We start from the raw sequence: 55,598 nt of genomic DNA on the forward strand, positions 1-55,598 counted from the left end.
AAGGGCCCCGGTGAGGGGCTCGCGCCTCTATTAGCGATCCGTGGTCACCAGACCGGTCCTCGGTGACAACACCCCCCGGATCATGCAGTCGACTGGGGGCAACGATCATGCCGAGGACCGGCTGGCCGGCACCTGCTCATCCTGATCGATGGAGGAGCCACGAGAAAGGTAACGGGGGGCACGGAGATGTCCGTCCGCACCGCCTCTCTCCGACCCCGCCCACATCTTGTGCCCTCCGGACCCCCGACACGCCGGGCCCGGATGTGGTGGACCAGACCTTCGGGCTGTGCGTTTCCCGGGCCGCTGAACCCACCGCCTGTGGACATCTCGCACAGCCTCTCGGCGTGTCCCGCATGCCCGCGCGGATCGCCGCCGGGCGCCCGCTGTGGACAGCTCTGGGGACAGTCTCACCCGTGGAATTACATCCGTGTCACTACTACATCTAGGGATGCACGGGCTCCGGCATCACTAGATGTAGTATCGATCGGGACCGGACAGAACACCTCCCGTTCACCCGGGAGACGTCATTTCGGGCCCCTCACGGGCCCACGAGGATCGAAGGAACAGGGAAGCCGCATGACCGTCACCGTGTACACCAAGCCCGCCTGCGTGCAGTGCAACGCCACCTACCGTGCGCTGGACAAGAAGGGCATCGCCTACGAGGTCGTGGACATGTCCCAGGACCCGGCCGCCCTCGAGCGCGTGCGCGCCGCCGGCTTCATGCAGGCCCCCGTCGTGATGACGGAGACCGACTCCTGGTCCGGCTTCCGCCCGGACAAGATCGACGAGCTGGCCACCTCCGTGGCCGCCTCGGTGGCCTGATCCCCACAGACCGCGCCATGAGCCCCACCCCTGCGGACCAGACCCACATCCGGTCCGCACAGGCGCAGGGCCTCACCCCCACGGACGCGCAGCTGATCTACTTCTCGTCGACGTCCGAGTACACGCACCGCTTCGTGCGCAAGCTGGACCTTCCCGACGGCCGCGCGGCACGACTGCCACTGCACACCCGGGAGCCCACCCTGGGGGCCACCGCGCCGTTCGTCCTGCTCACCCCCACCTACGGCGGGGGAGACGGCGACGGCGCGGTGCCCAAGCAGGTGATCAAGTTCCTCAACGTCCCGGGCAACCGAGCGCTGATCCGCGGGGTCATCGCCTCCGGGAACACCAACTTCCACGAGGGGTACTGCCTCGCGGGCTACATCATCGCCCGCAAGTGCCAGGTCCCCCTGATGTACAAGTTCGAACTCATGGGCACCCCCGACGACGTCACCGCCGTCCGGGAGGGCCTGAAAGGACTCCAGCCATGACCGTCACCGAACAGGACCTGATCCAGCAGGCCAAGACCATGCCCCCCGAGTGGCAGAACCTCGGCTATCACGAGCTGAACGCCATGCTGAACCTGTACGGGGCGGACGGGCGCATCCAGTTCGAGGCCGACCACGCCGCCGCGCGCCAGTACTTCCTGCAGCACGTGAACACCAACACGGTGTTCTTCCACGACCTCGAGGAGAAGCTCGAGTACCTGCAGAAGAACGACTACTACGAGACCGAGACCTTCGAGCAGTACCCGTTCGAGTTCGTCAAGGACCTCTTCGGCCGCGCCTACAAGGCGAAGTTCCGCTTCCCGACCTTCCTCGGCGCGTTCAAGTTCTACACCTCGTACGCGCTGAAGACCTTCGACGGCAAGCGCTACCTGGAGCGGTACGAGGACCGGGTGTCCGTCGTCGCCCTCCACCTGGCGCGCGGCGACCAGGAGCTGGCCACCCACCTCGTGGACGAGATGATCTCCGGCCGCTTCCAGCCGGCCACCCCCACGTTCCTGAACGCGGGCAAGAAGCAGCGCGGCGAGCTCGTCTCCTGCTTCCTGCTGCGCATCGAGGACAACATGGAGTCGATCGCCCGCGGCATCAACTCCGCCCTGCAGCTGTCCAAGCGCGGCGGCGGCGTGGCCCTCTCGCTCACCAACATCCGCGAGCACGGCGCGCCCATCAAGCAGATCGAGAACCAGTCCTCCGGCGTCATCCCCGTGATGAAGCTCCTCGAGGACTCCTTCTCCTACGCGAACCAGCTCGGCGCGCGCCAGGGCGCCGGCGCCGTGTACCTGCACGCGCACCACCCGGACATCCACCGCTTCCTGGACACCAAGCGCGAGAACGCGGACGAGAAGATCCGCATCAAGACCCTCTCGCTCGGCGTCGTGATCCCGGACATCACGTTCGAGCTGGCCAAGCGCAACGAGGACATGTACCTCTTCTCGCCGTACGACGTCGAGCGCGTCTACGGTGTTCCCTTCTCCGAGATCTCCGTGACGGAGAAGTACGACGAGATGGTGGACGACGCCCGCATCAAGAAGACCAAGATCAACGCGCGCGAGTTCTTCCAGACCATCGCGGAGATCCAGTTCGAGTCGGGATACCCGTACGTGGTGTTCGAGGACACCGTGAACCGCGCGAACCCCATCAAGGGCCGCATCACGATGTCCAACCTCTGCTCCGAGATCCTCCAGGTCTCCGAGGCCTCCGAGTACAACGAGGACCTCACCTACGAGCACATCGGCCAGGACATCTCCTGCAACCTGGGCTCCATGAACATCGCCAAGACCATGGATTCCCCGGACTTCGGGCTCTCCGTGGAGACGGCCATCCGCGCGCTGACCGCCGTGTCCGTGATGAGCGACATCCAGTCGGTGCCGTCCATCGCCAAGGGCAACGCCGCCTCCCACGCGATCGGCCTGGGCCAGATGAACCTCCACGGCTACCTCGCCCGCGAGCGTGTGCACTACGGCTCCGAGGAGGGCATCGACTTCACGAACATCTACTTCTACTCCGTGCTGTTCCACGCGCTGCGCGCCTCGAACCGGATCGCCATGGAGACCGGCCAGCGCTTCGGCGGCTTCGAGGACTCGACGTACGCGTCGGGGGAGTTCTTCGACATGTACACGGACGCCGAGTGGAAGCCGGCCACCGCCCGGGTGGCGCAGCTCTTCGCCGACGCCGGGATCGCCGTCCCCACCCAGGAGGACTGGCGCGCGCTGAAGGCCTCCGTCATGGAGCACGGCATCTTCAACCGCAACCTGCAGGCGGTGCCGCCCACGGGCTCCATCTCCTACATCAACAACTCGACGTCGTCGATCCACCCGGTGGCCTCGAAGATCGAGATCCGCAAGGAGGGCAAGCTCGGACGCGTGTACTACCCGGCGCCGTTCCTCTCCAACGACAACCTCGAGTACTACGAGGACGCGTACGAGATCGGCTACGAGAAGATCATCGACACGTACGCCGCCGCCACGCAGCACGTGGACCAGGGCCTCTCGTTGACGCTGTTCTTCAAGGACACCGCCTCCACGCGTGACCTGAACCGCGCGCAGATCTACGCGTGGAAGAAGGGCATCAAGACGATCTACTACATCCGTCTGCGCCAGCTCGCGCTGGAGGGCACCGAGGTCGAGGGCTGCGTGTCCTGCATGCTCTGACCCACGGACGGGTGCACGCCGGAGGGCGGGGTCTCGGCCGGGCCGCTCACGCCCGCCAGTATGCCGAGCCGTCCGCCTCGCGGGCCAGGACGCCCAGGTCGCACGCGTGGCGGCGGAAGAACGCCACGTCGACGACGAACAGGGCCAGTCGGTCGTTCAGCGTCGCCTCGCTGACGCGGTCACCGGGGGAGAGGACCCGCTCGGCCACGGCGCGAACGGTCCCGTCCACCGCGTCGAGAGGAAGGTCGGGCACGGCGATGCGCGCGCCGTCGAGCACGGCCAGCGGGCTCAACGCCCGGTCCAGCGCGGCGGCCGCGTTCGCGAGGAACGCCTCCTCGAGGACGGGCGCGCCGTCGTCGCCAGAACGGGCCAGGCCCACGGACTCGGCGCCCTTCAGCGGGCCGTGGTGTTCGCTCCCGACGTCGGCCCCGGAGAGCAGGGCGGCGACGGCCCGGCGGATCCTCGGATTGCGCAGCATGGCGACGAGCGAGCGGGTGGGGCGAAGGGAGTCGTGCATGAGGGGGAACGTAGTCGTGGCGGCCGCCGGGGAGGTCGATCCTGGATTGACATGGGTGACGGCGGATCGGCCATGTCATTCGCCGGGACGTCTCCGGGCTCCCGAGGAGGTAGCGGAGGTCACCGGCCATCGCCGTCCTCGGGTAGGGCCGGAGAGAGCCGACACGGCTAGACTGGCTCATCGGAACGAGCCACTGGCGTCAAGCCCAGATGTGCCCGACAACGGCGTGAATCCGCCGATCTCTGCTCTAGAAGGACGTGAAGCGACATGACCGCGACCCAGGACCAGCACGCCCACGGACCCTCCGTGAAGCACCACCTCGTCGAGGCCGTGAACTGGAACCGCATCCAGGACGAGAAGGACGTGGAGGTCTGGAACCGCCTGGTCAACAACTTCTGGCTGCCGGAGAAGGTGCCGCTGTCCAACGACGTCCAGTCCTGGGCGCACCTGACCGACGACGAGCGCCTGCTCTCCATGCGCGTGTTCACCGGCCTGACCCTCCTGGACACCATCCAGGGCACCGTCGGTGCCGTGTCCCTCATCCCGGACGCGCTGACGCAGCACGAGGAGGCCGTCCTGACGAACATCGCGTTCATGGAGTCCGTGCACGCGAAGTCCTACTCCTCGATCTTCTCCACGCTCTCCTCCACGAAGGAGATCGACGAGGCCTTCCGCTGGTCCCGCGAGAACGAGAACCTGCAGCGCAAGGCGCAGATCGTCGTCGACCGCTACGACGGCGAGGACCCGTTCAAGAAGAAGATCGCCTCGACCCTGCTGGAGTCCTTCCTCTTCTACTCGGGCTTCTACTGGCCCATGTACCTCTCCTCCCGGGCGCGCCTGACCAACACGGCGGACCTGATCCGCCTGATCATCCGCGACGAGGCCGTGCACGGCTACTACATCGGCTACAAGTACCAGCGCGGCATCGAGGCGCTGCCCGCCGAGCGCCGCGAGGAGCTGAAGAACTTCACCTTCGAGCTGCTCTTCGAGCTGTACGAGAACGAGGTCGAGTACACCCACGACCTCTACGACGCCGTGGGCCTGGCCGAGGACGTGAAGAAGTTCCTCAACTACAACGCCAACAAGGCCCTGATGAACCTGGGCTACGAGCCGATGTTCCCGGCCGAGGTCACCAACGTGAACCCGGCCATCCTCTCGGCGCTCTCCCCGAACTCGGACGAGAACCACGACTTCTTCTCCGGCTCCGGCTCCTCCTACGTGATCGGCAAGGCCGAGAACACGGAGGACGAGGACTGGGACTTCTGATCCCGCCCGCCTGATCTCCGTCCCGACGACGGCCGGTCGCCTCCCCACGGAGGCGCCCGGCCGTCGTCGTCTCGCGAGATGCACCACACTCCGGTGCCCTGTCCTCGCAGTATGACGCTGCGCGTCACCATCACGCCGGATGGAGCGCACACGCTGCGATAGGCTTGGGCCCAGCTTCAGGAGAAGCGGCTGTGGACCCCGCCTCGGCGGGTCTACGTGGTCCCATGACGAGCCGCTCGCCAACCCCATGTTCACGGGTGGCAACGGACCGAGAAGCGGCCCGCCTCCGCTGCGTGCAGACCCATCGAGGGCAGCCCGCAGTGACTGGGGGACGGGCAAGAGCAGCGTTCGAAAGGATCCCGGCCTCCGGCTCGGGGCGTCTCTCGCCCCCCGCCCGCCGTGCTGTGCCCCGCGGGGAACCACCCACCGCACGGCCCACCCCGCACCGTTCCGTGCCCGCCGTGCCCACCCGCGCCGGCGGCCTCGCCCTGTCCTCCAAGGAGAACCCCATGACCCCCTCGAACATCTCCCGCCGCTCGTTCGCCGGCCTGTCCCTGGCCGCCGTCGGCGCGTTCGCCCTGACCGCCTGCAACTCGCAGGCCGAGACGAAGGGCGACGACGGCGCCCAGACCGTGCGCATCGGCGTCGTGTCCGAGAACGAGACACACCGCGCCCTGGTGAAGCTCGCCAAGGAGAAGCACGGCATCGACGTCGAGATCCGCAACTTCACCGAGTACACGCAGCCGAACCCGGCGCTGGACAACGGCGACATCGACATGAACTGGTTCCAGCACATCGCCTACCTGGCCGACTACAACCAGGCCTCCGGCAAGGACCTGACGCTGATCGGGACCACCGAGATCATCCCGCTGCCCCTGTACTCCAAGAAGTACACGGACGTCTCCGAGTTCAAGAAGGGCGACACCGTCGCCATCCCGAACGACACCGTGAACCAGGCCCGTGCCATCAACGTGCTCGTCGCCGCCGGCCTGTTGAAGCTGTCCAACGAGACCATCCGCCCTGAGGTCCGCGACATCGACGAGGCCACCTCCACCGTGAAGGTGCAGCCCGTGGCCGCGCAGCAGACCGTGAACGCGCTCGAGTCCGTGCAGGGCTCGGTCATCAACAACACGTTCTCGGCCGACGCCGGCATCGACACGAACACCGCCCTGTTCAAGGACGACCCCCAGGCCGACTCCGCCAAGCCGTTCGTCAACGGCTTCGCCGTGCGCCGCGCGGACCGCGAGAACGAGACCTACAAGAAGGTCGCGGCCCTGTACCACGAGCAGGCCGTGCTGGACGAGTCCGCGAAGCTCTCCTCCGACACGAGCGTGCCGGTGCAGCTCGACGCCGCCCAGATCGACGAGACCCTGAAGCAGTACCAGGACGCGATCGCGAAGCAGGACGCCTGATCCATGGCAGGTTCCCATACGTCCGACCGTGACGCGGTCACCCCGGGGCGCCACTCTGAGGGCGCCCCGGGGGAGCCGGTCATCGTCTTCGACCACGTCAGCCGCGTCTACGCCGCCAAGAAGGGCCGCGGCGTCACGGCCGTGGACGACGTCTCGCTCTCCGTGCGACGCGGCGAGGTCTTCGGTGTGATCGGCTTCTCCGGCGCCGGCAAGTCCACCCTGATCCGCATGATCAACGGGCTCGAGAAGCCGACGTCGGGCACCGTCACGGTGCTGGGCCAGCAGGTCTCACACCTGTCCGAGGCGAAGCTGCGCCCGCTGCGCACCCGCATCGGCATGGTGTTCCAGCAGTTCAACCTGCTCACCTCACGCACCGTGGCGGGGAACATCGAGTTCGCCCTGGACACGGCCGGCTGGCCGCGGTCGAAGCGCCGCGCACGCGTGGCGGAGCTGCTCGAGTTCGTCGGCCTGGCGGACAAGGCCAAGCACTACCCGGAGCAGCTCTCGGGCGGCCAGAAGCAGCGTGTCGGCATCGCCCGCGCGCTCGCCGCCGAGCCGGAGATCCTGCTCGCGGACGAGGCCACCAGCGCCCTCGACCCCTCGACGACGCACGAGGTGCTCTCCGTGCTGCGCCGCGTCAACGAGGAGCTCGGGGTCACGATCGTGGCCATCACCCACGAGATGGAGGTCATCCGCTCGATCGCCGACCGCGTCGCCGTGATGGACACCGGCCGCGTGGTGGAGTCCGGCAAGGTCTACGACCTCTTCTCCCGGCCCGCCCACTCCGCCGACGCCGCGTCCTTCGTGGCCACGGCGCTCAAGGACCGGCCGAATGCCGAGGAGGTGGCCCGCATCCGGGCGCGCACCGAGGGCCGGCTGATCATGGTCTCGCTCAAGGACGCCGCCGCAGTGTCGGCCGTGCTCGGCACCGCGTCGACGCGCGGCGTCAGCTTCGAGATCGCCCACGGCGGCATGTCCGCCACCAAGGACTCCGCGTACGGCCTGCTCACCGTGGCGCTCACGGGTGAGCCCGCCGCAGTGGACGCGTTCGTCGCGGACCTGGCCGGCGCCGGGGACGTGCAGGAGGTGCACCAGTGATCGACCGTTTCCAGAACCTCGACTGGGGGTACTACGGCCCCGAACTCCTGACCGCCGTGGGGGACACCCTCTACATGGTCGGCTGGGCGTTCGTCCTCGGCGGCGTCCTCGGCCTGCTGGTCGGGCTCCTCCTCTACACCACGCGCCCGGGCGGCATCTTCGCCAACCGCGCCGTCTACCTGGTCACGAACTTCATCGTGAACCTCATCCGGCCCATCCCGTTCGTCATCCTCATCGCCGCCCTGCAGCCGCTGACCATCGCGACGCTCGGCACCGGCATCGGCAACACCGCCGTGGTGTTCTGCATGATCTGGGCGTCCACGTTCGGCATCGCCCGCATCGTGGAGCAGAACCTCGTCTCCCTCGACCCCGGTGTCATCGAGGCCGCCCGTGCGATGGGCGCCTCCCGCATGCGGATCGTGCGCACCGTGGTGCTGCCCGAGGCCCTCGGCCCGCTGATCCTCGGCTTCACGTTCGTGATCATCTCGCTCGTGGACATGTCCGCCATGGCGGGCATCATCGGCGGCGGCGGCGTCGGCAACTTCGCCATCGTGGAGGGCTACAACCGGTTCCGTCCGGAGGTCACCTGGCTGGCCGTCGTCGTGGTGATCGTGTTCGTCCAGGCGCTGCAGCTGATCGGCAACGGCATCGCCCGCAAGGTCATGCGCCGCTGAGCCTCGGCTGGGCCCACGCCGTGACGGCCGGTGACATCCCCGCGGGGACGTCACCGGCCGTCGTCGTTCTGGCAGACTTCGGCCCATGACCGACATCACCTCCACCCCCGCGACCTCCGTCGCCGACGATCCCCTGGCCTTCTACGTCCGCCTCGGCGAGCCCACCGTGGACGCCGACGGCGTCCGCACCTCCCGCGTGCGCTCCACCGTGCACGCCCAGGGCGCATGGCGGGACGAGGAGATGCACATGGCCGCCGTCTCGGGCCTGCTGCTGCACGAGGTGGCCGCGCACGAGACCACTCCCGGGCTGCGGGTGGGACGGCTCTCCTACGACATCCTGGGCACGCTCTGGTCGGGCGAGCTCGAGGTGGTCACGCGCACCCTGCGTCCGGGCCGGACCATCGAGCTCGTCGAGTCCGTGCTCCACGCCCGGGGCCGCACCGTGCTGACCCTGCGCGCCTGGCTGCTGTCCACCTCGGACACCTCCGCCGTCGCCCAGCTGCCGGACGAGCCCCTCCCGCCGCGCTCGCAGGCGCAGTCGCACAACGCGCTCCACGGATGGGGAGGCGGGTACATCGCCTCCCTCGACGGCGTCATCCTGCCCGGCCATGGGCCGGGCCACGGCCGGGTGTGGCTCACCACGGACCGGGAGATGGTGGCGGGGGAGAGCACGAGCGACCTGGTGCGCCTGATCAGCCTCACTGATGCGGCCAACGGGATCGCCCCGGCCCTGCCGGCGAAGCCGGGCGGGTGGTTCTTCCCCAACGTGGACCTGCAGATCCACCTGTACCGCGAGCCCACCGGCCACTGGCTCGGCCTCGCGGGGCAGGTCACGGTGGGCCCGGACGGCGTGGGTCTGACCAGCACCGTCCTCCACGACGACGACGGCCCCTTCGCCCACGTCGAGCAGACCCTCACCCTGCGCTCCTGGCCGGTCGAGGGCGGCCTGTGAGCGCAGCTCCCCGGCTGCGCTGGGCCGTGCAGGAGCGGACCTTCGGGGCCGCTGACGACCTCGACTGGGCCATGGGCGAGCTGGCCGTCTTCCGCGCAGCCGCGGCCGAGGGAAGGGCCCTCGACGACCTGATCCGCGTCTACGTGCCCGAACCGACGGTCGCGTTCGGCCAGCGCGACGCGCGGCTGCCCGGCTTCGCGGCCGGGGCCGCTGCGGCCCGGGCCCACGGCTTCGAGCCGGCGGTGCGCCGGGCCGGCGGACGGGCGGCGGCCTACCACCACGGCTGCCTGGTGGTGGACCACCTGAGCCAGCAGGAGGACGCGGCACTCACCCAGCAGGCCCGGTTCGCGAAGTTCGCCGACCTGTTCGTGCGGGCGTTCGCGCGCCTGGACGTGCCCGCCTCCGTGGGAGAGATCCCGGGGGAGTACTGCCCGGGCGAGTTCTCCGTGCAGGGTCCTGCGCCGACATACCCGGTGAAGCTGGCCGGCTCCGCGCAGCGCGTGGTGAAGGGGGCGTTCCTGTTCTCCACCCACGTGGTGGTGTCCGACCCCGCCCCGCTGCGGGCCGTGCTCGTCGACGTCTACCGGGAGCTCGGCCTGGACATTGACCCCCGCACGGCGGGCGCGGCCGAGGACGTGCGTCCCGGGGTGAGCGTCCCCGCGTTCGCCGCGGCCCTGCGGGAGGAGTACACGGCGTGGGCCGCCGCCGCCGGGCTCGAGGTCGTGGACGAGCAGCTCGCCGTCCTCGCCGCGGGCACCTCCGGCTGAAGGCACGGGCGGCCCAGCTGCGGGAGGGCCGTCAGGCCGTGAGATCCGCGATGATCTCCCGTTTGCGTCGCGGGGTGAAGCCGGCCGCCACAGCCGCCGCCCGGCGCGCCGCGTCCGTCCGATACAGGGACCAGCCCCGCTGCACGAGGAACGGCACCGGCTTGCGGCGTTCGGCGACGTCGCGCACGAACCGGCGGGCCGCCGTCGTGGTCCGCGCCTGGTCGATGTACCAGGCCGCGTAGTGGACCCCGGCCCGGTCCAGGGCGGTGGGCATGCGCTCGGCGAAGATGCCCTCCGCCACGATCACCCCGCCCGGCTCGAGCGCGACGGTGCCGTGCCCGCGGACGGAGGACGTGGAGATGTCGTAGTCGGGCACGCGCGTCGTGCCGTCCTCGAGCAGCTCGACGACCGCGTCCACGGCCGCCTGCTCATCCCACGTTCCGGGGTGGTCCCAGTCGATCTCGCCATACGGGGTGCGCGGGAACACGGGGCCGGGCCCGCCCGCGGCGCCGTCGTCGGACTGCGGACGGTAGAACGCATCGAGCGAGAGGTGGGGCCGGCCGTGCCGCCGGGCCAGGTAGGACTTGCCGGAGCCCGACGCGCCGCCGAGCAGGATCACGGAGGGAGGGGGCGAGGCGGGGAGGATGGTCACGGGGGACCATTCTTCCCCACCTCGGCGCGTCCTCAGTGGCCGCGGTCGATCCACTCCTGCAGGTGCGGCTTCTCGTCCCCGATGCGGGTCGAGCCGCCGTGGCCCGTGTGGACCACCGTGGACTCCGGCAGCGTGAGCAGGCGCTCGCGGATCGATTCGATGATCGTGTCGAAGTCCGAGTACGAGCGGCCCGTGGCGCCGGGCCCGCCCTGGAAGAGCGTGTCGCCGGAGAACAGCACGCCGGTGGGGGTGCCGTCGTCGTCCTGCTCGCCGAGGTCCGGGGCGTGGAGGCACACGGAGCCGGGGGAGTGCCCGGGCGTGTGGAGCACGCGCAGCTCGACGCCGGCCACACGCATCACGTCGCCGTCGGTCAGGTCGCCGTCGGGGGCGTCGTCGGGGAAGACGGCGTCCCACAGCATGCGATCGGCCGGGTGCATCAGCACGGGGGCGTCCACCATCTGGCGGAACTCCTGGACCTGGCGGATGTGGTCGTCGTGGCCGTGGGTGAGGAGGATGGCCAGCACCTGGCGGCCGGCCACCTTCCTCCACACGGCGGAGGCATCATGCGCCGGGTCGACGACGACGCACTCCTCCGCGCCGCCGACGACCCACACGTTGTTGTCCACCTGGTGCGTCTCGCCGTCGAGGGAGAACGTGCCGGAGGTGACGGCGTGGTCGATGCGCGCGGCCATCAGAGCACCACCACCGAGCGCAGGACGTCGCCGGACTTCATGGTCTCGAAGGCCTCGTTGACCTGGTCGAGGGCGACGGTCTCGGTGACGAACTCGTCCAGGGGCAGGCGGCCCAGGCGGTACTGCTCCACCAGCATGGGGAAGTCGCGCTCGGGCAGGCAGTCGCCGTACCACGAGGACTTCAGGGCGCCGCCGCGGCCGAACATCTCGAGCAGCGGCAGGGTGAGCTGCATGTCCGGGGTGGGCACGCCCACCAGCACCACGCGGCCGGCGAGGTCGCGCGCGTAGAACGCCTGCTCGTAGGTCTCGGGGCGGCCCACGGCCTCGATGACGACGTCGGCGCCGAAGCCGCCCGTCGCGGCGCGGATGGCCTCCACCGGGTCCTGCTCCTTGGAGTTCACCGTGTGGGTGGCGCCCAGCTCGGTGGCCTTGGCGAGCTTCTTGTCGTCGATGTCCACCGCGATGATCGTGGTGGCCCCGGCGAGCTTCGCGCCCGCGATCGAGGCGACGCCCACGCCGCCGCAGCCGATGACGGCCACGGACTCGCCGCGCTTGACCGCGCCGGTGTTCATGGCGGCGCCGATGCCGGCCATGACGCCGCAGCCCAGCAGGCCCACGGCGGCCTGCTCCTCGACGCCGTCCACGCCGTCCACCGTGGTGCACTGCTTGGCGTGGACGAGGGTCTTGTCAGCGAAGGCGCCGATGCCGAGGGCGGGGGAGAGCTCCGTGCCGTCCTCGAGGGTCATCTTCTGGGCGGCGTTGTGCGTGGCGAAGCAGTACTCGAGCTGGCCCTTCTTGCACGCGCGGCACTCGCCGCACACGGCGCGCCAGTTGAGGATCACGGTGTCGCCGACGGCCACGTGGGTGACGCCCTCGCCGATCGCCGAGACCACGCCGGTCGCCTCGTGGCCGAGCAGGTACGGGTACTCGTCGCCGATGCCGCCCTGCACGTAGTGCAGGTCCGTGTGGCACACGCCGCACGTCTTGACGTCGACGACGGCCTCTCCCGGTCCCGGGTCGGGGATGATGATGGTCTCGATGCTGACGGGGGCGTCCTTCGCCATGGCGACGACGCCGCGGACCTTCTGTGGCACGCTGACTCCTTGTGCAGTGGGGGTGGCTCGGTGTCCATCCCACCACACGCGAGGCCGGGGTGGCATCCGGTGGGGACCGGCGGCGACCCCGTTGTGGTGGGGCACACTGGGGGCATGTGCGGACGGTATGTGATGGCCCGGGCGGCCGGTGACCTCGTCAGGCTGGGCGGCGGCATGCTGCCCGATGAGACGCTCGAACTGCGGCCCAACTGGAACGTGGCCCCGACGGCGGACGTGCCGATCCTGCTGGAGCGGGCGGTGGACGGGGACGGCGCGGGGGCGTCTGGCGGGGGCGAGGCGCCCGACGGGGAGGTGCGGCGCGAGCTGCACGTGGCGCGGTGGGGACTCGTTCCGCCGTGGGCGAAGGAGCTGTCCGTGGGGTCGCGGGCGTTCAACGCCCGGTCCGAGACGGTGGCACTGAAGCCGACGTTCCGGGCGGCCGTGCGTTCGCGCCGTTGCGCGGTGCCGGTGGAGGGGTACTACGAGTGGAAGAAGCCGGAGCCCGGGGCGAAGGGAGCCGACGGGAAGGCCGCCGAGAAGCAGCCCTTCTACGTGCACCCGGCCGGCGCCGGTGACGGCGAGGGGCCCGTGATCTGGTTCGCCGGGCTCTACGAGTGGTGGCAGGACCCGGAAGCGAAAGCCGCGGGAGAGGACGCGTGGGTGCTCTCGACGTCGATCCTGACGATGGCGGCGCCGGACATGGAGGCGGAGGATCCGCTGCTGGCGGAGCTGGGGGAGCTGCACGACCGGCTGCCCGTGCCCTTGGGAGCCGAGGCGATGGCCCGCTGGCTGGAGCCCGGGAAGCTCGGGTCGGCAGAGGAGGCCGAACTGCTCGTGGACGAGGTGTGCGCGCAGGCGTACGGCGTGGCGTCGGGGTGGCGCCTGCGCCCGGTGGGCTCGGCCGTGGGGAACGTGCGGAACAACGGCCCGGAGCTGATCGAGGAGCCCGGCGAGGTGCAGGAGCGACTCCTCTGAGGTGGGCCGGGTGGGGCGCCCGGAGGTGAGCCGAGGAGCGGCCTTCAGCCGCCGTCCGGGGCGTCGATGGGCCCGGTGCAGCCCCACGCGGAGGCGTCGGCGCCGCAGTCGTCGGCGACGTTGCGCGTGACTGTGCGCCAGATGTCCGCGGTGACCGGGGCGGCGTCCAGGGTGATGGTGCCGGGGATCAGCTGCCACTCGCCGCCGGCCACCCGGTACTCGCCGACGTACACCGTGGTCAGCCCGACCGTGTAGGACCCCGTGTCCTCGTAGACGTGGCTCGTGGGGGTGGGCACGTTGAACTCGGGCTGCGCGTGGCCTCCGTCGTGGGTGGTCACGGTGCCGGTGCCGTCACCGTAGGTCCAGTGGAAGGTGACGGGCGTGGCGCGGAGTTCGATGTCCTGGCCGGCGATGGTCGTGGTCAGGGAGACCGGCTGCGCGAGGGTGTAGAAGTTGGTCTCCGCGTTGCGGACGCCGCGGCCGGCGTTGTCCGACTCGATCGTCGGCTCCAGGACCAGGAGGGTGCGGACTTCGTCGATGGTGACCGGGGGAGCGGCGTCGCCTGCGGCGCCGATGGGAGCCGGGCCGGTGCCGGTGCCTGTGCAGATGGGGGTGGAGTAGGTGACCTGTGGTGTACCCGTACTGATGTCAGTTGTCTCCGTCATAACCCACTCGCCACCGTCAGGACAGAACTTTTCCTTCTGCTCTTGACAGGTTTTGAAGTCTGGGTTGCCCACCTGGTTCGGGTCGCAGGCGTTCATTGTGACGTTTGTCTTCAGTGAGGGCTCTGGTGCGGACGCCTCTTCTATCTCCCGCGGAGGCGCTTCTGGGTCAACGTCATTGACGATCCCCGTTCTTTTAGAAACTCCGCCCTGGTGGCACTTCTTTGAGACAGCGATGGACGAAGCGGACAGTGCGTAGATTGCTTTATTGGTGGTGCATTCCTCGGAGATTTGCTCGCCGCGAGCCGGGGTGACGCCAATGATTGCCAGCGTGAGGATCAACAGGGCCATATTTTTGATTGATCTGGTGGTTTTGAATTTCATTGTCATCTATCCCCGCGTCCTTGGAAGGTCATTGATTCTACAAGCCAACTCTTCAAGTCATCATCATAGATGAGATCAGCTACCCAAGGGGCGCCCTTTGATTCCGGTACGTTTCCCCCCTTGGGCGTAGAGCCATCGCGCATGTATCCCGTACCGCTGGAGAAATTCATGATAAGCGTCGCGTTATATCCACTAGAAGATGGCCTGAGGCGAGCGGAACTCACATTGGACTGGGTGCCTGTGAACCATCCTTCATTCGAGTAGATGGCCTCCATCGAGCTAATTATGTGACTGCAGAAGGCGCAAGCCTCCCAAGATGCGGTGCGTGTGGGACCCGCATCCCCCGTCTGCTGCATGTAGTAGACCGTCTCCCAGAAGTACTTCACCGCCGCCTCGGCGCCCTCCTGGGTCTCTTCCTTCATGACCTCGGGCATCACCGGCTTCGGCACGTTCTGGGCGGGGCCTTCGGCGGAGGCGGGGACGTACGGACCGCTCGCCGTTGCGCTCGCGGGTCCGCTCCCGCTCCCGCTCGATGGCGCCGTGCCGCCGTCGGGGGTGGAGGGAGATGCGCCGGCCGTAGCCGTAGCCGTGGGGGTGGGGGTGTCAGCGGCCTGCGTGGACGAGACGGGCGCCGTCGTCGTGGCCTCGGTCGGTGCCGGGTCTCCGCCGCCGCAGGCCGTGAGGACCAGTGCGAGGGCGGCTGCCAGCGATGCGGCCTGGGCGGGGCGTCGGCGGGGCAGGGCGCGTGGGGGTGCGGTGATGGACAAGGTCCCCTCCTCAGAAGACATCCGTTCCGTCCGCCGCCACGGCTCTGATCCCGTGAAGACCACCGCGTGAGCGGCGTGTGAGTGGCGACACTGGCGAGTGTACGCATGCCTCCGCGACACGCGAGGGGTTCTCCACAGGGCGGACCGTGAACATCGTCAGACGCGCAGGTGTCGTGTTCCCGACCGTTCATCTGCTCGTTCCGTGGGCGTTCCACGCCGGGCATCCCCGGGGTCATCTCAGCCTCCTAACGTCCAGGTCAGGGACGCTTCCGCGACGTCATCGACCGCCGCTTCAGCAGGAGAGAGCCATGACCGATCGCATCCCCGAGTCCCCGTCCGTCGACCGCCGCGGCATCCTCGCCGGAGGCGGAGCCTTCGCCGCGGCCGGCGTGCTGGCCGCTGCCCCCGTCGCCCAGGCCGCGCCTCCGGCCCACGCCCCTGCCCATGGACGTCGCCGTGATGCCGGCGCCCAGTCCATGCCGCTGGCGTTCGGCAAGAGCCGCCGCTTCAAGATCGTGCAGTTCAACGACACCCAGGGCGGCCACGCCGCGGACCGTCGCACCCTCGAGTTCATGGGCAAGGTCCTGGACCGGGAGAAGCCGGACTTCGCGCTCATCAACGGCGACGTCATCGACGGCTCGCCCACCACGGACCTGCAGGTGATGCAGGGGATCAACAACTTCGTCATGCCGATGGAGTCCCGCGGCGTGAAGTGGGCCATCACCTTCGGCAACCACGACGAGGACTCAGTCACGGAGCACGGCACCTCGATGACGGCATCCCGGATCGTGGACTTCGTGCGCCAGTACAAGCACAACCTCAACCCGGCCGTGGACCCGTCCAAGCCGGGCCACTCCGACGCCCAGCTGCTCGTGCGGGGGTCCCGCGGCGCCGCCCCCTCCTTCGCCATCTGGCTGCTCGACTCGGGCCGCTACGCGACCGCCCAGGACGCCGCCGGGCAGTCCACCGAGGGCGTCATGGACTACGACTGGATCCGTCCGCAGCAGATCCGCTGGTACGAGGAGGCCTCGGAGGCCACCGCGGAGCGCTTCGGCAAGGGCGTCCCCGGCCTCATGTTCTTCCACATCCCCACGTTCGAGCACTCCTACATGTGGTACGCCTCCCAGGGCGAGAAGGACGAGGCCCGCCACGCGGAGGCCGTGCGCCGTCACGCCATCGAGGGTGTGAAGCACGAGGACGTCTACCACGGTCTGATCAACTCGGGCATCTACGCCTCCGTGAAGGAGCGCGGCGAGGTCAAGGGCATCTACTGCGGCCACGACCACATCAACACCTACAAGGGGAACTACTACGGCGTCGAGCTCGGCTACGCGCCCGGCACCGGCTTCGACACCTACGGCCTCAACGACGGCACGTGGGATCAGCACACCCTCCGCGGCGCCCGCGTGTTCGAGCTCGACGAGCGCACCGAGGCCGTCTACACCGGCGACACCCGCATCGTCTGGGCCCGTGACCTCGGGATCGACATGAACCCGGAGGGCAAGCCGGTGGCCGCGCCTGCCGCCTTCCCGCGGTACGTGAAGGCCTGAGCGCGGCCCCGCCCCGCCCGGGGGCGTGAGAACGGCGACGTCGGCACCCGCGCGGGTGCCGACGTCGCCTTTTCCCCGGGCCCCCTTAACGTGTCCGCTGCCACCCGTAGTGTCCCTCCCATCGGGTTCGAACACATGTTCGAGTACGATCGAGAGTGCGACCTCCGGTCCTCGGTCCCATCGCGGGCCGAGGCTTCCCGACTCTTCCCCTGCCCGCCGTCGCGGGTGGGTCGCGCTCCCGCCGTCCGTCGGCGCCCGCCGGCGGATCCGTCCGCAGCGCACACAGGGAGAGAGCAGCATGGGAGTCTTCACGCAGTCCGTGGCGGTGGAGCGCGCCCCGGACGGCGCGCCGCAGGGCCTGCATTGGAACGGGCGGGACTACGTCATCGCCGAGCGGCCGATGCGCTGGTTCGAGCGTCGCCGCTGGTGGGCCGAGGAGGTGCGGGCCGAGAAGGGCCGCGGGCCGGGCCTGGTGGACCATGAGATCTGGCGCCTGCAGGTGCGCCTCGCCCGGGCCGGCTCCGCCCCCGTGCAGACCCTGGACGTCGCCCACCACCTCGACTCCGGGCGTTGGCGCCTCATTCGCGTCCACGAGGTCGCTCATGACCTGCGGAGGACGGCGTGAGGTCCCGCCCGCCCCTCCGGGGCCTGCCCCCCGCTTCCGTCATTCGAACATGTGTTCTATTGTGGGTGAGTGGCCGCCTCGGCGGCCACAGGCTGCCCCGACCGCCTCCTTCCCCTGGCTCGGACCCCCGCACGCTTCCCGGCTCGTGCACCCGCCGCGCTTCCCGCGCCGCCCCCGTCGGAGACCCCGGCGGGGTGGTCCAGCACGTCCAGGAGAGCTCCCCATGGGTGACCGCACGCCCCCGCCCGTCCCGTTCCCCCATCTGCACGTGGCCTCGGCCTTCAGCGCCCACTACGGGGTGAGCTGGCCCGAGGACCTCGCCGCGGCCGCCGCCGCGGCGGGCATGGACCTGCTCGCGTGCACCGATCGCGACGGCCTCTACGGCATGGCCAAGCACGTGGGCGCGTGCCTGCAGCACGGCATCGCGCCCGTGGTCGGGGTGGACCTCGCCCTGCGCTGGTCGGAGGAGGACGGCGACGCCGGCCGGGCCGTCATCCTCGCCCGGGGCGGCTCCCACGGGTCCGGCTACCGCGCCCTGTGCCAGGTGATCTCCGCGGCCCATGCCCGTACCACCGGGGGAGCGGGCGGAGGCAGCCCCTGGGCCGCCGTCGCCGAGCTGGCGGAGGCCGCCGGGGGGCGCGTGCCCACCGCCGCCAACCCCGCGAACCCGCCGAGCCCGGAACTGTTCGTGCTCCTCGGGCCGGACTCGGACCTCGGACGCCACCTCGCCCGCCGCCACTACGCCGCGGGAGTGGGCGCCCTGCGCCGGTGGCGCTCGGCCCTGCCCGCCGGATCTGTGCACGTCGACGTCGTCACGCACCTCTCCGCGCCCGGCCGACGGCTGGACACGGGCCACGCCGTGAAGATGCTGCGCGCCGCCCGGGACACCCGCACGCCCGCCGTGCTGACCAACGCCGTGCGGTACGCCGCCCCGGACGGCGCGGCCACCGCGGACGTCCTCGACGCCGCCCGGGCGCTGAGCTCCCTCGACGCCCTGCACGACCTGCAGCCCAACGGACAGGGCTGGCTCAAGCCCACCGAGCACATGCACCGGCTCGCCCGTGAGGTGTGCGAGGCCGCGGACGAGCCTGCCGCGCCCCTCCTGGAGTCCACCCGCCGCCTGGCCGAGGCCTGCGCCCTCGACCCCGAGAGCGATCTCGGCTGGGGTCGGCCCCGGGTGCCCGAGGCCTCCGTCATCGGGGTGGACGGGCCGCCCGACCGCGTGCTGCACGAGCGGACCCTCGCCGGCCTGGCCGCCCGCTACCCGCGTCTGCACACCGGCTCCGGGTTCGGCACCAGTCAGGAGGCCCGCGACCTGCAGGACCGGGTCGAGCACGAGCTCGGGATCATCTCGCGCCTCGGGTTCGCGAGCTACTTCCTCACGGTGTCCTCCGTGGTGGACCTGATCGAGGGGATGGGCGTGCGGGTCTCCGCGCGCGGCTCCGGGGCGTCGTCGCTGGTGAACCACGCGCTGCGGATCTCCAACGTGGACCCCATGGCCAACGGCCTGATCATGGAGCGCTTCCTCTCGGACGCGCGCTCCACCCTGCCGGACATCGACATCGACGTGGAGTCCGCGCGCCGCCACGAGATCTACCGTGCCGTGTTCGAGCGCTTCGGGGCCGAGCGGACCACGCTCATGAGCATGCAGAACGCCTACCGGGCCCGCGGCGCCGTCCGGGACGCGGGGATGGCCCTGGGCCTGCCGGACGAGGACGTGGACGTCATCGCCAAGCAGCTGTGGCGCTTCTCCGCCTCCAGCTTCCGCGAGGCGCTGCAGCGCATGCCCGAGTTGGGGGAGCTCTCCCGGCGCGTGGAGTCCGGCCGCCGGGCGGGGCGGCATCAGCTGGACCTGCTGGTGGACATCACGGAGCGTCTCGATCGCCTGCCCCGGCACATCTCCATGCACCCGTGCGGCGTCATCCTCGGCGACGCCACCCTCCTGCACCGCACGCCCGTGCAGCCCTCGGGCATGGGCCTGCCGATGAGCCAGTTCGACAAGCACGACATGGACCCCATGGGCTTCCTCAAGCTGGACATCCTCGGCGTGCGCATGCAGTCGGCGATCGCCTACACGCTGGCGGAGGTGGAGCGCATCACGGGGGAGAGGCCGGACCTCGAGCGGGTCCCCCTCGACGACGAGGCGACCTTCGAGATGATCCGCACCACCCACACCCTCGGCTGCTTCCAGATCGAGTCCCCGGGCCAGCGGGAGCTGATCGGCAAGCTCGCCCCCCGCGAGTTCAACGACCTCACGGTGGACATCTCCCTCTTCCGTCCCGGCCCCATGCAGTCGGACATGGTACGGCCCTTCCTGGAGCAGCGGCACGGCTGGGCGGCGGCCCGCTGCCCGCACCCGCACCTCGAGCCCGTGCTCGCCGAGACGCACGGCGTCACCGTGTTCCACGAGCAGGTGCTGCGCACCATGGACGTCATGACCGGCTGTGGCCTGGCCCGCGCGGACGAGTTCCGCCGGCTCCTCGGCGGGTCAGCCGAGCGCACGGTGGAGGAGTACTTCCGCTCCCACGCGCTGGAGAAGGGGTACGACCTCGACGTGATCGACGAGGTCTGGGGCACCCTCCATGCCTTCGGCTCGTTCGGCTTCTGCAAGGCCCACGGCGCCGCGTTCGCCGTGCCCACCTACCAGTCCGCCTGGCTCAAGACGCACCACCCCGAGGCCTTCATGGCCGCCATCCTCGAGCATGACCCCGGCATGTACCCGGCCCGCCTCATGGTGGCCGAGGCCCGCCGCATGGGCATCCCCGTGCTCCCGGTGGACGTCAACGCCTCCACTCGGCACGTGCGCGTCGAGTGGGTGCCCTCGCACCCGGAGGTGGACGGCCACGGCCTCCACGGGGAGGGCGCCCACGACGACGGTGCGCGTCACCCCGCGGACGGCGGATGCGCGGACGACCACGGCGCGTCCGGTCCTTCCAGGCCCAGCACACCCGGCCCTTCCAGGCCCAGCACACCCGGCCCTTCGAAGCCCAGCACGCCCGGCCCTTCGACGCCAAGCCCACCCGCACCCGCCAGCTCCGCGACCGGTCCCGACGGCCGCGCTCGCGGTCGCTGGGGGATCCGCCTGCCCTTGACGAGCCTGTCCGGGTTGAGCGAGGCGGAGGTCGAGCGCCTCGACGCGGGCCGCCCCTACCACTCCCTCGCCGACGTCCGGGACCGTGCCCGGCCCACCAGCCGCAACCTGGAGCGGCTCGCCCAGCTCGGCGCCCTCGACTGCCTGCTGCCGCCCGGCGGGGCGTCTCGCACCGACCTCGTGCACCACCTCGAGCTGCAGCACTCCAGTACGCGGGGCACCGGCCCGGGCCGCGGGGCCACCCGTTCGCGGCCCCCGCGGACCCGCCAGGTGGACGGTCAGCTGGCCCTGGACCTGCCGGACACCGAGCTCAGCGCCCTCACCCCGATGTTCCCGTCCCCGCCCACGGCCGCGCAGGTGCGCACCGAGCTGGACCTCACCGCTCTGGACGTGACCGCCCATCTCATGGACTCCCACGCGCCGTACCTCGACGCCCTCGGGATCACCCGCGCGAAGGACCTGCTGCGACTGCGCTCGCAGTCGCGCGTGCTCGTGGCGGGGGTGCGCGTGGCCACGCAGACCCCGCCCATGCGCAGCGGCAAGCGGGTGGTGTTCCTCTCCGTGGACGACGGGACGGGCTGCGTCGACGCGTCCTTCTTCACCGAGGCCCAGCACGCCTCGGGGGAGATGCTCTTCTCGGCGCGCCTCCTGCTGATCGAGGGGACCACGCGACGCACCGGCCCGCAGGCCGTCTCGGTGCAGGCCGTCCGCGCATGGGACCTGCACCGCTCCGAGACCCTGCCCGACCCCGACTACCTCGACGCCACCCGGGAGCAGTGGCGGCGCTGGCTGGCCGCCGACCGGAAGGCGGCCGCGGTCCGGCGTCGCGGCGGCACGCCGGGCGGGCCCGGCGGCGGGGCGTCCCTGCCGGACATCCCGCACCACGGCACCGGCGGCTGGCCGGTCAAGGTGCGCCCCGAGGCGCTCGTCGCCCAGGACGCCGAGCGCGTGGAGGCCGGGGCGAGCGCCGGGACGCCGCAGGCCACGGCCGAGGCCCCGGGGTGCAGCACGCCCATCCCGGTGCCCCACCCGGACACGTGGGAGCTGCTGCCCACGCCGGAGCGGTGAGCCGTCCGGCACGGATGAGGGGCTGCTTAACGTGTCCGGGCCCCGTGATGGACTGCATGAGGAAAGGGGGGAAGAGACATGGACGTGATCGGTGAGACCAGGCGCGTGATGAACCCGTCTGCGCGCCTCGGCAACGCCGCTGACGGCGCCGGCAGCGGCAGTGCAGACCGGAGTTCCGGCGAAGGCCTCGGCGAGGGTCCACGCTCGCCTCTCGGCGCGCCGGTCGCGGACCTGCTCGGGGCCGCGCAGTCGGACGTCCTGGCTCTGCTCGAACGGCTCGGGGACCCGGAGTGGCCCCCGGAGGCCGAGGACCTGCGGCTCCCGGCCCTGCTCCAGGAGGTGGAGCGGCTCGCGCGCACCGTCGCCGCGGTGCAGACCTCCCTCGCCGGGCACCTCGCCCAGGTCTACGGGCACGAGGCGGATCGTCATGAGCTCCTGGGCATCCCGCCGGGCAAGAGCCCCCACCGGGACGAGGCCGACTGCCTGCGCTCCCTCCTCCACATCGACCGCCGGGACGCCCAGCGCCGACTCCGCCGAGCCGAGGCCACCCGACCCCAGCGCGCCTTCGCCACGGCGCCGGTCGCGGAGCCGCAGCTGCCCGCCATCGCCCGTGTGGTGGCGGCCGGGGCCGCCGAGCCGGGGGCCTGCGACGTCGTGATCGAGACGCTGACGCGTGCACGCACCGACGCCCTGATCGCCGGCGTGCCTCGGGACGAGGTCGAGGACCTGGTCGACGCGGGAGAGGCCATCCTGGCGGACCAGCTCCAGCGGATCGAGCCGGACGGCATCCGTCGGCTCTGCGCCCGGTGGCGTCAGAACCTCGACGCCCTCGTCATGCCGGACACCGCCGCGCCCACGGAAGCGGAGCTGAACGCCGCCCAGGGACTGTTCCACCGGGGCCATCGCCGTGGGCTGCACCGGTGGGACCTCCACCTCACCGACGCCCAGCATGAGGTCCTGCAGACCGTGGCATCCGCCGCGACGAACCCCCGCGCCGTTGCCGGCGTGCAGGACGCCGGCTCGGCCCCGGATCCCCGGACGCGCGGGCAGCGGCAGGCGGACACGCTGGTGAGCGCCCTCCAGGCGGCCCTCGCGCATGCCGGTGCGGAGGCATTGCCCTCCACCGGCGGGAACCGTCCGCAGGTGCTCGTCACGATCGACCATCGGACGCTCCTCGGGGAGCTGCGCGCCGCCGCCGACGGACGCATGGGGTCCTCCGTGTCCACGGCCGACCTCACTGGACCGATCGACCCCCGCGAGATCCGGCGCATCGCCTGCGACGCGGACATCATCCCCGCCGTCCTGGGCGGCGAGGGGGAGATCCTCGACCTCGGCCGGGCGCGTCGTCTCTTCACCCGTGCCCAGCGGCGGGCCGTGACGGCGCGGGACGGCGGATGCGCCGCACCCGGCTGCGCGCTGCCCGCCAGCTGGTGCGAGGTCCATCACATCGGCCACTGGGAGCACGGCGGGCCCACGGACGTGGCCAACGGCGTGCTGCTCTGCTCGCACCATCACCAGGCCGTGCACGCCGGGTGGTGGGAGGTGTCGGTCATCGAGGGCGTCCCGTGGTTCGTCCCGGCCCGCCACCTCGACCCGGACCGCACGCCGCGCCGGAACCAGCATCACCGGACACGCCCGGGCCCACCCGGGGCGGCTCCTGCTCCGGCGAGGCGGGAACCACTCCCTCCGCCGGAGCGACCAGCCCTCCCCGAGCCCTGGACCCGGCTTCAACCGCCCCTGCGGATCGGTCGCGCCCAACGGAGCCCCGGCGGGTGGGAGGAGTCCGCCGCGTCGACGCGGGTCGGCGCCCTCCTGCGTCGTCGCCGCCCTGTTCCCGCCCGCCCCTAGAATGGGGGCGGCTGGCGGTGGCCTCCGTATGCCACACGCCCAGAAGCCTGACCCGAGAAGGAGCACCGTGTCCGAGCCGAAGAACATCCTGCTGACCGTGGACGGCCAGATGCGGGAGGTGACGCACGGCATCACCGGCCTGGAGCTCTTCCGGGAGCAGCCCACCACGGTGGTCATGCGCGTGGACGGCCACCTGTGGGACCTCGCCCGCGCAATCCCGGCCGGCGCCAGCGTCGAGGCCGTGGACATCACCGAGCCCGAGGGCCTGAACGTGCTGCGCCACTCGACCGCCCACGTGATGGCCCAGGCGGTGCAGCAGCTGCGCCCCGACGCCAAGCTCGGCATCGGCCCGTACATCACGGACGGCTTCTACTTCGACTTCGACGTCGCCGAGCCCTTCACCCCGGAGGACCTCAAGCAGCTCGAGAAGATGATGCTGAAGATCGTCAACGCGAACCAGCAGTTCCGCCGCCGTGTGGTCACCGAGGACGAGGCCCGCGCCGAGATGGCGGACGAGCCGTACAAGCTCGAGCTCCTGGGCAAGAAGAACGAGGCCGACACCGCGGGCGAGGGCGCCTCCGTGGAGGTCGGCGCCGGCGAGATCACGGTCTACGACAACGTGGACCGCAAGTCCGGCGACGCCGTGTGGTGCGACCTGTGCCGCGGCCCGCACCTGCCGAACACGAAGCTCATCTCCAACGCCTTCGCGCTGACCCGCTCCGCGGCCGCCTACTGGCTGGGCAACGAGAAGAACAAGCAGCTGCAGCGCATCTACGGCACCGCCTGGCCCACCAAGGCCGACCTGAAGGCCTATCAGGAGCGGCTTGCCGAGGCCGAGCGCCGCGACCACCGCAAGCTGGGCGCGGAGATGGACCTCTTCTCCTTCCCGGACGAGCTCGGCTCGGGCCTGCCCGTGTTCCACCCGCGCGGCGGCATCATCCGCAAGACGATGGAGGACTACTCGCGCCGCCGCCATGAGGAGGCCGGCTACGAGTTCGTCTACACGCCGCACATCACGAAGCAGCACCTCTACGAGGTCTCCGGGCACCTGGACTGGTACGCGGACGGCATGTTCCCGCCCATGCAGATCGACGAGCAGCGCGACCCGGAGACCGGCGAGGTCACCCGGCAGGGGCAGAACTACTACCTCAAGCCGATGAACTGCCCCATGCACAACCTCGTGTTCCGCTCCCGCGGCCGCTCGTACCGCGAGCTGCCGCTGCGCCTCTTCGAGTTCGGCTCCGTGTACCGCTACGAGAAGTCCGGCGTGGTCCACGGCCTGACCCGCGTGCGCGGCATGACCCAGGACGACGCCCACATCTACTGCACGCGCGACCAGATGAAGGACGAGCTCACCACGACGCTCACCTTCGTCCTCGACCTGCTCAAGGACTACGGCCTGGACGACTTCTACCTCGAGCTGTCCACGCGTGACCCGGAGAAGTCGGTCGGCTCGGACGACATCTGGGAGGAGGCCACCCGCACCCTCGCCGAGGTCGCCGAGGGCTCCGGCCTCCAGCTCGTCCCGGATCCGGGCGGCGCCGCGTTCTACGGGCCGAAGATCTCCGTGCAGGCCAAGGACGCGATCGGCCGCACCTGGCAGATGTCCACCATCCAGCTGGACTTCAACCTGCCCGAGCGGTTCGACCTCGAGTACCAGGCCGCCGACGGCACGCGTCAGCGCCCCGTGATGATCCACCGCGCCCTCTTCGGCTCGATCGAGCGCTTCCTCGGCGTGCTCACCGAGCACTACGCGGGCGCCTTCCCGGCGTGGCTCGCCCCCGAGCAGGTCGTGGCCATCCCCGTGGCCGAGGCGTTCAACGACTACCTGGCCGACGTCGTCGCGAAGCTGCGCGCCGAGGGGATCCGGGCCCGCCTGGACGACTCCTCGGACCGCTTCCCGAAGAAGATCCGCACGGCCTCCAAGGAGAAGGTGCCGTTCGTGCTCATCGCGGGCGGCGAGGACGCCGAGGCCGGCGCGGTCAGCTTCCGCTTCCGCGACGGGTCGCAGGACAACGGCGTTCCCGTGGACGAGGCCATCGCCCGCATCGTGAAGGCGGTCCGGGAGCGCGAGGTCACGGCGTGAGCACCCCCGACGGCGACGCCGCGGCGACGGACGGCTTCGGGCTGCCCGGCGTCCCGGACGCCTTCGATCGGCTCTGGAACCCGCACCGCATGGCGTACATCAACGCCGGACCGGACCAGGTGAAGGACGAGCACACGTGCCCGTTCTGCGCGGCGCCGCATCGCACGGACGAGGAGTCGCTGATCGTGCACCGCGGGCGCACGGCCTTCGTGATCCTCAACCTGTTCCCGTACAACCCGGGGCACCTGCTGATCTGCCCGTACCGCCACGTGCCCATGTACACGGACATCACGGCGGAGGAGACGGCGGAGATGGCGGAGCTGGCCCAGACGGCCATGCTCGCCCTCGAGGGGGCCAGTCGCCCCAAAGGCTTCAACCTGGGCATGAACCAGGGCGTGGCCGGGGGAGCGGGCATCGCGGCACACCTGCACCAGCACGTGGTGCCGCGGTGGACCGGCGACGGCAACTTCCTGCCGATCATCGCGCACACCAAGAACATGTCCCAGACCCTGGGCCAGACCCGCGACCTCCTCGTGGCGGCCTGGCCCGCCGCGGCCGCCGAGCTCACCGCCCGCAGGAGGCGCGACGCCGGGGCAGAGCCCGACGACGCTCCCGGCGCTCCGGACGCTCCGGACGCTCCCGGCGACGCGACGCCCGCCGCGGCACCGCAGGGGGACGTGCGCTGATGCTGGACCGGCATGCCCGAGGGGTGACCACGCGCGTCTTCCTGCCCGTGGCCCGCGGGCTGCTGCGCGCCGGCGTCAGCCCGGACGCCGTGACGGTGACGGGCACCGTGGGCGTGAGCCTCGGCGCGCTCGTGTTCTACCCGCTCGGCGAGCTGTTCTGGGGGACGATCGTCATCACCCTGTTCGTGTTCTCGGACCTCGTGGACGGCATCATGGCGCGCGAGGCCGGGACCACGGGCCGCTGGGGATCCTTCCTGGACTCGACCCTGGACCGCGTGCAGGACGCCGCGGTGTTCCTCGGCGTGCTGTGGTGGGGCTTCGGCGTCGGGGACAACCCGACCGTGGGCGTCCTCGCCGCCTCCTGCATGGCGCTCGGCATGCTCGTGTCCTACGCCCGGGCCAAGGCCGAGTCGCTCGGGTTCACCGCCGACGTGGGCATCGCCGAGCGCGCCGAGCGGCTCGTGGCCACGCTGGTGGCGGTGGGCCTCACGGGCCTGGGGCTGCCGCCCGTCCTGCTCACCGTGGTCCTCGCGCTGCTCGCGCTCGCCTCCGTGGTGACCGTGCTGCAGCGGGTCGCCGCGGTGCGTCGCCAGGCCCGCGCGTCCGCGGCCTGAAGCACCCTGCCGCCTCAGCCAGCAGTCACCTCAGTCGGCAGCGATCGCCGCCACGACGGCGCCGCTCACCGCGACGAGGTCGGCGGGGGCCAGCTCGACGTCGAGCCCACGCTGCCCGCCCGAGAGGTACATCACCTCTCCTGTGAGGGCGGACGCGTCCACCACCACGGGGTGCCGGTTCCGCTGTCCCAGCGGGGAGATGCCGCCCCGCACGTAGCCGGTGCGCCGCTCGGCGACCGCGAGGTCGGCCATCACCGCCTTCTTCACCCCCAGCGCCGCCGCGGCGGCGCGCAGGTCCAGCTTCCCGGACACGGGCACGACGCACGCGGCCAGCGAGCCGTCCGGCAGGGCCACCATCAGGGTCTTGAACAGCCGCTCCGGGGGGACCTCCAGTGCGTGGGCCACCTGCGCGCCGAAGCTCTCGCCGCCGCCGTCGAGGGCCACCTCGAACGTGTGGAGCACGTGCGGCACCCCGGCCGCCACGAGCGCCGCGACGGCGGGGGTCGCCGTGTGCTTCAGCGCGCCCCGATCCGTGCCGCCCCGCCTCCGTGCCATGCCGGCCGTCCTCGCCGGCTCAGAGGCCGGTCTGCTCGCGCACGTTGCGCTTGATCCGCCCGAGCATGGCGGACATGCCGCGCAGCCGCAGCGGGGTCAGCGCCTTCTGCAGGCCCAGCTTCGCCGGGATGTCCTCGGGGACGTCCAGGACCTCGCGCGCCGTGGACCCGTCGAGCCCCTGGGAGAGGACGGAGGCGAATCCGCGCGTCGTGGGTGCCTCCCGCGGCGCCGTGATGTACAGGCGCACCACCGCGTCCGGGCCCGGCTCGCCCTCCAGCTCGACCGCGAGGAACAGGGGCGACTGGCACTCGACCACCTGCTCCATCTCGGCCTCGTGGCCGTGGAAGCGGGCGGGCAGCTCCGCCAGCTCGTCGGAGAACTCCAGCAGCAGCTCGAGCTTCTGCGGATCGGGCACCGCCGCGAAGTCGTCGATGATCTCGGACAGGGCGGCGGGGGTCGCGGTCGACTCGGTCATGGTCACCCAGTCTAGTGACGGCCCCCCGCACGGCGGTCAACGGTCCCGCCTGCCCCTTCCTAGACTGGAGCCCATGTCATCCGTCTCACACCAGTTCCACGACGCAGGGGATTCGTCCGCCCCCGCCGTGGCCATCGACCCCGACGCCGACCCCACACCGGACCGCCGTGTCGAGCGGGGGTGGGTCGTCTCGCTCTTCGGCACGGCCGTCGGCGCGGGAGTCCTGTTCCTGCCGATCAAGGCGGGCCTGGGCGGCGTGTGGCCGCTCGTCATCGCCACCCTCCTGATCGCTCCCATGACGTACTTCTCCCACCGGGCGCTCTCCCGGTTCGTGTGCGCGTCCCCCAACCCGGGCGACGACATCACCGCCGTGGCCCGCAGCACGTTCGGACCCGGGGTCGGCGGGCTCATCTCCGTCCTGTACTTCCTGGCGATCTACCCGATCGTGCTGATCTACGGCGTCTCCATCACCAACACGGTGGACTCGTTCATGGTGAACCAGCTGGGCCTGGCCTCCCTGCCCCGCCCGCTGCTCTCGTTCGTGCTGATCGCCCTCATGATGGCCGTGATGATCGCCGGGCAGAAGCTCATGCTCGCGATCACCGGGTGGCTGGTCTACCCCCTGATCCTCATCCTCTTCGGGGCGAGCGTCTACCTCATCCCGTCCTGGAAGCCGGACGCCCTCTTCACCGGCGGCCCGGTGGACCTGGGCGGCATCCTGCTCTCCACGTGGCTGGTCATCCCCGTCCTGGTGTTCGCGTTCAACCACTCGCCGGCGATCTCCCAGTTCTCCCTGGCCATGCAGCGCCAGTACGGAGCGGGCGCGGCCACGCGCGCCTCGGCGGTGCTGGCCAAGGTCACGGGCCTGCTCGTCGTCTTCACCATGTTCTTCGTGTGGTCCTGCGTGCTGGCGCTCGGCCCGGACGGCATGGCCGAGGCCCAGGAGCAGAACCTCCCGGTGCTGTCCTACCTGGCCAACGTCCACGGCTCGCCGCTGATCTCGCTGCTCGGCCCGGTCGTGGCGTTCCTGGCGATCGTCTCCTCCTTCTTCGGCCACTACCTCGGCGCGGCCGAGGGCGCTGCCGGCGTCGTCCGCTCCCTGGTGGACAAGGACGGATCCCGCATCAGCGACCGCACCCTGCGCGGGGTCATCGCCGTCGTCATCTTCTTCACGACCTGGGCCGCGGCGATCGCCAACCCCAGCGTCCTCGGCCTCATCGAGACCGTCGGCGGGCCGGTGATCGCCATGATCCTGTTCCTCATGCCGATCTACGCGATCCACCGGCTGGACGCCCTCGCCCCCTACCGGGGGAAGGCCTCCAACGTGTTCGTGGTCCTCGCCGGCCTCGCAGCCGTGAGCGCCCTCGTCTACGGCATCGTCCGCAGCGTCACCGGCGCCTGAGGCCGCGCCGACGCGCCTCACGCCGACACGAGTCCGGCCCTCACCCCGCGGGGTGAGGGCCGGACTCGTCCAGGGCGGCGGGCGCCGCGCGTGCGACAGTTCCGTGACGGTTCAGCGGCGGATCAGCGCGCGGGCGCCGCGCCGGGCTCCTCGCCCAGGGCGATCGGCAGGCGCACGCCGTTGCCCCACTCGGTCCACGAGCCGTCGTAGTTGCGGACGTCCTCATGGCCCAGCAGGTGCTTGAGGATGAACCAGGTGTGGGACGAGCGCTCGCCGATGCGGCAGTAGGCGATCACGTCGTCGCCCTCCTTCAGGCCGGCGCCGTCGCGGTAGATCTCCTCGAGCTCGGCGCGGGACTTGAAGGTGCCGTCCTCGTTCGCGGCCTTCGCCCAGGGCACGGAGGCCGCGGTCGGGATGTGGCCGCCGCGCAGCGTGCCCTCCTGCGGGTAGCCGGCCATGTGGGTGGTCTCGCCCGTGTACTCGGCGGGGGAGCGGACGTCGATCAGCGGGGTGGTGCCGATCGCGGCGAGGACGTCCTCGCGGGCGGCGCGCTCGGTGGTGTCGTCGCGCTGCACCACGGGGTACTCGGCGCGCTCGACCTGCGGGACCTCGCGGGTGGTCTCGCGGCCCTCGGCGATCCACTTGTCGCGGCCGCCGTCCATGAGGCGCACGTCCTCGTGGCCGTAGAGGGTGAAGACCCAGAGGGCGTAGGCGGCCCACCAGTTGGACTTGTCGCCGTAGAAGACCACGGTGGTGTCGCGGGAGATGCCCTTCGAGGCGGCCATCTCGGCGAACGCCTCGGGGCCCACGAAGTCGCGGGCCACGGGGTCGTTGAGCTCGGTGTGCCAGTCGATCCGCTGGGCGCCGGGGACGTGGCCGGTGGCGTACAGCAGGGCGTCCTCATTGGACTCCAGGACCACGACGTCTGCGTCGTGGACGTGGTCGGCGACCCACTGCGTGGAGACGAGCTTCTCGGGATGGGCGTACTCGGTGGTCTGCGCGGTGTTCTCGGTCATGGGTGCCACATTACGCCAGGCCGATGATGCGTAATGGGGAAGGCGAGCCTCAATCCGGACACGCGGGGTCACACGCCGGGCAGCAGACGGGGCCTCCCGACGCCGGGGGCGGGTCCGCCCGGCGCCGGGCCGGGGCGGGCACCCCCTGGGGCGGCCACGACCGCGCCGGTAGCATGGCCCGGTAGTCCGCCCCCCACACCAAGGATGGAGCACCCCGTGGCCCAGACCGTCCACCTCGCCGACCGCTCGCCGCAGGTCACCCCGGACCAGCTGCTCGCCGGCTTCCATCCCTCCTACCGGTTCGGGGAGGTGTCCTTCGACTCGTACATCCCGGATCCCGCGCATCCCTCCCAGGCCGAGGCCGTGCAGCGGCTGCGCGACTTCGCCGCGTCGATCGGGCGCCCCGCGGCCGGGGGCGGCGGCGGCTTCTTCGGTGGGCTGTTCGGCGGCGGCCGTCCCAAGGCCTCGGCCCAGCCGGCCGGCATCTACCTCGACGGCGGCTTCGGCGTCGGCAAGACCCACCTGCTGGCCTCCACGTGGCACGCCGCCCCGGGGCCCAAGGCGTTCGGCACGTTCGTGGAGTACACCAACCTGGTGGGCGCGCTGGGCTTCCGCAACGCGGTGGACGTGCTCACGCAGTACACGCTCGTGTGCATCGACGAGTTCGAGCTCGACGACCCGGGGGACACGGTCCTGATGTCCCGCCTCATGCGCGAGCTGGCCGACGCGGGCGTGCGCCTCGTGGCCACCTCCAACACCCTGCCGGGCTCGCTCGGCGAGGGACGGTTCGCGGCGCAGGACTTCAAGCGCGAGATCCAGGTGCTCTCCGAGCAGTTCGACGTCATCCGCATCGACGGTGAGGACTACCGCCACCGCGGGCTCGCCGCCGCCCCGGCCCCGCTGCCGGACGCCGAGGTGGACCGCGCCGTGCAGGCCAACTTCCCGCACGCCGGCGTCGTCGCGGTGGACGACTTCGATGCGCTCACCGCGATGCTCTCCCGTGTCCACCCCTCGCGCTATCGCGAGCTCGTCAAGGACGTCGACGTCGTCGCGCTCCATGGTGTGCGCACCATCACGGACCAGGCCACGGCCCTGCGGTTCGTGGTGTTCGCGGACCGGCTCTACGACAAGGACGTGCCCGTCGTCGCCTCCGGCGTGCCGTTCGACGACCTGTTCACCCAGGAGATGATGCACGGCGGGTACATGAAGAAGTACTTCCGCACCGTCTCCCGCATGACCGCGCTCGTGCGCGAGGGACAGCTGGGCGAGGTCGAGGCGAAGTGACCCGCTGAGCCGGGGCGGGCCGCGCGCCCGCCCCGGCATGGGCCGCGCTGGTCCCGGCCTCCGACGACGAAGGCCCCCTCCCGTGCGGGGAGGGGGCCTTCGAGGTGGAGCGGATGACGAGATTCGAACTCGCGACCTCCACCTTGGCAAGGTGGCGCTCTAGCCAGCTGAGCTACATCCGCGTGGCCCGCCCCGCGAGGGGGGTCAGTCCGTGCGCGATACTGGGATCGAACCAGTGACCTCTTCCGTGTCAGGGAAGCGCGCTACCGCTGCGCTAATCGCGCTCATCCATTCCGAGGAACGGTGAACATGCCGCCACCCTCATGCCGGGGGACTGCGAGGTCGGGACGGGATTCGAACCCGCGTATACGGCTTTGCAGGCCGCTGCCTCGCCTCTCGGCCACCCGACCAGGGGTGAAGGTGGAGCGAGCGGATGACGAGATTCGAACTCGCGACCTCCACCTTGGCAAGGTGGCGCTCTAGCCAGCTGAGCTACATCCGCAGAAGGGAACCGGGAGCCCGTTCCGAAGAACCGAAACCGCGATTTCCAACGAGAAAGAACTCTAGACCATGCCGGGCCCTCCCGCCAAATCGGCCCCGTGCCGGCGTGTCCGGGCGGATCCTGACCGTCCCCGCCGCCCTGTCCCGTCCGGGGCGTTTGAGAGGATGTCTGACCATGACCCAGCCACGACTCGCGCACCAGACGCCGTCCGGACGCATGTACGCCCGCTCGCTCTCGGGCCTGCCCGAAGTCCCCTCCATCACGACGGTGATCGGCATGGAGAAGACGGACCTGGACGGCTGGATCGGATGGATGGCCGCGGACGCCGTGGTCAAGGACGAGCGCCTGGCCCAGGCGGTCGGCTCCTCCGCCCGCCTGCGGGAGGTCGCCCGCCAGTCGGCGGACGCGGCCGCGCGCTTCCGCGACGCCGCGGCCGAGCGCGGAGACCGCGTCCACGACTACGCGGAGCAGGTCTCGCGCCGCGCCCTCGGGCAGCCGCACACCATGGCCGAGGCCCGGGCCGCACTGATCGAGCACGGGGAGGGGGCCTACGCAGACCGCTTCGACGAGTGGTGGGACCTCTACGACGTGAGGCCCGTGGCCGCAGAGATCACCGTGTGGAACCACACCGTGGGCTACGCCGGCACCCTGGACCTCGTGGCGCGGATCGGCGGTCGGCTGTGCCTGATCGACTACAAGACCAAGGGCACCGGCAGGGACGGCCGCGTCAAGGCGCTCGACCCGAAGGTGGTCATGCAGCTCACCGCGGGCCTCAAGGCGGAGGAGTCGCTCGTGGACGCCGAGGCCGGCACGTGGGAGCCCTGGCAGCACGGCGCCGCGGAGATGCTGCTCGGCGTCGCCCTGGGGGAGACGGAGGTGGCCGTCCACCAGGCCAACCCCGCCGTGCTGCCGCGGCACTGGCACAAGTTCTGGGCGCTGCGCCAGGTGTGGACGCACGCGCAGGCCGTCGCCGACGCGGGCCCGGCGCTGCGCGTGATCGGCCCGCCCCCGGTGGCGGTCCCGGCGGCGTCGGCGGGCGGCCTGGAGGCCGCCCGCGCGGCGGCCTTCGGCGGGGCGGCGGAGCCGACCGGCACCGGGCCCGCGGCCGCGGAGGCGGGCCCGGCCGATAGGGTGACCGCGTGACCGTCCTCCCCCTCCGCACCGTGCCCGATCCCGTGCTGCGCACCCCCGCCGCGCCCGTCCCCGCGGGCGTCGACGTGCGCCGCCTCGTCGCGGACATGGTCGAGACCATGCACGCCGTCGGCGGCGTGGGGCTCGCCGCCCCGCAGGTGGGCGTGGGCCTGCGGGTCTTCGTGTTCGACGTGGACGGCATGGCCGGCCACGTGGTGAACCCCGTGCTGGTCCGGGGCGAGGAGACCAGCCGGGACCTCGGCGAGGGCTGCCTCTCCGTGCCCGGGCTGCGCTACCACCCCGCGCGCGCCGTCGAGGCCGTCGTGACCGGCGTCGACGTGGACGGGGCGCCCGTCGAGCACCGGGGGACGGGCCTGGTGGCCCGCTGCCTGCAGCACGAGGCCGACCACCTCGACGGCATGCTCTACATCGACCGGCTCGACGGCGACGAGCGCCGCGAGGCCCGCCGCCGCCTGCGGGCCGGCGAGGTCGACCGCACCGCCGCCCGGGTGAGCGCGGAGCGCGCCGCCGCCGTCGGCTCCGTCTTCGCCGGCTCGGCCCGGGGAGGCGGCCGATGAGCGCCCCCCTGCGCGTCCTCTTCGCCGGCACGCCGGCCACCGCCGTGCCCGTGCTGCGGGCCCTGCTGGCCTCCGACCACGACGTCGTGGGCGTCCTCACCCGCCCGGACGCTCCCGTCGGCCGCAAGCGGGTGCTCACGCCCTCGCCCGTCGCGGCGGCGGCGGCCGAGGCCGGGCTCCCCGCCGTCAAGGCGGATCGCCTGCGCGGCGAGGCCGGCGCCGAGGCGGTGGCCTCGATCCGCGGGCTGGACGCCGACGTCGCAGTGGTCGTCGCCTACGGGGCGCTCGTCCCCGCCGACGCGCTGCGGATCCCGCGCCTGGGGTGGCTCAACCTGCACTTCTCGCATCTGCCCGCCTACCGCGGCGCCGCCCCGGTGCAGCGCGCCGTGATGGACGGCGTCGCGGTGACGGGGGCGGACGTGTTCCAGCTCGAGGAGGGCCTGGACACCGGCCCGGTGTTCGCCCGCCTCACGCGCGAGGTGGCCCCCGACGAGACCTCGGGCGACCTGCTGGCGGACCTCGCCGAACGGGGCGGCCCGCTGGTGCTGGACGTGCTCGACGCGCTCGCGGACGGCACCGCCGTCGCCGCGCCCCAGGAGGGCGAGCCCACCCACGCCGCCAAGCTCACCGCCGAGGACGGCCTGGTGGACGCCGCCGCCCCCGCCGGCCGGGTGGCCGCGCGCATCAACGGTGTCACCCCCGAGCCGGGCGCCTGGGGCTGGCTGGCGGCCCGCGCAGACGCCGAGCCCGTGCGCTTCAAGCTCGGCGGCGTCGCCCCCGTGGCCGAGGACGACGCCGCCTGGCCGGCCGAGCTCGCGCCGCTGGCCCCGGGACGCATCGCCGTGGTGGCCAAGGGCGCCTGGCTGCGGACCGACGGCGGCGCGGTGCGGCTGAGCACGGTCCAGCCGGCCGGCAAGACGACCATGCCCGCCCTCGACTGGGCGCGCGGCGCCGGCGAGGGCGCCACGCTCCTCTCCGGCGCCGCACTCGCGGCCCACGGGGAGCGGGAGCAGCAGCGGGCGGCCGAACGGGCCGCCGCACGGCAGGAGGGACCAGCATGAGCGGAGCATCCGAGGGGACCGGCGGCCAGGGCCGCGGGCGCGGCGGCGCCGGAGGCGGAGAGCGCTCGGGCCGGCCGGCCGCAGCCGGCAAGGGCGGGCGCGGCGAGCCCCGCCGCGACGCGCAGGGGCGCACCCGCAGCCGCGGCCGCTCCGGAGCGGGACGGCAGTTCTCGTCCCAGGCGCCCTCGCAGCGCTCCCGCAGCGCCGACCCCGCGCGCCGGGTGGCGTTCGAGGCCGTGCGCGCCGTCCACGCCGAGGACGCCTACGCGAACCTCGTGCTGCCCCCGCGCATCCACCAGGCCCGGCTGGACCGCCGCGACGCCGCCTTCGCCACGGAGCTGGCCTACGGCACCCTGCGCGGCCGCGGGCTCTACGACGCCGTCCTGGCCCGCTGCGTGGACCGTCCCCTGGAGCAGATCGACCCGCCCGTGCTGGACGCGCTGCGCCTCGGCGCCCACCAGCTGCTCGCCATGCGCGTGCCCGCGCATGCCGCGCTCGACGCCACGGTCGCGCTCGTGCGCTCCGAGATCGGCGCCGGGCCGTCCGGCTTCGTCAACGCCGTCCTGCGCCGTGTCTCCGAGCGCCCGCTCGAGGACTGGCTGGCCGACGTCGCCCCGGCCGACGGCGGCGACGCCGCCCTGGCGGTGCGCACCTCCCATCCCGTGTGGATCGTGCGCGCACTGCGCCAGGCGCTCGCCGCCCACCCCGGCGCGGACGCCGACCAGATCGAGGAGCTGCTCGCCGCGGACAACGCGGCACCGGTGGTGAACCTCGTGGCCCTGCCCGTCGACGGCGGGGAGGAGGCGCTCGCCCGGGTGATCGCGGACGGCGCCGAGCCCGGTCCGCTCGCTCCCGGCTCGGCCCTGCACGCCGGCGGCGACGCCTCCCGCCTGCCCGGGGTGCGTGAGGGCCTCGTCCGGGTGCAGGACGTCGGCTCCCAGCTGACGGCCCGCGCCCTCGTGGCCGTGCCCCGCGCGTCCGACGCCTCCGAGCGGGCCGAGCGCTGGCTCGACCTGTGCGCGGGGCCCGGCGGCAAGGCCGCCCTGCTGGCCGCGCTGGCCGCCGAGCGCGGCGCCACCCTCACGGCCAACGAGCTCGCACCGCACCGCACCGACCTGGTCCGCTCCGCCCTGGCCGCCGTGCCGCGGGAGGCCTGGACGGCGCACACGGGGGACGGGCGGCGGATCGCCGACGCGGTGGAGACCCCGGGGGACGGCTACGACCGGATCCTCGTGGACGCCCCCTGCACCGGCCTGGGCGCCCTGCGCCGCCGGCCCGAGTCCCGCTGGCGCCGCACGCCGGCCGACCTCGCCGAGCTCACCGGCCTGCAGGCCGAGCTCCTGGACGCCGCCGTCTCCGTCCTCGCTCCCGGCGGCGTGCTCGCCTACGTCACGTGCTCCCCGCACGTGGCCGAGACGACGGTCCAGGTCCAGGACCTGCTGCGCCGCCATCCGCGGCTCGAGCAGGTCGACGCCCCGGCGGCGCTCGCGGAGGTCGCGCTCGCGGACCTCGGGCTCGGCGGCGCCCCGGCCGGCGCCGGTGACGGCGGGGAGGACGACGGACCCCCGGCCGAGGAGGCCACGGCCCGCACCGCCCAGCTCTGGCCCCACCGCCACGGCACGGACGCGATGTTCCTCGCCCTGTTCCGGGCGCCGGCGGAGGGTGAGGACCGTGGCTGAGGGTCCGCACGCCCCGCGTCTGCACAGCCCCCGTCTCCACCCCTCGATCCTCTCGGCGGACTTCGCCCGGCTGGCGGAGGAGCTCGCCCGCATCCCGAGTGCGGACGCGGTGCACGTGGACGTGATGGACAACCACTTCGTCCCGAACCTGACGCTCGGCCTGCCCGTCGTGCAGGCCATCCGGGCCGCCACGGCGCTTCCCCTGGACATCCACCTGATGATCGCCGACGCCGACCGGTGGGCCCCGGACTACGCCGAGGCCGGCGCCGAGTCCGTGACCTTCCACGCCGAGGCCTCCGGCGCCCCCGTACGCCTGGCCCGCGAGCTGCGCGCCCGCGGGTCCCGGGCGGGCATGGCGCTCAAGCCGGCCACCCCCGTCGAGCCGTACCTGGACATGCTCCCCGAGCTGGACAAGCTCCTGCTGATGACGGTGGAGCCCGGCTTCGGGGGCCAAGCGTTCCTGGACGTCGTGCTGCCCAAGATCCGCCGCGCCCGTGCCGCCCTGGACGGCGCCGCGACTCCGCTCGCCCTCCAGGTGGACGGCGGCGTCAACCGGGACACGATCGAGCGCGCGGCCGAGGCCGGGGCGGACACCTTCGTGGCCGGCTCCGCCGTGTTCGGCGCCGACGATCCGGACGCGGCCGTCGTCGCCCTGCGGGACGCCGCGCGTCACGCCTGCGGCTGAACACCCTCGGCCCGCAGCGCCGGCCCCGCGAACCCCCGAGGCCGCGTGGCATACTGGAGCACGCAACGTGCTCCGAGATGCGGTGGAAGTCCGCACCGGCGGTGACAGCCCGCTAACCGCGCGCCCCGCCCTCACCCGAGGGTCCGGGACCGCGGCCTGACCGGTGGAATTCCGGTGCCGACCGTACAGTCGGGATGGGAGAGGCACGCGGCCGTGCCGTCCCGCGCGCTGACGCGGGAGGGCTGCGGAGCGCACCCCTCGGAGTCCCGAACCGAGGAGGTGGCGTCAGCCCCCATGCAGTGGCTCGTGGACGTCTTCACCTGGACCATCCCCGTCGCCGGCGGCGGCCTCCTGATGCGGGAGGTGATCGGCAACCTCTTCGGGCTGGCGTCCGCGCTCGGCGGCATGGCCCGCAAGGTCTGGGCATGGCCCGTCGGGATCATCGGCAACGCGCTCCTGCTCACGGTGTTCCTCGCCTCCCTCTTCGGCGGCGCCGACCACGCGACGCTCCTCGGCCAGGCCGGCCGCCAGGTCATGTTCATCGCGGTCTCCGTGTACGGCTGGGCCCGCTGGCGGGCCGCGAGCCGCGGCCGCGGCGACCACGCCCCCGCGATCACCCCCGAGTGGGCCGGCCGGGGCGGGCGGACGCTCCTCGTGCTGGGCCTGCTGATCGGCACCCTCGCCCTCACCCCGGTGTTCCGCGCCCTCGGCTCGTGGGAGCCGGTGTGGGCGGACGCCTGGACCTTCGTCGGCTCCCTGCTCGCCACGTACGGCATGGCCCGCGGCTGGGTGGAGTTCTGGCTCGTGTGGGTGGCCGTCGACGTCGTCGGCGTGCCCCTGCTGTGGAGCAGCGGCTACTACGCCTCCGCGGTGATGTACGCGTTCTATGGGGTCTTCACCCTGATCGGCTTCTTCGTGTGGCTGCGCGCCAAGGACCGGGAGGGCACGCGATGAGCACCCCCTCGACGAGCACCCCGATGGACCTCGCGGCCGCCGCGGCCCTGCGCGGCGTGCGCGGCGCCAACCCGCTCGTGGGCGCCGTCCTGACCGCCCCCGACGGCGCCGTGCTCGCCGTCGGTCACCACCGCGGCCGCGGCACGGCCCACGCCGAGGTCGACGCGATCGCCCGGTGGGAGGCCGCCCGCGCCGCCGGCCCCGGGCTCGCCGCCCTCGACACAGCGGCGTTCGACCCCGCCGACCTCACGCTCCACGTGACCCTCGAGCCCTGCGACCACACCGGCACTACGGGCCCGTGCTCGGAGGCCGTCCTCCGCGCGGGCTTCGGCGCCCTGCGCTACGCCGTCGCCGACCCCACGGGTGACGACGGCGGGGGCGCCGCCCGCCTGTCCCGCTACGGGGTGCGCGTGGAGGGCCCGACGGGGGAGGCGGCCGCCGTCGCCCTCACGGCGCGCTGGCGGGCCGCGCGCGCCGCGGGACGCCCCTGGGTGACGGCGCACCTGGCCCAGTCCCTCGACGGGAACGCCGCCGCCGCCGACGGGACGAGCCGCTGGATCACGGGGGAGGCCTCCCGCCACCACGCCCACGAGGTGCGCGCCCGCGTGGACGCGATCGTGGTGGGCACGGGCACCGTCCTCGCCGACGACCCGCGCCTCACCGCCCGGGCCGCCGACGGCGCCGCGGCCGCGCGCCAGCCCGTCCCCGTGGTCCAGGGCCGCCGTCGGATCCCCGCCGACGCCGTGCTGCTGCACGCCGCGCACCCCGTCGTGCTGCAGACGGGAGAGCGCGACCCCCACGACGTGCTCGCGGCGATCGCCGCCCACCCCGGGCCGTGGCCCCACGGCCGCCGCGCCGAGCACGTCCTCGTCGAGGGGGGCCCGCACGTCCTCGGCGCGTGGTTCTCCGCCGGCCTCGTGGACGAGGTCATGGCGTACACGGCGCCGCTGCTCCTGGGCGCGGGGCTGCCCGCCGTCGCCGGTCTGGATGTCGGCACGCTCGCCGACGGAATCCGCCTCGTCCCCGACCCCGCCGAGGGCGGCCCTGTGAAGGCCCTCGGCGAGGACGTCTGGACGCACCTCATGCCCGCGCCCTGACCCGGGCCACCGCCCCCCCTGCTGCCCCCTCGCCCCCACGACCAAAGGATCCGCATGTTCACCGGGATCATCACCCACCTCGGCACGGTGCGCGCCGTCGAGCCGCGCCCCGAGCAGGACACGCTCACGCTTGTCCTGGATGCCGGCGGCGCCCTCGACGGGCTCCCCGCGGGCGGCTCGCTCGCCGTCGACGGCGTGTGCCTCACCGCCCTCGACTCCGGGAAGGAGTCCGACGGGCTCTTCCGCGCCGACCTCATGGGGCAGACCCTCGCGATGACGAGCCTCGGGGACCGCGTCCCCGGGGACCGCGTCAACCTCGAGCGCTGCCTGCGCCCCACGGACCACCTCGACGGGCACCTCGTGCTCGGCCACGTCGACGGCGTCGGGGTGGTCCTCTCCGTCACGCCCCAGGGCGCGTGGACCACGATCCGCATCGGCCTGCCCGCCTCGCTCGCACGCTACGTCCCCGCCCAGGGCTCGATCGCCCTGCAGGGCGTCTCCCTCACCGTCACCGCGGTTTCCGCGCCCGGGGACGCCGAGCACTGGTTCGAGGTCGGGATCATCCCCGCCACCCTGCGGGCCACCACCCTCGGCGGGCTCGCCCCGGGGGACCGCGTCAACCTCGAGACGGACGTGATGGCCCGCTACGCCGAGCGCCTCGCCCTGATTCCCGCCACCCGCGCCGCCGAGGAGGACGCCCATGAGTGAGCACGGGAGTGAGCACATCCGCCTGGACGCCATTCCCGACGCCGTCGCCGCGATCGCCGCCGGACGTCCCGTCGTCGTCGTGGACGATGCGGACCGCGAGAACGAGGGCGACCTCATCTACGCCGCGGCCCTCGCCACCGACGCCGTCACCGCGTTCACCGTGCGGCACACCTCCGGCGTGATCTGCGCGCCGCTCCCGGGGGCCCTCGCGGACCGCCTCGAGCTGCCGCCCATGACCACCGTGAACGAGGACCCCAAGGGGACCGCGTACACCGTGAGCGTCGACGCCGTCGCGGGGACCACCACCGGCATCAGTGCCGCCGACCGCACCCGCACCCTGCGCGTGCTCGCCGGCGCGGACAGCGACCCGGCCGACCTCACCCGCCCCGGGCACGTCTTCCCGCTGCGCGCCGTCCCCGGGGGCGTGCGCGCCCGCCGCGGCCACACCGAGGCCGGCGTCGAGCTGTGCGCGCTCGCGGACCTGCCGCCCGTCGCCGCGATCGCCGAGCTCGTCCACGACGACGGCACCATGATGCGCCTGCCCGCCCTGCGCGCGTTCGCCGACGAGCACGGCCTCGTGCTCGTCTCCATCGCGGACCTCGTGGCGCATCTCGAGACGGAGAGCCCGCTGCCGGCCGACGTCGCCCCCGAGGCCACCCTGCCCACCCGCCACGGCGTCTTCCGCGTCAGCGTGCACCCCGACCCGCAGACGGGGGCGGAGCACGTGCTGCTCCTGGCCGACCCCGTGCCGGCGCCGGAGGACCCGCTCACGGTGCGCGTGCACTCCGAGTGCCTCACGGGCGACGTCTTCGGCTCCCTGCGCTGCGACTGCGGGCCGCAGCTCGAGGACGCCCTGGCGCACGCCGCGGCCGAGGGCGGCGCGGTGCTCTACCTGCGCGGCCACGAGGGGCGCGGGATCGGCCTGGCCTCCAAGATCCGCGCCTACCGCCTCCAGGAGGAGGGCCTGGACACCGTGGAGGCCAACCTCGCGCTCGGCCTGCCGGGGGAGGCGCGTGACTACGCCGGCGCCGCCCGGGTGCTGATCGAGTCCGGGCACCCGCGGGTGCGCCTCGTGACGAACAACCCCGCCAAGGTCGCGGGCCTGCGGGCCGGCGGGGTCGAGGTGGTGGAGCGCGTGCCCGCCCCCACGCCCGTCACCGAGCACAACGCCGCGTACCTGCGCACCAAGCGCGACCGCATGGCCCATGCCCTCGCGGACCGTGACCTCGGCGAACCGGCCTCCACGCCGACCCCCATGCACCCCACCCCGAGCCCCCAGGAGGAGACCGCATGAGCGGCCACGGAGCACCCCAGACCACCCTGTCCGCCCTGTCTGAGGCCGACCGCGCCACGGCCGCCGGGCTGCGCGCCGTGATCGTCGCCGCGCAGTGGCACACCGAGATCATGGACGGCCTCATCGCCGGCGCCCGCGCCGCCGCCGCGGAGATCGGCCTGGAACCGGCCCTCGTCCGCGTGCCCGGCACCGTCGAGCTGACCGTGGCGGCCGCCCGCCTGGCCGCGGACCACGACGTCGTGGTCGTGCTCGGCGTCGTGGTGCGCGGCGGCACCCCGCACTTCGAGTACGTGTGCCAGTCCGTGACCCAGGGCGTCACCGAGGTCTCCGTGCGCACCGGAGTGCCCGTCGGCTTCGGCGTCCTCACCGTGGACACCGAGGACCAGGCCCGCGACCGCGCCGGGCTGCCCGGTTCGCGCGAGGACAAGGGCCGCGAGGCGCTCGAGGCCGCCGTGCTCACCGAGCTGGCGCTGCGCGGCGCCGGGGCCTGAGGCACGCCCGGCCGGCCGACGAGGGAGCCGCGCGCACGCCGTCCCCGGAGGCCGGCCTCCTCGGGGCCCTGCTCCTGGCGGCCTCCCTGGTGGTGATGCTCGCCGTCGGGGTCCATGCCGCCGGGCTCGGGCCGGACCCAGCGTTCCTCTGGGAATGCGACGACACCGGGCAGTGCGAGGATCTGTGGGCCGAGGCGCGCGAGCACGACCGCATGGTCACGCTCCTCGCCGCTGCAGCGGCCGTCACGGGGTGGTTCCTGGCCGCGGAGGGTCGGCGTGCGGAGACGGAGACCGGCGACGCCCCGACCCCCGGCGGTCCCACCCCGCAGCGTCGGGGTGTCGACGTCCCCGTCGTGCTCCTGGGCTTCGTCGGCGGCGTGATCCTCGCGGTCTCGTTGCGGATCGGACCGGCCCTCACCGGGTCCAGCGCCGGGGGACCACCAGGGAGGGACGGCCTCCTCATCGCGGCGCTCACGGGCGCCGTCGTGTCGATCCTCGTCCTCCTCGTCACCCCACGGCATGCCCCGGGGCGGCTGTGGGTGGCGGCGGTCCCGGTGATCGACCTCCTCGCGCTGCCCCTCCTCCTCCTGGCGCTCGGCCGGTCCCTCCACCTCGCGGCGGCGGTGACGGCGCTCGCGGCCGTGATCGCCGCGCTGATCGGCCGCACCTACCTCGAGGCGCACGGGCGCACGCCCCGGGATGCCCACCGCATCGCCGGTCTTGTCGCCCTGGCCCACATGGCGACCGTGCTGCTCATCGTCCCGCTGGCCGCCGTGACGGTCGGCCTGGGACCGCTGGTCTTCGTCGTGGCCCTCCTTCCGCCCCTGCTCCACGGTCTGTGGTTCACGACTCTGGGGCGAGGCGGAGTCGACCGCGCGCCCGCGGCCCCCTGCTGCGGTCCGCCGGCACGGCGACGGGCCAGGCCGGCCGTCGTCCTGCCGGCTGCCGCGGCCATCGTCCTCATGGCCGCCTGGGCCGCCTGGCCGGTGCCCGCACCCCCGGCCGACGCCACACCGCAGGCCCGGCCGGCACGCCATCCTGCGGCTCAGAGCAGCTCGCACTCACGGTCGGCGGATTCGACTCCGCGATGGGCACGTCCTCGGCGGGGATCACGGCCGTGAACACGTCGGACGCCGCCTGCGCCCTGCGGGGCCGCCCGGACGTGGAGATCGTGCAGGGCGGCGACCCGATCGGCCTGCGCCTCGCACCGATGGACGCCCGGACCCTGACGCCCACCCCGGAGCAGGCGGCCCGGGAGGACCCCGATCTCGGCGTGGTCCTGGAGCCCGGGCAGCAGGCCGTGGCCGGGCTCCTGTGGCCGGGCTACCGCACTCTGGCCGACGGGAGGACTCCGCAGGCCGTCCGGGTCGGACTCGCCCCGGGAGACGCCGCGCTCCGGGCCCCCATCGGCGTGTCCGACGAGCCGGGAGGGAGTCCGGGCCCGGCGCCCTTCGACCTCCAGGACGGCGTGCCGGGCGGAGCGGAGCTGCGCGTCGGACCGTGGACGTCACGCCGATAGGGCACGCCGGACGGTGCTGCCGCGTCACACGAGGACGACGACGGCGCGCCCCACCGGGGTGCCGCTAGGGTGACGGCCGTGAAGACCTTCGAAGAGCTGTTCGCCGAGCTGACCCGCACCGTGGCCGAGCGCCCTGAGGGCTCCCACACGGTCGCCCGTGTGGACGCCGGCGTCCACGCCATCGGCAAGAAGGTCGTCGAGGAGGCCGCCGAGGTCTGGATGGCGTGCGAGCACGAGTCCGACGACGCGGCGGCCATGGAGATCTCGCAGCTGCTCTACCACCTGCAGACGATGATGATCGCCAAGGGCCTCACCCTCGAGGACGTCTACCGCCACCTCTGAGCGGGACCGCGCGACGACCTCGCGCGTCCCCGCCGCCCGCCTGAACCCCCCACGAGGAGAGACCGTGCTGCGCATCGCCGTCCCCAACAAGGGCGCCCTGTCCGAGGCCGCCCGCGAGATCCTGCTGGAGGCCGGCTACCGCCAGCGGCGCGACTCCCGGGAGCTCGTGCTCGTCGACCCGGAGAACCAGGTGGAGTTCTTCTACCTGCGGCCGCGCGACATCGCGGTGTACGTCGGCCAGGGCACCCTCGACGTCGGCCTGACCGGCCGAGACCTGTTCTGCGACGCGCAGGTGGGGGACACCGCCGAGGAGGTCATGGCGCTCGGCTTCGGGAGGTCCGTGTTCCGCCTGGCCGCGCCGGTCGGCGCGTTCAGCGCGGCCGGCGAGCTCTCGGGCAGGCGCATCGCCACGAGCTACGACGGCCTGCTCACGGCGTACCTCGAGCGGACCGGCCTGGACGCCACCGTCGTCCACCTCGACGGCGCCGTCGAGTCCTCCGTGAAGCTCGGCGTGGCGGACGCGATCGCCGACGTCGTGGAGACCGGCAACACCCTGCGCGCCGCGGGCATGGAGGTCTTCGGCGAGCCGATCCTCGACTCCGAGGCGATCATGATCGGCCGCCGGGGCGCCCAGCCCGAGGGCCTCGACGTGCTGCTGCGCCGCCTCAACGGCGTCCTCGTGGCCCGCCGCTGGGTGATGATCGACTACGACATCCGCCGCGAGCTCCTGGACCGCGCCACCGCGGTCACGCCGGGACTGGAGTCCCCGACCGTCTCCCCGCTGCGCGACGAGTCGATGGTGGCCGTGCGCTCCATGGTGCGCAAGGGCGACGCCAACCGCGTCATGGACGAGCTGTACGACCTCGGAGCCCGCGGCATCCTCATCTCCGCCATCCACGCCATCCGCCTCTGACCCCCTCGGACCACACGGTCCGCACCCCCGTCGGCCTCGAAGGAGCCCCGCCATGACCGTCGCCGTCCGCGTCATCCCCTGCCTCGACGTCGACGCCGGGCGGGTGGTCAAGGGCGTCAACTTCGAGGACCTGCGCGACGCCGGCGACCCGGTCGAGCTCGCCCGCCGCTACAACGCCGCGGGGGCGGACGAGCTCACGTTCCTCGACGTCACCGCCTCCACCGCGGACCGCGCCACCACGTACGACGTCGTCACCCGCACGGCGGAGGAGGTCTTCATCCCGCTCACGGTGGGGGGCGGCGTCCGGACCGTGGACGACGTCGACCGCCTCCTGCGCACCGGTGCGGACAAGGCCTCGGTGAACACCGCCGCCGTCGCCCGCCCTGCGCTCATCACGGAGATCACCCGGCGCTTCGGCTCCCAGGTGCTCGTGCTCTCCCTCGACGCGCGGCGCACGCAGGACCCCGCGTGTGCGTCCGGCTACGAGGTCACCACCCACGGCGGGCGCACGGGCACCGGCATCGACGCGGTGCAGTGGTGCCGGGAGGCGTCCGAGCGCGGCGTGGGGGAGATCCTGCTGAACTCGATCGACGCGGACGGGACGCGGGCCGGCTTCGACCTCGAGATGATCCGCGACGTCCGGGCCGTGACCCGTGTGCCGCTGATCGCCTCGGGCGGCGCGGGGGAGCCGGCCCACTTCCCGGAGGCGGTGGCCGCGGGGGCGGACGCGGTGCTGGCCGCGTCCCTGTTCCACTTCGGCCCGGACGACATGCTCGCCCGCGTCAAGGACGCGCTGCGCGCCGCGGGGCACGTCGTCCGCTGAGGGGCACGGACCACGCCGCGCGGCTCAGGCTGCGCCGGTGACGCGGTCCGTGGTCACGAGCGCGGCGCGGCGTCGCCCGTGCGCGTGCAGGACGAGCTCGCCGGCGGCCCCCGTGACGCGCACGCTCACGCCGTCCTCGCCGGGCCGGCGCGCGACGATGGGCGCGTTGTCCACGCGCGAGGCGGGCCGGGGCCGGCGGGCGAGCACGATCCCGGTCTCGGCCCCGCGGTAGAGGAGCCGCGCGCGACCGCGCAGGCGGGTGTAGAGCATGTCCGCGTAGTCGTCGGCGAGGATGCGCGGGGCCCAGCGCTCCTGCGCACGCCGCACGTCCTCGGTGTGCACGAAGAACTCGAGCAGCTGCACCTGGCCGGCCACGCGCCGTCCCGGGGCGGTCCGGCGGGCGGCCGCGGCCAGCCCCCGCAGCCGGGCTGCGACGCGGGGACCCTCGCCGGGCGCGCGCAGGGGTCCGCGCGCCACCAGCGCGACGAGCTCGGCGTAGCCCTCCTCGGAGGCGTGGGCGTCGCCGAGCTCCTGCGTGAGCTGGGCGAGCCGGCGGCGGGCGACCCCGGGCAGGACGATCCCGGCGGCCGAGGGGGAGGTCTCGCGCAGGTGCACGTGGGCCGCCAGGTGCTCCGTGCGCCAGCCCTCACACAGCGTGGGCGCCCCCGGGCCCGCCGCGAGCAGCGCCTCCACCAGCGCGGCGCGCGAGGCCACCGCGAAGTCGGTGGCGGTGTGCTGCGCGGCGGCGGGGGTCTCGGCCATGGCCTCCACGCTACACGCGGCTCCCTAGAATGGACCTCCATGAGCACCCCCCAGACCGCCGGCCTCCCGGAGTCCCTGACCTTCGACGACCGGGGCCTCATCCCGGCCATCGCGCAGCAGCACGACACGGGCGAGGTGCTCATGATGGCGTGGATGGACGAGGAGTCCCTGCGCCTCACCCTCGAGTCCGGATGGGCCACCTACTGGTCCCGGTCCCGCGGGAGGCTGTGGCGCAAGGGCGAGAGCTCGGGCCACCGACAGCGCGTCCTCGCCGTCAGCGCGGACTGCGACGGCGACACGCTCCTGCTGCGCGTCGACCAGACCGGGCCCGCGTGCCACACCGGCACCGCCAGCTGCTTCACCGACCGCCGGATCGCGGACCTGACGGGCCGCACCCCCGAGGAGGACGCCCGATGACCCGCCCCCACGCCTCCGACGCCACCCCCGACCGCGCCGAGTTCCTGCGCCTGGCGGACACCGCGCGCGTGATCCCCGTGGTGCGCACCGTGCTCGCCGACGGCCTCACGCCCCTGGCCATCCACCGCCGCCTCGCCGCATCGCGTCCGGGCACCTTCCTCATGGAGTCCGCGTCCCAGGGCGCCGCGTGGTCCCGCTACAGCTTCATCGGCGCCGGCTCCGCGGCCACCCTCACGGCGCGCGACGGCGAGGCCCACTGGCAGGGCACGCCCCCCGAGGGGCTGCGCCGCGAGGGCCCGGCCCTCGAGGTCCTCGCCGACTCCCTGCGCCTGCTGCGCACGGACGTCCGGGACCGGGTGGGGGTGGCGCTGCCGCACCTGGTCTCGGGGCTCGTCGGCTTCCTGGGCTGGAACACGGTGCGCTCGTGGGAGCACCTGCCGCACCCGCCCGATGACCACCTGCGCCTGCCCGACCTCGCCATGAACCTCGTCACGGACCTGGCCGTGCACGACGCGGTGGACGGCACCGTCACCCTCATCGCGAACGCGATCAACGGCAACGGCCTCGCCACCGGGGCCGAGCAGGCCCACGACGACGCCCTCGCGCGGCTGGACGCCATGGTCGAGCGGCTCCGCACGCCCGTGCCCGAGCCCGTGAACGCCGTCTCCCGCCGCTGGCTGGACGCGTCCGCGGAGGACGTGGCGGCGCAGGCCGAGGACCGCTGGGGGGCCGAGGGCTTCCGAGCCGCCGTCGGGAAGGCCCAGCAGGCCATCCGGGACGGCGAGGTCTTCCAGGCGGTGCTCTCCCGCCGCCTCTCCGTGACCACGGACGTGAGCGGGGAGGACGTGTACCGCGTGCTGCGCACGGTCAACCCGAGCCCGTACATGTACCTCTTCTCCTTCGAGACGCCCGAGGGGGAGCCGTACGAGATCGTCGGCTCCTCGCCCGAGGCCCTCGTCACCGTCCAGGACCGGCGCGTCGTCACGCACCCGATCGCCGGCTCGCGCCGCCGCGGGGCGAGCGCCCAGGAGGACGCGCGCCTCGGCGAGGACCTGCTCCACGACGAGAAGGAGCGCGCCGAGCACCTCATGCTCGTGGACCTCTCCCGCAACGACCTCTCCCGGGTGTGCGAGGCCGGTTCCGTGGCGGTCACCCAGTTCATGGGCCTGGAGGCGTTCAGCCACATCCTGCACCTGGTCTCCCACGTGGAGGGGCGCCTGCGCGACGACGTCGACGCCCTCCAGGTGCTGCGGGCCGCCTTCCCGGCCGGCACCCTCTCCGGAGCCCCCAAGCCGCGCGCGCTCCAGCTGCTGGACGAGTGGGAGCCCACCGAGCGCGGGCCGTACGGAGGAGTCGTCGGCTACTTCGACCTCGCCGGCAACATGGACATGGCCATCAACATCCGCTCCGTGACCCTGCACCGCGGACAGGCCCACGTGCAGGCCGGCGCCGGGATCGTGGCGGACTCGGACCCGCGGGCCGAGGCCGCCGAGACGGTCACCAAGGCCACCGCCCCGCTGCGTGCGGTGCTCGCGGCCGCCGAGCTGGAGGAGGCGTGATGCGCCGCCGCACGGCGGTGCTCCTCGCCCTCGCCTCCGGCGCGCTGGTCCTCGCGACCGCGGGGCAGACCTGGGTCGAGGCGTCGGGCCTGACGGGTGGGACGGCCGACCACGCGCGGGCCGTGGGCGCCTCCGCGGCGCCCGTGGCGACCGCGATGGCCGTCGTCGTGATGGCCGGGGCGCTCGCCCTGACCACGGCCCGCCGGGTCGGCGCCGTCGTCGTGGGCCTCCTGACGGTGCTGGCCGGCGTGGTCATCGCCTCGTCCGCCGTCGTCGCCGCCCTGGACCCGGTGGCGACGGCGACCCCGGCGGTCGCCGCCGTCACGGGCACCACCGCTGACGCCGCCTCCTACGCCGTGACCGTGTGGCCGTGGGTGTGCGCGGCGGCCGGCGTCCTGGCCGCCCTCACGGGGGCGGCCGCCCTGGCCTCGGCCCGCTCATGGCGCTCCACCCGCCGCTACGAGGCGGCCGCCGGCACTCCCGCCGGCGCCCCCGCGGGCGCGACGGCCGCACCCGCCGCGACGGTGGACGAGATGGACGCGTGGGACGACCTCTCGCGCGGTCACGACCCGACCTGAGCGGCGTCCCGTGGCACAATGAGGGGCAGTCGTCATGCACACCACGTCGAGTGAGGGACACCCATGAGCCACACCGAGACCACCACCACCTCCGGCACCCGCCGTCGCGACCTGCGCGAGGAGCGCGTCGCGGACCGCGGCGTCGACGCGGGGATCGTCGTCACCGAGGACGGCCGCGTGCTGGGCGACCCCACGCACGCGGAGGTCCCGGACCACGGCAACACCCCGGGCGGCTGGATCATGGCCGGTCTCGGCGTGCTCGGCGTCCTCGCCGGCTGCATCGGTGCGCTCACCGACCTGCAGATCCTCATCTGGATCGGCCTCGCCATGCTCGTGATCGGCGGCATCGTGGGCCTCGTGTCGGCCAAGCGCCAGTCGGCCCGGCCCGACTCCGCCCGCCGCGGCCACTGAGGCCCGCTCCGTGAGCGTCCTCGACGACATCGTCGAGGGAGTCCGCGAGGACCTCGCCGAGCGCCGCCGATCGCTCCCTCAGGAGCGGCTCGCGGAGCTCGTCGCGGCCGCCCCGGCCCCCCTCGACGCGCACGCGGCGCTGACCGGCGGCCGCACCGACCCCGCGGGGATCCACGTGATCTCCGAGGTCAAGCGCGCCAGCCCGTCCAAGGGGCACCTCGCCGACATCCCCGAGCCCGCCGCCCTGGCCTCCGCCTACGAGCGCGGGGGAGCCTCCGCCGTCTCCGTGCTGACCGAGGCCCGACGCTTCGGCGGCAGCCTGGCCGACCTCGACGCCGTGCGCGCCGCCGTCGCCCTGCCCGTCCTGCGCAAGGACTTCACGGTGGAGGAGTACCAGGTCCACGAGGCCCGCGCCCACGGGGCGGACCTCGTGCTCCTCATCGTGGCCGCCCTCGACGACGCACGCCTGCGTAGCCTCCTGCAGCTGACGGAGTCGCTCGGGATGCACGCCCTCGTCGAGGCCCACACCCCCGGGGAGGTCGAGCGCGGCGTGGCCGCCGGCGCCCGGATCCTGGGCGTGAACGTGCGCAACCTGAAGACCCTCGACATCGACCCGGACCGCTACGCGGCCCTGGCCGCCGGGCTCCCCGAGGACGTCGTGCGCGTCGCCGAGTCCGGCGTGGAGTCCGAGGAGCAGATCCGCTCCTACGCTGCCGCCGGCGCCGACGCCGTCCTCGTGGGCGAGGCCCTCGTGCGCCACGGCCACCCCGAGGCGGCGCTGCGCGCGTTCCGCGCCGCCTCCCTCACCGTCCGCTGACCCCCCGACCGAAGGAAGTGGTCCGCCCATGAGCGCGGAGCGATCCAGCACCCAGCCGTCCATCGAGTTCGAGGGCGTGTTCCAGGGCCTGCCGGGCCCGTACTTCGGCCGGTACGGCGGGCAGTGGATGCCCGAGTCCCTCATGGCGGCGCTCAAGGAGGTCACGGAGACCTACGACGTGGCGCGCCGGGACCCGGCGTTCGAGGAGGAGCTGCGCGGCTACTTCCGGGACTACGTCAACCGGCCCTCGCTGCTCACCGAGGTGCCGCGCTTCGCTGCCGAGACCCCGGGCGTGCGCATCTTCCTCAAGCGCGAGGACCTCAACCACACCGGCTCGCACAAGATCAACAACGTGATCGGCCAGGCGCTGCTGGCCCGGCGCATGGGCAAGACCCGCCTGATCGCGGAGACCGGCGCCGGCCAGCACGGCGTGGCCACCGCCACCGCGGCCGCCCTCTTCGGGATGGAGTGCACCGTGTACATGGGGGAGGAGGACACGCGCCGCCAGGCCCTCAACGTGGCCCGCATGCAGATGCTCGGCGCGGAGGTCATCCCCGTGACCATCGGCGCACGCACCCTGAAGGACGCCATCAACGAGGCGCTGCGCGACTGGGTGGCCTCGGTGGACACCACGCACTACCTGATCGGCACCGTCACCGGCCCGCACCCCTACCCCACCATGGTGCGGTACTTCCACTCCGTGATCGGGGAGGAGGCCCGCGAGCAGGTCCTCGCCCAGACCGGCCGCCTGCCCGACGCCGTCGCGGCGTGCGTGGGCGGCGGATCCAACGCGATGGGCCTCTTCCACGGGTTCCTGGACGACGAGGGCGTGGAGCTGTACGGCTTCGAGGCCGGCGGCGAGGGCCTCGAGTCCGGCCGCCACGCCGCCTCCATCACCCTGGGCCGCACCGGCGTGCTGCACGGCGCCCGCACCTACCTGATGCAGGACGAGGACGGGCAGACCATCGACTCGCACTCGATCTCCGCGGGCCTGGACTACCCAGCCGTGGGCCCCGAGCACGCCTTCCTGCACGACACCGGCCGGGCCGCGTACGAGCCCGTCACCGACGCCGAGTGCATGGCCGCGTTCCAGCGGCTCACCCGCACCGAGGGCATCCTGCCGGCGATCGAGTCCGCCCACGCCCTGGCCGGCGCGCTGCGCCTGGCCCGCCGCTGGGCCGACGAGGGCCTCGTGGGCGCGGACACCGCCGAGGGCGAGGAGCGGATCATCGTGGTCAGCCTCTCCGGCCGCGGCGACAAGGACGTGGCCACGGCCGCGGCCTGGTTCGGCCTCGGGGAGGCGGACGAGCAGAAGGACCCGCTGGACGAGCTGACCCCGGGAGAAGAGCAGTGAGCACCGACGTGACCTCCAAGACCGCCGCCGCGATCGCGGCCGCCCGCGACGCCGGGCGCACCGCCCTCGTGGCCTACCTGCCCGCCGGCTACCCCTCCGTGGCGGACTGCGTGGAGGCCGCCGTCGCCCTCGGGGAGAACGGCGCCGACGTGATCGAGATCGGCCTGCCCTACACCGATCCGGTGATGGACGGCCCCGTCATCCAGCGCGCCACGGCCGCCTCGCTCGCCGCCGGCTTCCGGGTGGCGGACGTGTTCGAGATCGTGCGGCAGGTGACCGCCCGCACCGACGCGGCCGTGCTCGTCATGACGTACTGGAACCTCGTGGACCGGATGGGCGTCGAGGAGTTCGCGGGCCGCCTGGCCGCGGCCGGGGGAGCGGGGCTCATCACGCCCGACCTCGTGCCCGAGGAGGCCGGGGAGTGGTTCGAGGCCTCGGACCGCCACGGCCTGGACCGCGTGTTCCTCACCGCCCCCTCGTCCTCGCCGGAGCGCGTGCGCCTCACGGTGGAGGCCTCGCGCGGGTTCGTCTACGCCGTCTCCGTGATGGGCGTCACCGGCGCCCGCGACCAGGTCTCGGACGCGGCCGAGGCCGTCGTCCGGGCCGCCCGTGAGGCCGGTGCCGAGCACGTGTGCGTGGGCCTGGGCGTCTCCCAGGCCGAGCATGTCCGCGAGATCGGGGCGTTCGCGGACGGGGCGATCGTGGGGACCGCGCTGGTGCGCGCCCTCACCGACGGCGGCCCCGAGGCCGTCGCGGCCCTGACGCGCGAGCTGGCCGCCGGCACCGTGCGGGAGGCCTGAGCATGCTCGCCGGTGCCCTCGCCCCCCTCGCGGCGATCCCGTCCCCGTCGTGGGACGGCCTGCAGCTGGGCCCGCTGAAGGTCCACGCCTACGCGCTGTGCATCATCCTCGGCATCATCCTGGCCCTCTGGCTGGCCTCGCGCCGCTGGGAGGACCGGAACGGCCCCGAGGGCGCGGTCCTCGACGTCGCGATCTGGGCCATCCCGTTCGGGTTCGTGGGCGGCCGGCTCTACCACGTGCTCTCCTCCCCGGACCGGTACTTCGGCCCGGGCTTCGACGGCACGGGCGATCCGGTCCAGGCCTTCTACGTGTGGAACGGCGGCCTCGGGATCTGGGGCGCCATCGCGCTGGGCGCCGTGGGCGCCTGGATCGCGTGCCGCCGGTACGGGCTGCGCCTGAGCGCCTTCGGCGACGTCGTCGCCCCGGGCGTCCTGCTGGCCCAGGCCGTGGGCCGCTGGGGCAACTGGTTCAACCAGGAGCTCTTCGGCGCGCCCACCACGCTGCCGTGGGGTCTGCGGATCGACCCCTCGCACGCCAACTTCCCGGTGGGCACGCCCGCCGACACGCTGTTCCACCCCACGTTCCTCTACGAGAGCCTGTGGAACCTCGCCGGAGTGGCCCTCCTCCTGCTGCTGGACCGCCGCCTCCACCTGCGCCACGGCGCCATGCTGTGGGCCTACGTGGCCTGGTACACCCTCGGCCGCGTCTGGATCGAGATGCTCCGGATCGACGACGCCGAGATGATCACCCTCTTCGGGGTCACCCAGCGCCTGAACGTGTGGACCTCGCTGCTGCTCCTGCTCGTCGCGCTCGTCATGCTGGTCTGGACCGTCGCAGCCCGCGGCGCCATCGGCCCCCGCACCCCCGAGCGGGACGACGTGTGGCTGCCCGGGCGGGCCCCCGCCGTCGCCGCCGGCGCGCAGGGCCGGGCGGGAGTCTCTGGTCACACCGCGGACGATGAGGGCGGCTCCGCCCTCGGTGGGAGCGACGCCCGCCGCTAGTCTGTGCCGTATGCGCCACGCCAAGATCATCGCGACCTTCGGACCTGCCACCGCGAGCGACGAGGCCACCCGGGCGATCATCCGCGCCGGGGCCGACGTCGTCCGCATGAACATGAGCCACGGCGACCACACGGTTCATGCGGAGACCTACGAGCGGGTGCGTCGCCTCTCGGTCGAGGAGGAGCGCCCCGTCGGGATCTTCGCGGACCTGCAGGGCCCGAAGATCCGGCTGGGCCGCTTCGCGGACGGCCCCCATGAGCTGGCCGTGGGGGACCGGCTCACCATCACGACCCGCACCGTGGAGGGCACCCGCGAGCTCGTCGGCACGACGCACCAGGGCCTGCCCGGCGACGTCTCGCCCGGCGACGTCCTCCTGATCGACGACGGCAAGGTGCGCGTCCGGGCCGTCGAGGTCACGGACACGGACGTGGTGACCGAGGTCGAGATCGCCGGCACGGTGTCCGACAACAAGGGCATCAACCTGCCGGGCGTGGCCGTGAACGTGCCCGCCCTGTCCGAGAAGGACGAGGACGACCTCCGCTGGGCGCTGCGCACCGGCGTGGACATGGTGGCCCTGTCCTTCGTGCGCGACGCCGCGGACGTCGAGCGCGTCCACGCGATCATGGACGAGGAGGAGCGCCGCGTCCCGGTGATCGCGAAGATCGAGAAGCCGCAGGCCGTGGAGAACCTCGAGGCGATCGTGGACGCGTTCGACATGATCATGGTGGCCCGTGGCGACCTCGGCGTGGAGCTGCCGCTCGAGGAGGTGCCCGTGGTGCAGAAGCGCGCCGTGGACCTCGCCCGCCGCTGGGCCAAGCCGGTGATCGTGGCCACCCAAGTGCTCGAGTCCATGATCGAGAACCCGCGCCCCACCCGCGCCGAGGCCTCGGACTGCGCGAACGCCGTGCTCGACGGCGCGGACGCCGTCATGCTCTCCGGCGAGACCTCGGTGGGCACGTACCCCGTGCTGACCGTGGAGACGATGGCGCGCATCATCGAGTCCACGGAGACGCACGGGCTCGAGATGATCCACCCGCTCGGCTCCCGGCCGCGCACGCGCGGCGGGGCGATCACGCGGGCGGCCGTCGACGTGGCCGACCAGCTGGACGTGCCGTTCCTCGCCACCTTCACGGAGTCGGGCGACACCGCCCGCCGCCTCTCCCGTCTGCGCCCGCGGCAGCCGATCTACGCGTACACGCACCGCGAGCACACCCACAACATCCTGTGCATCGCGTGGGGGGTGTACCCCAAGATGGTCCCCTTCGCGGAGACCACGGACCACATGACCCGCCTCGTGGAGGAGTCCCTCACCTCGGAGGGCATCGCCGAGCGCGGAGACCTCGTCGTGATCGCGGCCGGCTCGCCCCCCGGGCAGGTCGGCTCCACGAACACCCTGCGCGTGCACCGCGTGGGCGACGGCGCGAGCGGGGTCGCCGTCCCGCCCTCCGAGCGCGAGCCCGTGGGCTTCTGGCCCGCGCACTCCCCGCGCTGAGCGGCGTGGCGGCCGCGGCGGCCAGCCGTCAGCCGTCAGCCGACCTGGTCGACGACCGTCTGCGCGACCTCGCGCATGGTGAGGCGCCGGTCCATGGAGGTCTTCTGGATCCATCGGAAGGCCTCCGCCTCCGTCAGGTCCATCCGCTCCTGGAGGAGCGACTTGGCGCGATCCACGACCTTGCGGGTCTCGAGGCGATCGCCCAGGTCCCGGACCTCCGCCTCGAGGCTGCGCAGCTCGTCGAAGCGCGCGACCGCGAGCTCGATCGCGGGGACGATGTCGCTCTCCGTGAAGGGCTTCACCACGTAGGCCATCGCCCCGGCGGTGCGGGCCCGCTCCACCAGCTCGCGCTGCGAGAAGGCCGTGAGCATGACGACCGGTGCCAGGCGGTCCCGGGCGATCTCCCCGGCCGCCGCGATCCCGTCCATGACCGGCATCATCACGTCCATCACGACGATGTCCGGGCGGTGCTCGCGCACGGCGTCCACGGCGGCGCGGCCGTCGCCGGCCTCCGCGACCACGGTGTAGCCGGCCGCGGTGAGCAGCTCCACCACGTCGAGACGGATGAGGGCCTCGTCCTCGGCGACGACGGCGCGCAGGCGGGGGGTCTCGGCGTTGGGGCTCATGGGGACCTCCGGGTGAGGGGGCCGGGCCGGGTGCCCGGGCGCAAGAAGCGTACCGTGTGCGCCTGAGGCCCCCTGTTAGAGTGGTCGGGGCCGCCGTCGTGCGGACCTGCCCGAATGGTGGAATCGGTAGACACGCCGCACTCAAAATGCGGTGCCGTGAGGCGTGTGGGTTCGAGTCCCACTTCGGGCACCCCCATCGACCCGCCGGAAGGAGGCGCCTGCATGGAGTCTCCTGACACGCGCTGTGCCGACGTGAGCGCCCGGGGCACCAACGGGCAGGTCTCCTCGTGGGGGGCGCTCCACGCCGGCGTGCCGCC

At 72.9% G+C, this 55,598-nt stretch carries 54 protein-coding genes and 5 tRNA genes; 44 read left to right on the forward strand and 15 right to left on the reverse strand.

Annotation, left to right across the window (positions count from 1 at the left end; genetic code table 11):
- Positions 1-576 precede the first annotated feature (576 nt).
- From nrdH to nrdE, 3 genes are read left to right on the forward strand one after another with little or no spacing between them, the layout of a single operon-like run.
- A complete protein-coding gene (nrdH, locus tag KZX60_RS07070; RefSeq protein WP_248116842.1) occupies positions 577-822 on the forward strand; it encodes a glutaredoxin-like protein NrdH in 246 nt (81 codons plus the stop codon).
- A gap of 17 nt (positions 823-839) precedes the next feature.
- The gene (gene nrdI / locus KZX60_RS07075) at positions 840-1,310 is read left to right on the forward strand and encodes a class Ib ribonucleoside-diphosphate reductase assembly flavoprotein NrdI (RefSeq protein WP_248116844.1); all 471 of its coding nucleotides are present in this window, start codon (positions 840-842) and stop codon (positions 1,308-1,310) included.
- Entirely contained in the window at positions 1,307-3,475 is a 2,169-nt protein-coding gene (gene nrdE / locus KZX60_RS07080; RefSeq protein WP_248116846.1) for a class 1b ribonucleoside-diphosphate reductase subunit alpha, read from the forward strand. The genes nrdI and nrdE overlap by 4 nt, the downstream gene beginning before the upstream one ends.
- Before the next feature lie 46 nt (positions 3,476-3,521).
- On the opposite strand, the gene KZX60_RS07085 is transcribed toward nrdE, so the two are convergent.
- On the reverse strand, positions 3,522-3,992 hold the full coding sequence (locus KZX60_RS07085; protein ID WP_248116848.1) for a DUF2087 domain-containing protein: 471 nt from the start codon (positions 3,990-3,992) through the stop codon (positions 3,522-3,524).
- Positions 3,993-4,259: 267 nt separating this feature from the next.
- Between KZX60_RS07085 and nrdF the strand changes: the two genes are divergently transcribed.
- The 6 genes from nrdF (at position 4,260) to KZX60_RS07115 (ending at position 10,161) form a co-directional block, all read left to right on the forward strand.
- The gene (gene nrdF / locus KZX60_RS07090) at positions 4,260-5,258 is read left to right on the forward strand and encodes a class 1b ribonucleoside-diphosphate reductase subunit beta (protein WP_248116850.1); all 999 of its coding nucleotides are present in this window, start codon (positions 4,260-4,262) and stop codon (positions 5,256-5,258) included.
- A 461-nt stretch (positions 5,259-5,719) separates the two neighbouring features.
- On the forward strand, positions 5,720-6,670 hold the full coding sequence (locus tag KZX60_RS07095) for a MetQ/NlpA family ABC transporter substrate-binding protein (RefSeq protein ID WP_248116852.1): 951 nt from the start codon (positions 5,720-5,722) through the stop codon (positions 6,668-6,670).
- 3 nt (positions 6,671-6,673) lie between these two features.
- Complete coding sequence (locus tag KZX60_RS07100; protein WP_248116853.1) at positions 6,674-7,768, forward strand: methionine ABC transporter ATP-binding protein; 1,095 nt, start codon at positions 6,674-6,676, stop codon at positions 7,766-7,768.
- Positions 7,765-8,442, forward strand: coding sequence for a methionine ABC transporter permease (locus tag KZX60_RS07105; protein ID WP_248116855.1), 678 nt, complete (start codon positions 7,765-7,767; stop codon positions 8,440-8,442). Before KZX60_RS07100 ends, KZX60_RS07105 begins: the two co-directional genes overlap by 4 nt.
- 85 nt (positions 8,443-8,527) lie before the next feature.
- Complete coding sequence (locus KZX60_RS07110; RefSeq protein ID WP_248116857.1) at positions 8,528-9,394, forward strand: thioesterase family protein; 867 nt, start codon at positions 8,528-8,530, stop codon at positions 9,392-9,394.
- Positions 9,391-10,161, forward strand: a complete 771-nt coding sequence (locus KZX60_RS07115) for a lipoate--protein ligase family protein (protein WP_248116859.1) — start codon at positions 9,391-9,393, stop codon at positions 10,159-10,161. The genes KZX60_RS07110 and KZX60_RS07115 overlap by 4 nt, the downstream gene beginning before the upstream one ends.
- Before the next feature lie 31 nt (positions 10,162-10,192).
- Here KZX60_RS07115 and KZX60_RS07120 read toward each other — a convergent pair whose 3' ends face one another.
- Genes KZX60_RS07120 through KZX60_RS07130 form a run of 3 tightly spaced genes read right to left on the reverse strand, consistent with a single transcriptional unit; the run spans position 10,193 to position 12,599 of the window.
- The gene (locus KZX60_RS07120) at positions 10,193-10,813 is read right to left on the reverse strand and encodes a uridine kinase (RefSeq protein WP_248116861.1); all 621 of its coding nucleotides are present in this window, start codon (positions 10,811-10,813) and stop codon (positions 10,193-10,195) included.
- Positions 10,814-10,845: 32 nt separating this feature from the next.
- Positions 10,846-11,505 (reverse strand): MBL fold metallo-hydrolase, encoded by a 660-nt coding sequence (locus tag KZX60_RS07125; protein ID WP_248116863.1) that lies wholly within the window; start codon positions 11,503-11,505, stop codon positions 10,846-10,848.
- On the reverse strand, positions 11,505-12,599 hold the full coding sequence (locus tag KZX60_RS07130) for an S-(hydroxymethyl)mycothiol dehydrogenase (protein ID WP_248116865.1): 1,095 nt from the start codon (positions 12,597-12,599) through the stop codon (positions 11,505-11,507). Before KZX60_RS07130 ends, KZX60_RS07125 begins: the two co-directional genes overlap by 1 nt.
- Positions 12,600-12,713: 114 nt before the next feature.
- Between KZX60_RS07130 and KZX60_RS07135 the strand changes: the two genes are divergently transcribed.
- On the forward strand, positions 12,714-13,574 hold the full coding sequence (locus tag KZX60_RS07135; protein ID WP_248116867.1) for an SOS response-associated peptidase: 861 nt from the start codon (positions 12,714-12,716) through the stop codon (positions 13,572-13,574).
- A gap of 44 nt (positions 13,575-13,618) precedes the next feature.
- Here the strand turns inward: KZX60_RS07135 and KZX60_RS07140 are convergent, their stop codons facing one another.
- Complete coding sequence (locus KZX60_RS07140) at positions 13,619-14,239, reverse strand: hypothetical protein (RefSeq protein ID WP_248116869.1); 621 nt, start codon at positions 14,237-14,239, stop codon at positions 13,619-13,621.
- A gap of 383 nt (positions 14,240-14,622) precedes the next feature.
- Positions 14,623-15,408 (reverse strand): DUF6318 family protein, encoded by a 786-nt coding sequence (locus KZX60_RS11995; protein ID WP_282442686.1) that lies wholly within the window; start codon positions 15,406-15,408, stop codon positions 14,623-14,625.
- Between the two features lie 287 nt (positions 15,409-15,695).
- Between KZX60_RS11995 and KZX60_RS07150 the strand changes: the two genes are divergently transcribed.
- From KZX60_RS07150 to pgsA, 7 genes are all read left to right on the forward strand, one after another.
- On the forward strand, positions 15,696-16,937 hold the full coding sequence (locus KZX60_RS07150; RefSeq protein WP_248116873.1) for a metallophosphoesterase family protein: 1,242 nt from the start codon (positions 15,696-15,698) through the stop codon (positions 16,935-16,937).
- Positions 16,938-17,235: 298 nt separating this feature from the next.
- Entirely contained in the window at positions 17,236-17,562 is a 327-nt protein-coding gene (locus KZX60_RS07155; protein WP_248116876.1) for a DUF6504 family protein, read from the forward strand.
- Between the two features lie 223 nt (positions 17,563-17,785).
- Positions 17,786-21,721, forward strand: a complete 3,936-nt coding sequence (gene dnaE, locus KZX60_RS07160) for a DNA polymerase III subunit alpha (RefSeq protein ID WP_248116878.1) — start codon at positions 17,786-17,788, stop codon at positions 21,719-21,721.
- A gap of 78 nt (positions 21,722-21,799) precedes the next feature.
- Entirely contained in the window at positions 21,800-23,569 is a 1,770-nt protein-coding gene (locus KZX60_RS07165; protein WP_248116880.1) for an HNH endonuclease signature motif containing protein, read from the forward strand.
- 67 nt (positions 23,570-23,636) lie between these two features.
- On the forward strand, positions 23,637-25,655 hold the full coding sequence (gene thrS / locus KZX60_RS07170; RefSeq protein WP_248116883.1) for a threonine--tRNA ligase: 2,019 nt from the start codon (positions 23,637-23,639) through the stop codon (positions 25,653-25,655).
- Positions 25,652-26,341, forward strand: coding sequence for an HIT domain-containing protein (locus KZX60_RS07175; protein ID WP_248116885.1), 690 nt, complete (start codon positions 25,652-25,654; stop codon positions 26,339-26,341). Before thrS ends, KZX60_RS07175 begins: the two co-directional genes overlap by 4 nt.
- Positions 26,341-26,955 (forward strand): phosphatidylinositol phosphate synthase, encoded by a 615-nt coding sequence (pgsA, locus tag KZX60_RS07180; RefSeq protein ID WP_248116887.1) that lies wholly within the window; start codon positions 26,341-26,343, stop codon positions 26,953-26,955. Before KZX60_RS07175 ends, pgsA begins: the two co-directional genes overlap by 1 nt.
- 30 nt (positions 26,956-26,985) lie before the next feature.
- Here pgsA and KZX60_RS07185 read toward each other — a convergent pair whose 3' ends face one another.
- Entirely contained in the window at positions 26,986-27,510 is a 525-nt protein-coding gene (locus KZX60_RS07185; protein WP_248116889.1) for an aminoacyl-tRNA deacylase, read from the reverse strand.
- A gap of 19 nt (positions 27,511-27,529) precedes the next feature.
- On the reverse strand, positions 27,530-27,985 hold the full coding sequence (locus KZX60_RS07190; protein WP_248116891.1) for a SufE family protein: 456 nt from the start codon (positions 27,983-27,985) through the stop codon (positions 27,530-27,532).
- A 73-nt stretch (positions 27,986-28,058) separates the two neighbouring features.
- Here KZX60_RS07190 and KZX60_RS07195 point away from each other — a divergent pair, with 73 nt between their 5' ends.
- Entirely contained in the window at positions 28,059-29,387 is a 1,329-nt protein-coding gene (locus KZX60_RS07195; protein ID WP_248116893.1) for an HAAAP family serine/threonine permease, read from the forward strand.
- 122 nt (positions 29,388-29,509) lie between these two features.
- Here the strand turns inward: KZX60_RS07195 and KZX60_RS07200 are convergent, their stop codons facing one another.
- A complete protein-coding gene (locus tag KZX60_RS07200) occupies positions 29,510-30,403 on the reverse strand; it encodes a sulfurtransferase (protein WP_248116895.1) in 894 nt (297 codons plus the stop codon).
- A 216-nt stretch (positions 30,404-30,619) separates the two neighbouring features.
- Here KZX60_RS07200 and zapE point away from each other — a divergent pair, with 216 nt between their 5' ends.
- Entirely contained in the window at positions 30,620-31,687 is a 1,068-nt protein-coding gene (gene zapE / locus KZX60_RS07205) for a cell division protein ZapE (protein ID WP_248116897.1), read from the forward strand.
- A gap of 105 nt (positions 31,688-31,792) precedes the next feature.
- Here zapE and KZX60_RS07210 read toward each other — a convergent pair.
- The 4 genes from KZX60_RS07210 to KZX60_RS07225 form a co-directional block, all read right to left on the reverse strand.
- Positions 31,793-31,869: transfer RNA gene (locus KZX60_RS07210), tRNA-Gly, on the reverse strand.
- Between the two features lie 30 nt (positions 31,870-31,899).
- Positions 31,900-31,971: transfer RNA gene (locus KZX60_RS07215), tRNA-Val, on the reverse strand.
- A 55-nt stretch (positions 31,972-32,026) separates the two neighbouring features.
- Positions 32,027-32,097: transfer RNA gene (locus KZX60_RS07220), tRNA-Cys, on the reverse strand.
- Positions 32,098-32,115: 18 nt separating this feature from the next.
- Positions 32,116-32,189 (reverse strand) — tRNA-Gly (locus tag KZX60_RS07225).
- A 174-nt stretch (positions 32,190-32,363) separates the two neighbouring features.
- Here KZX60_RS07225 and KZX60_RS07230 point away from each other — a divergent pair.
- The 15 genes from KZX60_RS07230 (at position 32,364) to hisF (ending at position 45,464) form a co-directional block, all read left to right on the forward strand.
- Positions 32,364-33,332, forward strand: a complete 969-nt coding sequence (locus tag KZX60_RS07230; protein ID WP_248116899.1) for a PD-(D/E)XK nuclease family protein — start codon at positions 32,364-32,366, stop codon at positions 33,330-33,332.
- Entirely contained in the window at positions 33,329-33,898 is a 570-nt protein-coding gene (gene def / locus KZX60_RS07235; protein ID WP_248116901.1) for a peptide deformylase, read from the forward strand. Before KZX60_RS07230 ends, def begins: the two co-directional genes overlap by 4 nt.
- On the forward strand, positions 33,895-34,959 hold the full coding sequence (locus KZX60_RS07240; RefSeq protein ID WP_248116903.1) for a methionyl-tRNA formyltransferase: 1,065 nt from the start codon (positions 33,895-33,897) through the stop codon (positions 34,957-34,959). Before def ends, KZX60_RS07240 begins: the two co-directional genes overlap by 4 nt.
- Positions 34,956-36,638, forward strand: a complete 1,683-nt coding sequence (locus KZX60_RS07245; protein WP_248116905.1) for a transcription antitermination factor NusB — start codon at positions 34,956-34,958, stop codon at positions 36,636-36,638. Before KZX60_RS07240 ends, KZX60_RS07245 begins: the two co-directional genes overlap by 4 nt.
- Complete coding sequence (gene rpe, locus KZX60_RS07250) at positions 36,631-37,323, forward strand: ribulose-phosphate 3-epimerase (protein WP_248116907.1); 693 nt, start codon at positions 36,631-36,633, stop codon at positions 37,321-37,323. The genes KZX60_RS07245 and rpe overlap by 8 nt, the downstream gene beginning before the upstream one ends.
- Before the next feature lie 294 nt (positions 37,324-37,617).
- Entirely contained in the window at positions 37,618-38,277 is a 660-nt protein-coding gene (pnuC, locus tag KZX60_RS07255) for a nicotinamide riboside transporter PnuC (protein ID WP_248116909.1), read from the forward strand.
- Positions 38,274-39,374: a bifunctional diaminohydroxyphosphoribosylaminopyrimidine deaminase/5-amino-6-(5-phosphoribosylamino)uracil reductase RibD gene (gene ribD / locus KZX60_RS07260; protein ID WP_248116911.1), complete on the forward strand. Its 1,101-nt coding sequence runs from the start codon at positions 38,274-38,276 to the stop codon at positions 39,372-39,374. The genes pnuC and ribD overlap by 4 nt, the downstream gene beginning before the upstream one ends.
- Before the next feature lie 54 nt (positions 39,375-39,428).
- Positions 39,429-40,082 (forward strand): riboflavin synthase, encoded by a 654-nt coding sequence (locus tag KZX60_RS07265; protein WP_248116913.1) that lies wholly within the window; start codon positions 39,429-39,431, stop codon positions 40,080-40,082.
- On the forward strand, positions 40,075-41,376 hold the full coding sequence (ribB, locus tag KZX60_RS07270; RefSeq protein ID WP_248116915.1) for a 3,4-dihydroxy-2-butanone-4-phosphate synthase: 1,302 nt from the start codon (positions 40,075-40,077) through the stop codon (positions 41,374-41,376). The genes KZX60_RS07265 and ribB overlap by 8 nt, the downstream gene beginning before the upstream one ends.
- Positions 41,373-41,867 (forward strand): 6,7-dimethyl-8-ribityllumazine synthase, encoded by a 495-nt coding sequence (ribH, locus tag KZX60_RS07275; protein WP_248116917.1) that lies wholly within the window; start codon positions 41,373-41,375, stop codon positions 41,865-41,867. The genes ribB and ribH overlap by 4 nt, the downstream gene beginning before the upstream one ends.
- 95 nt (positions 41,868-41,962) lie before the next feature.
- The gene (locus tag KZX60_RS07280) at positions 41,963-42,988 is read left to right on the forward strand and encodes a hypothetical protein (protein WP_248116919.1); all 1,026 of its coding nucleotides are present in this window, start codon (positions 41,963-41,965) and stop codon (positions 42,986-42,988) included.
- On the forward strand, positions 42,955-43,386 hold the full coding sequence (locus tag KZX60_RS07285; RefSeq protein WP_248116920.1) for a DUF4232 domain-containing protein: 432 nt from the start codon (positions 42,955-42,957) through the stop codon (positions 43,384-43,386). Before KZX60_RS07280 ends, KZX60_RS07285 begins: the two co-directional genes overlap by 34 nt.
- Positions 43,387-43,464: 78 nt before the next feature.
- On the forward strand, positions 43,465-43,728 hold the full coding sequence (locus tag KZX60_RS07290) for a phosphoribosyl-ATP diphosphatase (protein WP_248116922.1): 264 nt from the start codon (positions 43,465-43,467) through the stop codon (positions 43,726-43,728).
- A gap of 64 nt (positions 43,729-43,792) precedes the next feature.
- Positions 43,793-44,641: an ATP phosphoribosyltransferase gene (gene hisG, locus KZX60_RS07295; protein WP_248116925.1), complete on the forward strand. Its 849-nt coding sequence runs from the start codon at positions 43,793-43,795 to the stop codon at positions 44,639-44,641.
- Between the two features lie 52 nt (positions 44,642-44,693).
- Complete coding sequence (hisF, locus tag KZX60_RS07300; RefSeq protein ID WP_248116927.1) at positions 44,694-45,464, forward strand: imidazole glycerol phosphate synthase subunit HisF; 771 nt, start codon at positions 44,694-44,696, stop codon at positions 45,462-45,464.
- 24 nt (positions 45,465-45,488) lie between these two features.
- Here the strand turns inward: hisF and KZX60_RS07305 are convergent, their stop codons facing one another.
- Entirely contained in the window at positions 45,489-46,226 is a 738-nt protein-coding gene (locus tag KZX60_RS07305; protein WP_248116929.1) for a maleylpyruvate isomerase family mycothiol-dependent enzyme, read from the reverse strand.
- Between the two features lie 39 nt (positions 46,227-46,265).
- Between KZX60_RS07305 and hisI the strand changes: the two genes are divergently transcribed.
- The 9 genes from hisI to pyk all read left to right on the forward strand — a co-directional run bounded on the left by hisI (position 46,266) and on the right by pyk (position 54,655).
- Positions 46,266-46,643, forward strand: a complete 378-nt coding sequence (gene hisI, locus KZX60_RS07310) for a phosphoribosyl-AMP cyclohydrolase (RefSeq protein WP_248116931.1) — start codon at positions 46,266-46,268, stop codon at positions 46,641-46,643.
- Entirely contained in the window at positions 46,640-48,202 is a 1,563-nt protein-coding gene (locus tag KZX60_RS07315) for a chorismate-binding protein (protein WP_248116933.1), read from the forward strand. The genes hisI and KZX60_RS07315 overlap by 4 nt, the downstream gene beginning before the upstream one ends.
- Positions 48,202-48,780, forward strand: a complete 579-nt coding sequence (locus tag KZX60_RS07320) for a Trp biosynthesis-associated membrane protein (protein ID WP_248116934.1) — start codon at positions 48,202-48,204, stop codon at positions 48,778-48,780. The genes KZX60_RS07315 and KZX60_RS07320 overlap by 1 nt, the downstream gene beginning before the upstream one ends.
- Positions 48,781-48,843: 63 nt before the next feature.
- A complete protein-coding gene (locus KZX60_RS07325) occupies positions 48,844-49,191 on the forward strand; it encodes an HGxxPAAW family protein (RefSeq protein ID WP_248116935.1) in 348 nt (115 codons plus the stop codon).
- Positions 49,192-49,201: 10 nt separating this feature from the next.
- Positions 49,202-50,008, forward strand: coding sequence for an indole-3-glycerol phosphate synthase TrpC (gene trpC / locus KZX60_RS07330; protein WP_248116937.1), 807 nt, complete (start codon positions 49,202-49,204; stop codon positions 50,006-50,008).
- A 28-nt stretch (positions 50,009-50,036) separates the two neighbouring features.
- Positions 50,037-51,362: a tryptophan synthase subunit beta gene (gene trpB, locus KZX60_RS07335; protein WP_248116938.1), complete on the forward strand. Its 1,326-nt coding sequence runs from the start codon at positions 50,037-50,039 to the stop codon at positions 51,360-51,362.
- Positions 51,359-52,162, forward strand: a complete 804-nt coding sequence (gene trpA / locus KZX60_RS07340; protein ID WP_248116939.1) for a tryptophan synthase subunit alpha — start codon at positions 51,359-51,361, stop codon at positions 52,160-52,162. The genes trpB and trpA overlap by 4 nt, the downstream gene beginning before the upstream one ends.
- Positions 52,163-52,164: 2 nt before the next feature.
- Complete coding sequence (lgt, locus tag KZX60_RS07345; RefSeq protein WP_248116940.1) at positions 52,165-53,163, forward strand: prolipoprotein diacylglyceryl transferase; 999 nt, start codon at positions 52,165-52,167, stop codon at positions 53,161-53,163.
- A gap of 10 nt (positions 53,164-53,173) precedes the next feature.
- Entirely contained in the window at positions 53,174-54,655 is a 1,482-nt protein-coding gene (gene pyk, locus KZX60_RS07350) for a pyruvate kinase (RefSeq protein ID WP_248116942.1), read from the forward strand.
- A 35-nt stretch (positions 54,656-54,690) separates the two neighbouring features.
- Here the strand turns inward: pyk and KZX60_RS07355 are convergent, their stop codons facing one another.
- Entirely contained in the window at positions 54,691-55,281 is a 591-nt protein-coding gene (locus KZX60_RS07355) for a response regulator (RefSeq protein WP_248116944.1), read from the reverse strand.
- Between the two features lie 108 nt (positions 55,282-55,389).
- On the opposite strand from KZX60_RS07355, the gene KZX60_RS07360 reads away from it, so the two are divergent.
- Positions 55,390-55,471, forward strand: a tRNA-Leu gene (locus KZX60_RS07360).
- Positions 55,472-55,598 lie beyond the last annotated feature (127 nt).

Source organism: Micrococcus sp. EYE_212, from assembly GCF_023147585.1.
In the GTDB taxonomy this organism is placed as follows: domain Bacteria; phylum Actinomycetota; class Actinomycetes; order Actinomycetales; family Micrococcaceae; genus Micrococcus.

Excerpts from the sequence above, each read along its gene's own strand:
- nrdH (WP_248116842.1), top strand. The coding sequence starts at position 577 with ATGACCGTCACCGTGTACACCAAGCCCGCCTGCGTGCAGTGCAACGCC.
- nrdI (WP_248116844.1), top strand. The coding sequence starts at position 840 with ATGAGCCCCACCCCTGCGGACCAGACCCACATCCGGTCCGCACAGGCG.
- nrdE (WP_248116846.1), top strand. The coding sequence starts at position 1,307 with ATGACCGTCACCGAACAGGACCTGATCCAGCAGGCCAAGACCATGCCC.
- KZX60_RS07085 (WP_248116848.1), bottom strand. The coding sequence starts at position 3,992 with ATGCACGACTCCCTTCGCCCCACCCGCTCGCTCGTCGCCATGCTGCGC.
- nrdF (WP_248116850.1), top strand. The coding sequence starts at position 4,260 with ATGACCGCGACCCAGGACCAGCACGCCCACGGACCCTCCGTGAAGCAC.
- KZX60_RS07100 (WP_248116853.1), top strand. The coding sequence starts at position 6,674 with ATGGCAGGTTCCCATACGTCCGACCGTGACGCGGTCACCCCGGGGCGC.
- KZX60_RS07110 (WP_248116857.1), top strand. The coding sequence starts at position 8,528 with ATGACCGACATCACCTCCACCCCCGCGACCTCCGTCGCCGACGATCCC.
- KZX60_RS07125 (WP_248116863.1), bottom strand. The coding sequence starts at position 11,505 with ATGGCCGCGCGCATCGACCACGCCGTCACCTCCGGCACGTTCTCCCTC.
- KZX60_RS07135 (WP_248116867.1), top strand. The coding sequence starts at position 12,714 with ATGTGCGGACGGTATGTGATGGCCCGGGCGGCCGGTGACCTCGTCAGG.
- KZX60_RS07140 (WP_248116869.1), bottom strand. The coding sequence starts at position 14,239 with ATGACGGAGACAACTGACATCAGTACGGGTACACCACAGGTCACCTAC.
- KZX60_RS11995 (WP_282442686.1), bottom strand. The coding sequence starts at position 15,408 with ATGTCTTCTGAGGAGGGGACCTTGTCCATCACCGCACCCCCACGCGCC.
- KZX60_RS07150 (WP_248116873.1), top strand. The coding sequence starts at position 15,696 with ATGACCGATCGCATCCCCGAGTCCCCGTCCGTCGACCGCCGCGGCATC.
- KZX60_RS07155 (WP_248116876.1), top strand. The coding sequence starts at position 17,236 with ATGGGAGTCTTCACGCAGTCCGTGGCGGTGGAGCGCGCCCCGGACGGC.
- dnaE (WP_248116878.1), top strand. The coding sequence starts at position 17,786 with ATGGGTGACCGCACGCCCCCGCCCGTCCCGTTCCCCCATCTGCACGTG.
- KZX60_RS07165 (WP_248116880.1), top strand. The coding sequence starts at position 21,800 with ATGGACGTGATCGGTGAGACCAGGCGCGTGATGAACCCGTCTGCGCGC.
- pgsA (WP_248116887.1), top strand. The coding sequence starts at position 26,341 with ATGCTGGACCGGCATGCCCGAGGGGTGACCACGCGCGTCTTCCTGCCC.
- KZX60_RS07185 (WP_248116889.1), bottom strand. The coding sequence starts at position 27,510 with ATGGCACGGAGGCGGGGCGGCACGGATCGGGGCGCGCTGAAGCACACG.
- KZX60_RS07190 (WP_248116891.1), bottom strand. The coding sequence starts at position 27,985 with ATGACCGAGTCGACCGCGACCCCCGCCGCCCTGTCCGAGATCATCGAC.
- KZX60_RS07195 (WP_248116893.1), top strand. The coding sequence starts at position 28,059 with ATGTCATCCGTCTCACACCAGTTCCACGACGCAGGGGATTCGTCCGCC.
- KZX60_RS07200 (WP_248116895.1), bottom strand. The coding sequence starts at position 30,403 with ATGACCGAGAACACCGCGCAGACCACCGAGTACGCCCATCCCGAGAAG.
- KZX60_RS07230 (WP_248116899.1), top strand. The coding sequence starts at position 32,364 with ATGACCCAGCCACGACTCGCGCACCAGACGCCGTCCGGACGCATGTAC.
- KZX60_RS07240 (WP_248116903.1), top strand. The coding sequence starts at position 33,895 with ATGAGCGCCCCCCTGCGCGTCCTCTTCGCCGGCACGCCGGCCACCGCC.
- KZX60_RS07245 (WP_248116905.1), top strand. The coding sequence starts at position 34,956 with ATGAGCGGAGCATCCGAGGGGACCGGCGGCCAGGGCCGCGGGCGCGGC.
- pnuC (WP_248116909.1), top strand. The coding sequence starts at position 37,618 with ATGCAGTGGCTCGTGGACGTCTTCACCTGGACCATCCCCGTCGCCGGC.
- ribD (WP_248116911.1), top strand. The coding sequence starts at position 38,274 with ATGAGCACCCCCTCGACGAGCACCCCGATGGACCTCGCGGCCGCCGCG.
- KZX60_RS07265 (WP_248116913.1), top strand. The coding sequence starts at position 39,429 with ATGTTCACCGGGATCATCACCCACCTCGGCACGGTGCGCGCCGTCGAG.
- ribB (WP_248116915.1), top strand. The coding sequence starts at position 40,075 with ATGAGTGAGCACGGGAGTGAGCACATCCGCCTGGACGCCATTCCCGAC.
- ribH (WP_248116917.1), top strand. The coding sequence starts at position 41,373 with ATGAGCGGCCACGGAGCACCCCAGACCACCCTGTCCGCCCTGTCTGAG.
- KZX60_RS07280 (WP_248116919.1), top strand. The coding sequence starts at position 41,963 with ATGCTCGCCGTCGGGGTCCATGCCGCCGGGCTCGGGCCGGACCCAGCG.
- KZX60_RS07285 (WP_248116920.1), top strand. The coding sequence starts at position 42,955 with ATGGGCACGTCCTCGGCGGGGATCACGGCCGTGAACACGTCGGACGCC.
- hisF (WP_248116927.1), top strand. The coding sequence starts at position 44,694 with ATGACCGTCGCCGTCCGCGTCATCCCCTGCCTCGACGTCGACGCCGGG.
- KZX60_RS07305 (WP_248116929.1), bottom strand. The coding sequence starts at position 46,226 with ATGGCCGAGACCCCCGCCGCCGCGCAGCACACCGCCACCGACTTCGCG.
- hisI (WP_248116931.1), top strand. The coding sequence starts at position 46,266 with ATGAGCACCCCCCAGACCGCCGGCCTCCCGGAGTCCCTGACCTTCGAC.
- KZX60_RS07315 (WP_248116933.1), top strand. The coding sequence starts at position 46,640 with ATGACCCGCCCCCACGCCTCCGACGCCACCCCCGACCGCGCCGAGTTC.
- KZX60_RS07320 (WP_248116934.1), top strand. The coding sequence starts at position 48,202 with ATGCGCCGCCGCACGGCGGTGCTCCTCGCCCTCGCCTCCGGCGCGCTG.
- KZX60_RS07325 (WP_248116935.1), top strand. The coding sequence starts at position 48,844 with ATGAGCCACACCGAGACCACCACCACCTCCGGCACCCGCCGTCGCGAC.
- trpB (WP_248116938.1), top strand. The coding sequence starts at position 50,037 with ATGAGCGCGGAGCGATCCAGCACCCAGCCGTCCATCGAGTTCGAGGGC.
- lgt (WP_248116940.1), top strand. The coding sequence starts at position 52,165 with ATGCTCGCCGGTGCCCTCGCCCCCCTCGCGGCGATCCCGTCCCCGTCG.
- pyk (WP_248116942.1), top strand. The coding sequence starts at position 53,174 with ATGCGCCACGCCAAGATCATCGCGACCTTCGGACCTGCCACCGCGAGC.
- KZX60_RS07355 (WP_248116944.1), bottom strand. The coding sequence starts at position 55,281 with ATGAGCCCCAACGCCGAGACCCCCCGCCTGCGCGCCGTCGTCGCCGAG.